The sequence below is a fragment of the Corynebacterium tuscaniense DNF00037 genome (assembly GCF_000759055.1).
GTDB classification, from domain to species: domain Bacteria; phylum Actinomycetota; class Actinomycetes; order Mycobacteriales; family Mycobacteriaceae; genus Corynebacterium; species Corynebacterium tuscaniense.
The window spans coordinates 1-56,399 of record NZ_JRNG01000013.1; the positions used below are offsets into that span (position 1 = coordinate 1).

Here is a 56,399-nt window from a genome sequence, read left to right on the forward strand (position 1 = left end):
ACGAGGACCCCGGTGGCAAGGGCACTGGCCACGAGAACTTCCGCGCAAGTGATCAGGGCTGGCCCACCGATCCACGCCAGGTTAGCCAGTGGTCCATTGATTTGCCCCCACGCCAATCGCACCCATGAAAAGCCGCCAAAGGGGAAGGAAGACAACGCGTATTCCACCGCCACGTACACAAAGGGGAATGCGATGAACCCGTATTTCATGCGCCCAAGCAGTGTGCCGAATATACCGGTGACAATCGAGTACAGCGCGCAAAAAATCGACAATGCCACCCACGGCAGCACACCAACGAATTCGCCCACCCACGGCAGAAGCGGGAGGTACAAGCACAGTGCATAGACAAAGCCGCTCAACGCACCGAGTTTCACACTGGGCCCTGACGCCTTGCCCCAGGGCTGAAGGGCAGCCCACAACAAAGCGATTCCAGCAATACCCGCGAAGGAGTGCCCATGCGGTTCAAAGGAAAAATACGTAAGCCCCCCGGCGAGCCCCGCGAGGACAACACGCAAGCAAGCGATCACCATAGGACGGTCCATTAGCGCGTATCCCCCGCTTCCCCGAAGTCCTCGGGGCGAGCGTCCTGGGACCACTGCTCAATCTCGTCGTGGTCAATGAACGATCCATACGTGGGTGAATACCCGCTCATAGGCGAAGAGCTGTAGAACTTCACCCCGAAATCCTCAATCTTCTTCTGCCAGCTACGAGCGAGCAACGCACGAATCAGCTCACGGGTCGGGCGGAAAACAAGCAAGACACCGCACATTGACGAGATATAGCCTGGCACAACGGATAGCCCCAAACCGGCCGCAACGAGTGCCGTGCCGCCGGCAAATTGGCCCATGCTTGTGCTCCCCATCGACGCACGCTCGACCTCAGAACGCAGAGCCAGACTGGCTGCCACTGCACCGAACGCCATCAGGATGAACAGACCAGCGAGCGCCCAACCCACACCGACGAGCTTGCTCACTCCCCAGAATGCAAGCGCTTCTATCAGGACGTAGATAGCAAAATAGGGCATGCGGTGAACACTACCGCAGACTAACTCTTTTGGAGCTGGCCGATCAACCACGTCACATCATCGTGCATCCAGATGAAAAACGGGATGAGGTGCTTGCCCACGTCGAAACGCAACAGCGGGAACAACCGGCGTGTCAGCAAGTCAATCCCCCATTCGTCGGCAAGCTTTTTCGTGGAGGCATACGGGATGATGTCATCGTGAACACTTGCCCACAGGCGCGTGTGCACACGTGGCCGACGTGAACCCAATCGCATGTTGTCCAACGCTTTACGGGTAGCAGGCAACGAGTCGATCACCTCAGACAATGAGCGCTTATCGACGATCCAGCTCGACGTGTCCTGGCGTGCTGAATGTGGCATGGCCCCCAGTACGCAACGTTTCCGGGCCAGCTCTAGGAGTTCCTGCGCCGTGTCCGTCAGCAGTGGAGCAAGCTCCGCTTCGATCTTTGGGTCCGTGGCCATTAACCCATCGAGTGCGTAGGGCAGAACGAACGAGGCCGTCTCTGACTCAACGTGATCCAGGATCGCGTCAAAGTCAGACGGCGGGGCTCCACACACCGCAGCCTTCGGTTGAATTTCCCCGGCGTACTCCGGCTCCTCCACAGCAGCTGCGACCGTGCCGCCGCCTTGGGAAAAACCGAAGAGTCCCAGGGACTCACTCCCCACGCTGAGATGGTGTGCAGCCCGCACCGCGTCATAAAGCGCATGCGCCCCAGCGACGTGATTGCAGTACAGTTGTCTCCCTGATTCCGGATCACGTGGATAGTCCGTCACCACCACGTGGCACCCCGCAGCCACGAACATGTTGATCGCGGGCTGCTCGTAGGCCGAAATGATATCGCGTGGCAGCTTGATCGACGTGAATACCGACAGCGAGTGTGAGGGGTCACAGTGCGGTGCCGTGCCTTGCGTGCCTGGTGCATGTGCGATGACGGGGCGCGGACCACTGCCCTCCCAGGGATTATTCGAGCGAATCACCAGACCGGTAGCCAGCAGCGGACGGCCCTCCGCATCCGTCGTCGAGTATTCGATGCGCCATGCGGTACCCGAGTTCATAGACGAGTTGAGGCCCATCACGCGAACCTCATCAGCGCGGATGAGCTCGCCGTTGGTCTGACCCGCTAGCCACTGCGGGTTAATGTCGGGTGCTTCCGGGTTCCGCCGGGGAGTTAGAAAGTCCAACATAAGCGGTAAAAGCGTACGGATGTACAACCCGTGCGTCCCTGATTTTCGTGTCTGCCTGCATCCCACGGCAACAACTGCGGCAACAGCCCCCAGAGCGCCCGCGATTACAGTGCGGCGAATAACGCGGTTCTTCTTCGTCGACATCGTTGGCTCCTTTAACCTTGGGTTTAACGTGGCATGTGGCGCCAGATAGGCCGCGGCACACACCGCATGATCCACGCCAAGACCTGCAGTTGTCGCGGAATCCACACCGTACGGCTGCCTTCCTTCCGCACCGCGCCAACCACAGCATCAGCCACTTGATCCGGTGTCACGGACATGGGCGCGGGCTTCATGCCCTCGGTCATCGAGCCGATGACAAAGCCCGGCCGTGCCGTAATCAGCTTCAAGGGCCCACCATGCAACCGATCGGCCAACCCCTGGCAGAAAGCATCGAGCCCAGCTTTCGTCGAGCCGTACACGTAGTTCGCGCGCCGTGCCCGCCAGCCGGCGATGGAAGAGAAAGCGAAAATCTCGCCTGCCGCCATGACATCCGTAAGCACAGTGAGCATACTCACTTGTGCGACGTAATCAATGGTGGCGATCTCCGCCGCGTGCGTTTCATCGTGCTCAGCGCGTTCCTGATCGCCCAAGATTCCAAAGGCCACAATTGCCGTGGTGATGGGTCCGCCTGCGCCGGCTTCTTCCACAACACTGCGATGCGAGGCAAGGTCCGTCGCTTCAAAAGTCAGTGCCCGAACATCGGTGGCACCAGCCTCACGCAGTCGCTTTTCGACGTCCGCGAACCCTTCCGGGTTCCTCCCCGCCAGCACGACTTTTCGGCCAGCACACATCCGGACGGCAATCTCGCCCCCGATGTCACTGGTGGCGCCGAGGAGGAGAACCGTTCCGTCGTGTGGGCTGGCGTGGTGTGTCATGCCTGCCGATTATATGGATCAGTGACTTTCACCGAGTAGGTTTTTCGGCGCCAGGTTCAATGGGCGGGCGCCATTTGCCTCAAGTACCACGATGTCCTCAATGCGCATGCCCCACTGGCCGTCGACGTAGATGCCCGGCTCGATGGAAAAGACCATTCCTTCTTGCAGGACCGTGTCGCTGCCACTGACAAGGAAAGGCGGCTCGTGGAGGGCCAATCCGATGCCGTGTCCAAGACGGTGCGAGAAATTAACGCCATAGCCCGCCTGGTTAATGCGTCCACGCGCCACTGCATCTAGTTCACCAGCGGTCATGCCGGGACGTGCCGTCGATAATGCTTCCAACTGCGCTGCCCGCAGCTCCTCATAGGCCGCGAGGACAGCACGGTCTGGCATGGACTCCACCGCGTAGGTACGCGTGCAATCGGAATGGTAGCCACTGGCCAGAGAACCACCGATGTCCACCACCACGGGCTCACCCGACTGCAGCACCCGATCAGAGAAGTCATGGTGCGGGTTGGCACCGTTGGGGCCGGAGCCGACGATGACAAAGTCGACAGTGGCGTGTTCCTTCAGAATGAGCTGTGCAATCTCGTCGGCCACGTCACGTTCGGTGCTCCCCGCGACGAGGAGGTCCGGCACGGCAGCATGAACCGCGTCGATAGCATGCGCAGCCTTTTCCAGCTCGGCGATTTCCTCTGGTTCTTTCACCGCGAAGACATCGCTCAGCACATCATTGGCAAGAACCGTCTCCCCTATCTCCCCCGCCATCTGCAAACGCAGTACATGATCAGCAGTGAGCGAAGAACCCAATGCCACCGGGCGATCCGCAAGCACATCAGCGATGCGATCGTATGGTTCGTTGCCATCGCGCCAGGTCTCCACCACGACACCGGGGATGTCACCTACCTCCGCCACAGCGGACGCATCAGTCGCCGGCGCGAAGAGTCGGGCATAGCCCACGGGTGGCACGACCAAAGCAGTAAGCCTCTCGTGGGAGGTGGACCACGAGCCGGTGAGATACGCGAGCTCCGCGCCGGCACCGATGATGGCACCGCTGAGACCTGAATCAGCAATGCGTTTCTGAAGGGTGCCTATCCGGCGGGCGTAGGTATCAAGCATCATGCCCGCCATCGTAAAACGCTGACGCGTTGAAGGGCACGTTAGTTGCCAATAGCAACCACGCCACGACGAATCGCGTCGACTGCCTTGCGGGCATTCTGCTTGATCTCCTCGGAGTAGCCGGTGCGCACGATCTGCTCCAATAGATCGATGACTTGGCGGCACCATCGGACAAAATCACCCGGGGTGAGCTCCGCACCCGATTCCGCGGCTGCCGCCAGCGCGTAGCCCAAAGGCGCGCCCGCGCACCACTGGTGGATGGACAAGGCAAAGCTGGGGTCCGGAATATTGGTCAGTGGCAGACGGTGGCGCTGCTCATCACTGGTCAGCTCCCCGTGGATCCGGTTGGTCGCGTTCATGGCATCCGCCATGCGGTCGGTCGCAGCCTCCGGGTACCCACCGGTTGTCTTGCGGTTCTCAAACACGCACATGGAGGCCACGCCAGCGAGTTCCGCCGGGTCGAGCTCATCCCAGATCCCGCGTTTGAGGCACTGCGCGACCAGCAAGTCGGACACGTTGTGGATGCGCGCGAGGCGCTCGCCCTCCTCGGTGACGGTTGGCTCGCCATCGATGATCTCCACATAATCCATCTCAGTGAGCAGCCCAATGATGCGCTCAAAGGTCTTGCCCAAGGTATCGGTCTGCGCGTTCACATTCGTTTGGGTTGCAGCCAAAGCGCATTCTTCGCGCACGATCTCCTCACCAATCCGGGCCAACCGCTCACGTTCCGCTGGGGGCCAGGAGTGGACGGGGTGGCTGCGGATTGCGTCGCGAAGCTCAAGCATGCGTTTCGACGGTCGCACGCGTGCCTGCGTTTTCAGCTTCTTCGGCGCCTTGAAGCGACCGCGGTTGAGCTCTTGGACAACCTTGCGGGTGTGTTTGCGTGGCTTGTGCGCGATATCGCGTGGCACCTTGATCGAGCCGACGACAACCGGTGCGTTAGCAAAGGCCGCGGCATCAATACGGCCGGACCAGCCCCGTTCCGTGGTGATCCACGGCCGCGGATCGTCTTTCCGTCCAGCAGGCGCAACCACGGCGGCGAGCTCTGGACGGCGCTTCGACGGTAATGCGATGACATCACCAATCTGAAGGCGCCCGAGCACGCGTTGAACCTCCTTGTTGCGCTCTGTCAAGGAGTTCTTCTTGGAACGCTTCTCCTCCTCGGAAAGATCGCGCCGCAAGCGGGTGTACCCGACGAGCTCGGCTGCATAATCATCGCTTTCATCGAAACCGAGCTCTGCGATCTCCGCGTTGAGTGTGGTGCGGAGTGACTCGATCTTGTTCCTCTTCCGTTCGATGTTGCGGACTTCACCGACGACACTGCGGTCAGTCTGGAACTGCGCGAACGATTTCTCAATCAGCCGGATCGATGCTTCAAAGCCGTTCATCTGCAGCATGTTGATGGCCATGTTGTAGCCCGGCGTGAACAGCGAGATGAGCGGGTACGTGCGCGTCGAAGCAAGCCCAGCCACCGCACGCGGGTCCATCGCGGGCGACCACTGCACCACCGCGTTACCAATCGTGTCAATGCCACGACGGCCCGCACGACCGGTGAGCTGCGTGTACTGGCCGGGTGTCAGATCAACGTGTGCATCGCCGTTGAATTTGACCAGCTTCTCCAAGACCACGGTGCGCGCTGGCATGTTGATACCCAGCGCCAAGGTCTCCGTGGCAAAGACAACACGCACGAGCCCCTGCACGAAAAGCTTTTCGACGATGTGTTTAAACGCCGGCAACAACCCCGCATGGTGCGCGGCGAAACCCCTTGACCACGCTGTGCGCAGCTGGCGGAAGTTGAGAACCTCAAGGTCCTCTTCCGGGATTCCCTCGACTCCTTCATCCGTAATTTGCTTGATCAGTTCTGCTTCCTCCGGAGTGGTCAGTTCCTTACGCGAGCGCAGGCATTGGAAAAGAGCGCCGTCACAACCCGCGCGGGAGAAGATGAACACGATGGCAGGCAGCATGTCCCGGCCTTTGAGGGACTCCACGACCTCCGGCCTCCCAACAGGGCGGACACGATCCTGTGGTCGCTGGTAACCACTGCGGCCACCACCACCGGAACGGGAACGGAAACCGCGCCCCTCACGGAAATCATCGCGCCCTTCGTTGGCAGCGCCGGATTCCAAGCGCTCAATGGTGCGCTCTAGATCCTTGTTCACCTGCCCGTCGGTGCCTGGTTCAAACAGCGGGAGGATCTTGCGTTGCACCATCATGAACTGATTGAGCGGCACGGGGCGCTTCTCCGAGACGATCACGGCTGTATCACCACGGACCTCACCCAACCATTCGCCGAATTCCTCCGAGTTGGACACCGTGGCGGACAAACCAATGATGCGAACGGATTCATCGAGGTTCAGGATGATCTCTTCCCACACCGCTCCCCTGTCGCGGTCCGCCAGGTAGTGGATCTCATCCATCACCACGTGCGAAAGACGATCAAGCGCCGGCGATTCGGCATAGATCATGTTGCGCAAGACTTCCGTGGTCATGATCACGATCTCAGCATTGCCGTTGATGCTTGTATCGCCGGTGAGAAGACCCACTGCATCTTCGCCATGCTCATCGACGAGGTCGTGGTACTTCTGGTTGCTCAGCGCCTTAATCGGCGTGGTGTAAAAACACTTTGTCCCTCTTGAGAGGGCCAAAGAAACTGCGAATTCACCGACAACGGTTTTGCCCGAGCCCGTCGGGGCGCACACGAGCACCCCACGATCATCTTCTACTGCTTGGCAGGCCTCCACCTGAAAATCGTCGAGGGGGAAGCTCTTGGTGGCACGAAACTCGTCAAGATGCGAAGAAAATGGGCCAGATTCCATGCCCTCCACCCTACGTGGTAGTGGCTAGAGAACGTCGTCGAAGTAGCCGGGGGTGTCCGTTGCGTTATTGATGTCCTGTGGTCGCGCAGGAGGTGGGACCGGTGTAGGTGCCTGCGGTGCCGAGGAAGCGCGAACCGGCCCCGACGGTCCGCCGACCGAGGTTGCTGCACCCACGGGTGTTGGCGCGGCAATCGGCCCGGATGCTTCATCGTCCGCCAGATCGCCCCACTCGTTCTTCTTGGAACGACGCTTGTCATGGATGCGGCAGAACTGGAAGGCCATTTCCACCAGGAAGCACAGTGAGAGTGCCAGCACGATCATGGAGAACGGGTCCTGGCCTGGTGTCATGAACGCCGCGAAGATGAAGAGGATAACGATGATGATGCGGCGCTTGTCCTGCACCTGCTCGTACTGCAAAAACCCAGCAAGGTTGAGCATGATGATGAGCAGGGGCACCTCGAAGCTCACGCCAAAGATGACAATGAGTGCTAGAACAAACTTGTAGTACTCGCCACCTGAGAGCGCACCCACCTGGTACTCACGACCGATGGACATGAGCACGTAGAGCCCCTGGTCAACAATGAAGTAAGCAAGCACGGCACCAGCGACAAAGAGTGTCACCGCGCAAGTAACGAAGGAGAGTGTCCACCGGCGCTCATTCTTCAGCAAGCCTGGAGTGATAAAGCCCCAGATTTGCAGCAGCCACACTGGCGAGGAAACCACGAGCCCCGCGAGGAAGCCAACCTTCAGGCGCAGCATGAACATCTCAAACGGCGAGGTTGCAATAAGGCGACATGAGCCGTCCGAGGTGAGGTCAGCGCGCAACTCCACCGGCAGCGAACAGTACGGCCGGCGGATGATTTCTCCCAGGGGCAAGATGTTGCCGGGCGCCCACTGGTACCAAATGAACCCGAGCACGGTGCCCGCCACAACGGCGAACAAGGAGATCAGCACCCGGCGACGCAGCTCCTGCAAGTGCTCAACGAGGGACATAGATCCCTCGGGGTTATTCCGCCTCCGCCGCCACTTTTTCTGCGGGGACGCGGTGGATGGAGATGTCACGGATTAATTAGCCGGGTTGTTCCGCTGGTTTTCCGGACGATCCCAGAAGCCTTGCTCAGCAGAAGACTGGGCAGCCGTGCTGCCGGAGTTCCCACTGGTGATCTCACGGGGCTGTGCCGGAGCCTGATTCTGGTTGGTTTGCACCTCGTCGTTCTGCATCTCCTTGACCTCAGACTTGAAGATGCGTGCGGAACGACCAACGGAGCGAGCCAAGTCCGGCAACTTCGCAGAGCCGAACAGGAGGAGAATGACAAAGATGATTAGGAGGATCTCCATGGGGCCGAGATTTGGCATCGGATTTCCTTTCACACAGTGGGGCGAACTATCCCGTCAAGCATAACGCTCAAGGCCAGCTTTTCCACGACCGGCGAGTTTCTCAGCGATATGCGTTGGCTCGGTGACCGCCACACGATCGGCCTGGCTAAGACAAAAACGCACCAGCCAATCGTCGCTGCCGTACGGCATTGAGGCCACGACCCAACCACGATCACGCTCCTCGTGCAGCTCGATCTGCCAGAAATCTGCCAGCCAGGTTGCTTCCGGGTGGATACGAAGCGTAGCTACTTTCGCGTCACCGAAACCAAAAGGATCGGTGGCGTCGTATATGGGTGAGCCGAGGGTGGAGGAGGCGGGCACGGGATCGTCGATAAGCACTGCTTCTTTAATACGATCGACACGGAAGGTTTTCGCAGTGCCCTCTTCGACCGCTGAAAGGTAGGTGTTGCCATCGCGGTGGAAGATTCCCACCGGAGCAACTTCGCGGAAGCGCGTTGTGTCTGATGTGGCCGAATAGTAGTTCAGACGCAACATCCGGCGCTGAGCTAATGCTTCGGAGATCGTCCCCAGTGCGCCGGGGGTATCGGGGTGCTGCGCATCCGAGACACCAGCATCACTCATAACATCGCGGATCTTCTGTGCTGCCGAGGTCACCGCCGAGTGATCGATGAGCCCCGGCATTGTCTCCAGCGACTCAAGGGTCAGCAGCAACGCATTCGCCTCCGTGGGAGTCAGGCGTAAAGGTGCATTCATTCCCTGGTCATCGATGACCGTGACGCCAGTCCACTCCGGTGCCAGGTCGATCAGTTCCTCAGGGCGCTTGCCCACACCGGACAGCATGAGACGCTGAAAATCTTCCATCACGTCCGTGTGCGAGTATCCGAGGTCGCGGGCAATCTCCATCGGCGTCGCATTCGGGTGCTTGTGCAGGTACGGCAGGAGGTTGAGTGTACGAACGAGGTGAGTGATTTTCTCTGGACTGTCTTTCTTCATCACTACTCCTCCCCACCTTGGGCTGCTGCTCGCAGCAGCCCAATCACGCTCTCACGAACATCCACTGGCTCCTGCACCACCGCATGTGGGGCGTAACTGGCCACGGTGCGCACGAGCCAATCTCGTTCAACCGCTGTGAACACCAGGGCTCCATCAGCACGCAGATCACCGGCTGCCACCAATTCGGTGCACGTGCCAGGGTCGATGCTCACCACTGCATCGACCACTGGGCCACGCAGCGATTCTTCAACCACTTGTTGCAGCGGCTTGTCCGCCGCAATGAACTCGTGGGCCTGAACCTTGCGGATGTTGGAGACCCGGACCGCACGGAAACTCCGCGGCGCTTGGCGCTCAACGTCATAGCCCACGACGTATGCGCGGTTGTTCAGTGCAACGATCCCCCATGGATCCATCGTCCGCGCTTGCACATCCGCCGTGGGTGAGGGCTTGTAATCGAAACGCATTCTGGTTTTGGCACGGGCACAGGCAGTGACCGCCGCCACAATGTCTGTATCCAGACGCGAAATATCGTTGTCGAGCGCGGCAATAGGCACCTCATCGAACGTGCGCGTGGCGCCCGCAGCAGCGATCTTCGTCCAACCGGAACGTGCGAAAGCGCCGAGGCTCCCCTGTTTACCAAGGTCTCCAGCAAGACCCAGGACGAATGCCTCTTCATCGGTGAAGGAAATCGGCGGCAGCTCGTACGCGTCCTTGTTCACCCACACCAGGCCGTTTTCCGCACGTGCGGGCACTCCAGCGCGCTTCAACGACACAACGTCACGTGCGATGAGGCGCTTGAAGGCCACGTCGGTTCGGTTCTCATACCCTTCAACATTGTTGCGTACCCACTCGTACTCGCGTGGGCGATGAGAACCCAGAAGCGCGAAAGTGAGGTTGGTCAGCCGCTGAATGGCGGCATCCGCATTCGGGTGCACAATGTTGGAGGGTTTAGCCACGGATTCCCCCTAGTGGCGCGTCGAGTTCATCCGCATGCTCACGCATGTATTCCAGCAAATCATCCACGCGGGCATCCGTCACGGCGAATGGATCCTGCAGGTCCACTGTCTGCGGCACAGGACGATCAACCTTGAGGTGAACCCAGTCCACGGTGTGGTGGGCACCGAGCGCACGCGCCTCCTTGAGGAAGAGCGCGCGCAGATGCGCACGGGTTGTTTCCGGGGCGGTGTGCGCGGCGGCCGCGATCGCTTGATCGGTTGTCCACCGCTTGACCAAGCCTTTGCGCTCCAGCAAGTAGAACAGCCCGCGCTCACGGTTGATGTCGTGGTAGGCCAAATCAATCTGCGCCAGCTTCGGGTGGGACCAATCCCCGCCCAAACGAGCACGGTAGCGCTCCAGAAGGTTGCGTTTGATCACCCAGTCAATCTCAGTGCTCACCGGCTCAAAGTCTTGCTTTTCGACGGCCGTGAGTACCCGCCCCCACAACTCAAGGACACGGCGCAGCTCCTCAACCGGCGTGCCTTCATCGGGGCGTTGCTCCAACCAGCGGGTTGCTGCCTCGTACACGCCTCGCTGAACCTCCAGCGCAGTCACCGTGGAGCCATCTTTGAGCACCAACGGTGTTTGCCCGGTGGGATCGGCAGCGATCTCCTTGATGTGCTTGATCGGCTCAGCGACGTCGAAAGCCGGAATATCCCAATCGGCCTCGAGCATTTCAATGACCAGCTGTGTGGAACCCACCTTGAGCGCAAAAGATGGCTCAGCCATGTTGGAATCCCCCACGATGACGTGCATGCGCCGGAATCGGCGAGAATCTCCATGTGGTTCATCACGGGTATTGATGATGGGGCGTGTACGTGTCGTCGCTGAGGACACTCCCTCCCACACCTGATCGGCGCGCTGGGAAATAACAAACTGGCCGTTCTTGATCATTCCCGCGCCGCACAACAACTGGCGCGTGATCAAAAACGGCAGCAGGCGCTTGCCAAAGTGTTTCAGCGACAACCCACGGCTGATCAGGTAGTTCTCGTGCGTGCCGTAGGAGTTGCCGGCGGAGTCCACATTGTTCTTGAGCATGTAGACATCTCCACCGATGCCCTCATTCGCCAGAGTCTCCTCCGCTTGGGCAGCCAGATCGTTGAACAGCAGCTCACCAGCCTTGTCGTGGTTGAGTAGCTGGGTCAGCGAGTCGCATTCAGCGGTGGCGTACTCCGGGTGCGCACCGACGTCGAGGTACAACCGCGCGGCATTATCTGTAAAGACATTCGTGCTTTTGTACTGGGCCACGACGGGTTTGAACAGGTAACGCGCGATTTCCTCGGGCCCGAGAACCGCGGAGCCATCGCGCATAGCGGTGATCCCAAACTCGGTTTCCACACCCATGATGCGGCGTGGGTAGACAACGGGATGATCAGCCACTACTGGCCACCTTTTTGCACGTAAGAACGCACAAATTCCTCAGCGTTGTTGTCCAGTAGCGAATCAATCTCATCCAACAGATCGTCGGTACCGGCGGTGTTGACAGTGACCTGGCCGGCGTCCTGTGCGTCGCCGTCGTCCTCAGATCCTCCGGAATGCTTCGTAATGTGCTCTTGAGCCATGTTCTCTACCCTACTTCGCCTGTGTGCCGAGGGCAGCGACAATCTCATCTGCCGTATCGGCCGTGTCCAAAATGCGTGCCACGTCATCCTTCGTGAATTTGTCCACCGCAGCAATGGAGATCGTCCGTGGCCCCTGTGTCGTATCAAATTGAATGGTCTGCCAGCTGGAAGACAGCACGTCCGCACCAAACTTCGCTGCCACACGTCCGCGCAAGTAGGCGCGGGAATCCTCCGGCGGATTCGCCGCAGCATGCGCGATCTCCTCAGCGCTCACCAGCGTGCGCATCCGGCCGGCCCGCACGAGTGCGTGATACAGCGAGGTCTGCGGATCAATGTCCGCGTACTGCAAGTCCACTGCCTTCAACTTCGCATCGCCCAAGCCCACTCCGCGTTGGATGAACCCATTGATGAGCGTGTACTTCGCCACCCAATCAAGACGATCCGCTGTGCTCAGTGGGTCACGCTCCAGATCATCGAGGATCTCGCCCCACAAGGCATGCACTTGCTTATCCGCGTCCGTTTCCGCCACCACATGATCCCGATACGCCCGCTGGAGGGCGATGGCGGTGGTGGATGAGCCGTCGATAAGCGTCAATTCGTGCGTGAAGTTCAAGTCCCGCGAGACTGCCTTGAGTTCTGCGACCGGGTCCTTAAGGCGCAGATCGCTGAAGTCAACGCCCTGTTCAATCGCATCAAGCACGAGTTTCGTGGTGCCGAGCTTGAGCAGATTCGCGTACTGCGACATGTTCGCATCGCCCACGATGACGTGGAGGCGCCCAAATTGCGTGGCATCTGCGTGGGGCTCATCGCGGGTGTTGATGATGCCGCGGTTAAGAGTGGTTTCCAGCGAGACCTCCTGGAAGAAATAATCTGCACGCTGGGAGATCTGAAAACCATCCTCCTCCCCGGCTTCCCCCAAACCCATGCGGCCCGCGCCGGTGAAGATCTGGCGGGTAACAAAGAACGGGATAAGGCCCTGCGTGATCGCATCGAACGGCGTTGAACGCGAGTACTGGTAATTCTCGTGCGAGCCGTAGGATGCGCCCTTGCCGTCAACGTTGTTCTTGTACAGCTTCACCGGTGGGCACGGATCGTGCCCATGAAGGACGGAGACTCCTTCTTCGTAGAGCTCTTTCACGCGCGCGGCTGCTTGGCCCAGAACGATGTCGCCGGCTGCGTCATAGACCATCGCACTGAACGCATCGGACACCTCGGGGCTTGAGTACTCCGGGTGCGCGTGGTCGACGTAGAATCGCGCCCCGTTCTCAGTGACCACATTGGCCACACCCAGCGCATCCGGCGCGACGATGGGAACCGTTTGGTAGCGCTTCAGGTCAAACCCGCGCGAATCCTTCAGCGGGTGTTCATCCTGGTAATCCCAGCGGGCACGAGCCGCCGTGTGCATCGCCGCATACGCCACCACCAAGTGGGTGGAGCTGACAATCGGACTCAAACCCGGCTGGGCGGGGGTGGTGATGCCGTATTCGGTCTCTGTGCCCATGAAACGCGTCATGGGTGTTCAGCTTAATAGCCCCTGATACGTTCAGAGACTCCAGTACAGTGCTGCGATTTACCAGCCGCGCTCCGCAAGACGGTGCGGTGCCGGCAGGTCAGCCACGTTGATGCCCACCATGGCCTCACCGAGTCCACGGGAAACCTCCGCAACGGTGGCAATGTCTTGCCAGTTCTGCGTTGCCTTCACCACAGCAGCAGCGCGTGCCTCAGGGTTGCCGGATTTGAAGATGCCGGAGCCAACGAACACACCGTCCGCGCCGAGTTCCATCATCAGCGCTGCGTCAGCCGGGGTGGCCACGCCACCAGCTACAAAGAGCGGAACCGGCAACTTGCCATTCTCAGCCACGTAGGCAACGAGCTCATACGGCGCCTGCAGTTCCTTGGCGGCCACGTACAGCTCATCGCGGTTGGAGTTCCAGATGGACTGCAACTTGGCAATCTCGCCCTTGATGGTGCGCAGGTGCTTAGTTGCCTCGGACACGTCACCGGTACCCGCCTCACCCTTGGAGCGGATCATGGCTGCGCCCTCATTCACGCGACGAAGAGCTTCACCTAGGTTGGTTGCACCGCACACGAACGGCACGGTGAAGCCGCGCTTATCAATGTGGTTGACGTAGTCCGCCGGGCTGAGCACCTCAGACTCATCGACGTAGTGCACGCCAAGGTGCTCCAGGATCTTGGCCTCCACCGAGTGACCGATACGCGCCTTTGCCATGACCGGGATGTCCACGGCCGCCAGGATGCCCTCAATGAGGTCCGGGTCAGACATACGAGCAACGCCACCCTGAGCGCGAATGTCAGCTGGCACACGCTCAAGCGCCATGACGGCAACCGCGCCAGCATCGGCGGCGATCTTTGCCTGTTCAGGGGTGACCACATCCATGATCACGCCACCCTTGAAGGTATCGGTCAGTTCAGCTTTGGAGAGATTGGTAGTGAAAGTCATGGTGCCAGTCTGACCCACCAACTGGTAGATTCCTAGTGCCAGTTCTATTTAGATTCTTTGGACCAGTATGCTTATCGACGTCTCCCGCGCCCTCCCCATCCCCCTCCCCGCGCAAGTGGCCACGGCCATCCGGACGGCTATCACTAACGGGACTCTGCAGCCAGGGGACGAGGTGCCCTCGACACGGGAGTTGGCAAAACTGGCGGGGATTTCGCGCGGGAGTGTGGTCACGGCTTACGACCAGCTCATTAGCGAAGGCTATCTGCTCGCATCGCAGGGGTCCCCAACGCACGTGCACCCCGGTCTGCCAGCCGGGATCCCAGGTGCGGCGAAAGAACTGACTTTTCGACCAAAGATTGAACCGGCGCAAAAAACCATTTCGTTGAAGCCGTCATCGGGACATGCCGGTGGGGTCCGGCCCGCCGCATGGCGCCAAGCGTGGCGGGAGGCTGCTGCGGAACCAAACATCGTCATCGACCCCGTCGGACAGCCTGAACTGCGCCGTGCGATCGCCGAACATCTTCGCCTCGCCCGCGGCCTGACCGTGAGTGAGGACCAGATCGTCATCACCGGCGGTTCACGTGAGGGCCTGCTGCTCATCCTACTCACCCTCGCGCAGCGTCACGGCCAGTTGCGGGTCGGAGTCGAGGACCCTGGCCACCCCGGCCTGCGCCGCGTTCTCCCGACTGTGGGACACGAAGCGGTGCCGTGCACAGTCGACGAGTCCGGCGTGAACGTAGCCCTTTTGCCCCAAAAATTGGATGCTGTACTGGTCACCCCCGCCTACCAACACCCCCTAGGAGCGTCGATGCCTGCCGGACGCCGCTCCGAACTCCTCGCGTGGGCAGCAGAGACCGGCACTGTCCTTATCGAGGATGACTTCAACGCGGAGCTGCGCTATCGGCTCGCACCACAGCCACCCCTGGCAGCGCTGAGCACGGCGGCAGATGTCTTCATCCTCGGAACCTTCTCTACATTACTCAGCCGTAACCTTTCAGCCGGCTACGTTGTCACTCCCCCGTCCTTCGCCGAAGCTGTGCGCGAAACGCGGAAGGTCCTGGGCATGCCGGTGTCTGCTGTGACTCAATTAGCGGTCGCGCACCTGCTGCAGAACGGACACGTCCGCCGAAACACGAAGGCCGTGCGGAACAGGCTGAGCAAACGGCGAGCGATCATCCAAGCTGACCTGGTTCCGGTACTCGAGGCCCGCGGCGCACATGTGAAGGAAATGGCGGAATCCAACGGGGTCGACCTGGCATTGACGTTCGTCTCCCCTGCCCACCGCGACGCGTTCGTCGCAGACCTCCGGACGGCAGGGATCGAATGCGGGCGCTTGGAGTCCCTGTGGTCTGGGCAGGAACAGCGGCCCGAGGGCATCATCATGAGTTTCGCGCATTTGTCCGACCAGGATTTCGATGCTGCTCTTCAAACACTCTGCATTTCCCCCTCCAGCAGCAGCTAGTCACATCCCACTATTGGGGTACATTGAGCATCATGAGCTCGCCGACACAACAGAAAGAGCTGGGTAGGCTCATCGCGCTCAGGGACGTGGAGATCCTACGAGATAACCCTGAACCAGAAGCCGACCTTATAGTCGACTGGGTGAGACGAAACGTGGTGCTGGAGGACTGACATCCGGTCCCGGGCGGTCCTGAGCTGTCAAAGCACTTCTGCCGCCACAACGCGTTTGCCGGTGCGGCCAGTAATACGCGCCCACTCGTCCGGGTTGGACACGTTGGGCATGTCCTCGCTTTCGTCCTGCTCGGCGCGCACAGCGGCACGGAGGTGCTCGGCCGTCACACCAGATCCCTGCCCGGCAATCTCATCCTTGATGGCCAGCTTCTTCGCGCGGTCCACCACGTTCGCAATCATGGCGCCGGAGACGAAGTCGGAGTAGTGGAGGGTTTCCTGGGAGCCGTCGATAAGCGTGAGCTTCACGAAAGGTCGCGGTGCGTAGAGCGTATCCACGGCCACCTGAATGAGCTCGTCGACGTTCCCGTCGTGTGGGACGTCCTGGGTGAGGTAGCGCGCAAAGATATCCCTTGCTTCGGCGCGGTCAGGCCTGTCGACGCGGATCTTGATGTCTAGGCGGCCCGGGCGAAGGATGGCCGGATCGATAAGTTCCTCGCGGTTGGTCGCACCGATGACGATGACGTTGGCGATATCCTCCACGCCGTCAATCTCCGTGAGGAGCTGGGGCACAACGGTTGTTTCCATATCCGAGGAAACACCGGAGCCGCGGGTGCGGAAGATGGATTCCATCTCATCGAAAAAGATGATTACCGGGCGACCTTCGGATGCGAGTTCCCTGGCACGTTCGAAGATGAGGCGGATGCGGCGCTCTGTTTCGCCGACGTACTTGTTCAACAGCTCAGGGCCCTTGACGTTGAGAAAGTGCGCCTTGCCACCATCCCCGATGCGGGAGGACAACGAGTTTGCTACCGCCTTGGCAATAAGCGTCTTGCCACACCCCGGCGGGCCATACAGCAGCACGCCTTTCGGCGGCTTGAGGTCATAGGCCTTGTACAGATCCGGGTGCGCAAATGGTAACTCCACGGAATCACGGATCGTCTCAATCTGAGAGTGCAAGCCACCGATGTCGTCGTAAGTAACATCGGGGACTTCCTCGAGCGAGAGCTGGTTGACTTCCGTTTTTGGGATGCGCTCAAATGCGTAGCCGGACTTGTAGTCGAGCAGCACCGTGTCACCGGCACGGGCAGTTTTCTGCAGCTTTTCCGTCAGGTGCACCACCTGCTCCGCGCCCTGCATGTCGGAGACAATCGCACGGTCAAAACCGATCTTCTCCGACACAGTAGCCAGCTGCCCCACGCGAGTGAAACCGCAGGCTTCCACCACAACGGAGCCTTCACCCAAGCGGACGAGGCCACCGATGAGCAACGATCCTGGCTCCACGTTCGGGGACACCTTCAAACGCATCCGGCGCCCGGAGGTGAACACCTCTGCTTCCTGGCCACGACGTGCCGGGCCCAAGTAAATCCCGTACGTAGATGCCGGTTCGCCAAGTGCCTCCACCTGTGCTGCTAGATCCTTGAGCTTGTCACGCGATGTCTTAAGCAGCTCAGCCAGCTGCTTATTGCGCGCGCCCAAGGCTTGGTTCTGAATCTTCAGTTCCCGGAGGTCAGCTACAGGATCGGTCATGCTGTTTAGCTTATCGCCTTGGTTTAACGGCGAGCCTTGCGTTGTGGCCGGGGCGGAGTGACACCATCGGCCAAACGGCGGGTCCACACCAAAAAGGCGGTATGCGCATTCATGCGGTGCTCCGGGCGGGTGGCCAGGCCCTCAACCTTCCACTCGCGCAGCAGGGTTTCCCAGGAGCGCGGCTCGGTGAAGCATTGAGCAGCGCGGATACCCTCCACGATGTTCATCAGCTGCGGCACGGTGGCCACGTACGTCATGAACACGCCACCGGGGATGAGCACGTTTTTCACGGTCTCAATGAAGTGCCAGGGCTCCACCATGTCCAGGATCACGCGGTCAACGGGGCCACCAAGATCTTCCTTGGTGACCTCCCCAAAGTCCCCCAAACGCGGGGTCCACCACTCCGGCTTCCCACCGAAGTATTCCTCCACGTTGTCACGCGCAAACTGCAGGTGGTCATCGCGGATCTCGTAGGAAAAAACATGGCCTTGCGGTCCCACGGCACGCAGGAGCGACATGGTCAGCGCACCCGACCCAGCGCCTGCTTCCAGCACGCGAGCGCCCATGAAAATATCGCCCTCAACGAGGATCTGGCCCGCATCCTTCGGATAAATCACCGCGGCACCACGTGGCATGGACAACACGTGATCCACGAGCAGGTGACGGAAGCACAGATAGTCCGACCCCATGGAGGACCGCACGACTGAGCCTTCATCGGCACCAATGATGTCGTCATGGGCAATCGCACCCTTGTGGGTGTGGTAGTTCGCGCCCGGCACGAGCTCAATGGTGAAGTGACGGCGCTTCGCGTCAGTCAGCTGCACTTTATCGCCGGGGCGGAAGGGGCCGGAGTACATGGTTCTCCTTGTATTCGGGTTTAATCCAGGGGTCTTTATGCGCCAACAAAGTATGCCGTAAGAGCATCAGCGAACCATAGTTGGTCTTGCACACCGGCGAGTTCACGCGCAGAGTGCATGGACAACAGTGGAATGCCCACGTCCACGGTAGGAATGCCCAAGCGTGTGGAAGCAATCGGCCCGATCGTAGATCCGCACGGAACAGAGTTACGCCCCACGAAAGTTTGCACAGGCACGTCCGCAGCACGCGCAGCACGAATCCACGCAGCTTCTGTCACCGCATCGGAGGCATATCGCTGGTTCGCGTTGATCTTCAGCACCGGTCCACGGTTCATCAGCGGACGGTGCGTCGGATCATGTTTGCCCGGATAGTTTGGGTGCACCGCGTGCGCCGCGTCCGCGGAGATCATCGTGGACTGCCGGAAGACGTCAAGAGGCTGGCCCGTACTCTCCGCGAGCGTGGTGAGCACGCGTTCAAGCAGCGGCCCGCCCGCACCAGTCACGGAGGCCGAGCCGACCTCCTCATGATTAAAGGAAGCCAGCACGAGCACATGCTCCGGCTTCTCTTTCACAGCACGCACAAGCGCGCTTATCGACGCCCACAGGCTCGACACATTGTCCAACCTCCCAGCCGCCAGCATGTCCCCAACGACCTCAGGCTTCTGTGCATCAGCACTAATGAGCTCGTGGGCCACGATTTCATCCACCGCTACCCCAGCGGACCCCGCCACGATGTCCATGATCGGTGAATCCACCATCATGATCGGCTGGGTATGCACTTGGCGGTCGATCTCCGGCGCATCACCACGGTAAAGGTGAATGGCCAGGTTCGGTACACGCGCGACCGGGCCAGTATCGGCCAAGCGCGTGGAACCATCCAGCAACGCGACACGGCCAGCGAAGCGCAACTCCCGGTCGAACCAGGAGGACAAGATCGGACCACCATAGACTTCTACCGCCACTTGGCGGGCACCTTCGCGCTCCACGTCCGGCTGGGGTTTGAGCATCAATCCTGGCGAGTCCGTGTGGGAGCCGACGATGCGGAAGCCCGGCTTGGGGTTCTCGGGGATCCACCAGGCGATGACGGCTCCGCCGTCGATAAGCACATGCCCTCCTGGTGAGGTAGCAGTGTCTTCGGTGAAGCCTGCGGCGACAAGCGCATCGCGTGTATTCGCGGCGGCGTGGAAGGCGCTGGGGCTGGCGGTGATGAACTCAGTGAAAGCGCTGATCTGGTGAGCAACTGGCATACCCACCACTCTAGGATGAAGGGCAATATGACTCCACGACCGCTCGCATTATCCCCGTCCCGTGCCAATGACTATCAGCAGTGCCCCCTGAAATATCGCCTCCGCGCCATTGATCGGCTTCCGGAGCCCAAGACGGAGGCGCAGGTCAAGGGCAACCTCGTTCACGCTGTGCTCGAGGAAATGCACGCGTGGCCCCGTGAACAGCGCACGTACCCAGCGGCGGTGAAGCAGATCAAGCCTTCGTGGGCTGCGATGTTGGAGAAGGACTCCACTCAGGCGGAACCGATCGAGGATGAGCACCAGCTTTTCGTGGATGCGCGCACGCTTCTACGCGGCTACTTTGAGATGGAAAACCCGCTCGGATTCGATTCGCATGAGCAGGAAATGTACGTGGACACCGTACTGCCCAACGGCGTGCCGGTACGTGGGTTCATTGACCGCGTGGATATCGCACCGACGGGTGAGGTGCGCGTAGTGGACTACAAAACCGGTAAGAAACCCTCCCCGCGTTTCTCCGCTGAGGCACAGTTCCAAATGCGGTTCTACGCGCTGGTGTATTGGCGCTTGTTTGGCACGATCCCCCACCAACTCCGTCTGATGTACCTCAAGGTGATGGACTCCATGTTCCTGGCGCCCTCCCGCGAAGAGCTCGAGTACTTCGAGCGCGATCTAGGTGACCTGTGGGCCAAGATCGAAGCCGACGGCACATCCGGCAACTTCCGCCCGAAGAAATCCAAGCTCTGCGACTGGTGTGCCTTCCAGTCACTGTGCCCCGAGTTCGGTGGCACCCCGCCGAGCTACCCAGGCTGGCCGGGTAGCACCGCGGATGCCGTCACGAATGATCGCGACAGGGCTTAGAACAGCCCGCTGATCTTGCCGTCGCCGTCTACGTCAATGTTGTTAGCGGCAGGCACCTTGGGCAGACCCGGCATGGTCATCACATCGCCGGTGAGCGCCACAACGAAACCCGCACCCGTGCGCGGGATGAGCTTGCGCACATGCAGGGTGTGCCCGGTCGGCGCACCCAGCTGAGCCGGATCATCGGAGAAGCTGTACTGCGTCTTGGAAATGCACACCGGCAAGGTATCCCAACCGTTGTCTTTCAGAGTTTTCAGGTTGCGCTGGGCGTTGACGGAGTACTGCACCGCATCCGCGCGGTAAATCTCTTTCGCGATGGTCTCAATCGCATTCTCAATACCATCTGCTGGGTCGTAGAGCTGCGTCGAGGTGTTTTCGGTGAGGTTGTCAAGCATCACATCAGCAAGATCCAGTGCCCCCTCACCGCCCTTTGCCCACACATCAGCTACCGCCAGAGCCACGCCGAAGTCGGAGGACCATTCGCGCATCGCTTCCATTTCGGCCTCGGTGTCCGACGTGAAGCGGTTGAGGGCCACGACGGGTGTGACACCGAATTTACGAATATTTTCAACGTGACGTTCCAGGTTAACCACACCGGAGCGCAGTGCATCGAGGTTTTCCTGCTCGAGATCCTGGCGTGCGACACCACCGTTGTACTTCAGGGATCGGATCGTGGCCACGACGACGGCACCAGCCACATCGAGGTCCCCGTAGCGAGCCTTGATGTCAAAGAATTTCTCCGCACCAAGATCCGAACCGAAGCCGGCCTCAGTCAGAACAATGTCCGCACAACAACGAGCGGCTTGGGTGGACACAAGTGTGCTACAGCCGTGCGCGATGTTGGCAAAAGGTCCACCGTGGATGAATGCTGGTGTGCCGCCGAGAGTCTGAACCAAGTTAGGATTCATCGCATCTTTGAGAAGCGCCGTCATAGCGCCCTCAGCCTTGAGTTCCCCGGCGGTCACCGGCTTAAGGTCATAGGTGAAGCCGATGGTGATGCGCGCCAGACGCTCTTTCAAGTCTTCCAGGTCGGTGGCCAAACCAAGGATGGCCATGATCTCACTGGCAGCGGTAATGGTAAATCCGGTTTCTGCCGGCAGGCCGCTACCCGGACCACCAAGGCCAGTGATCACATTGCGCAGTGAGCGGTCATTTACATCGAGGCAGCGCTGCCAAGTGATCCGCCGTTCATCAATACGCAGCTCATTGCCCTGCTGGATGTGGTTGTCAATCATCGCAGCCAGCGTGTTATTAGCACTGGTAATCGCGTGGAAATCACCAGTGAAGTGAAGGTTGATGTTCTCCATCGGCACCACTTGCGAGTAACCGCCACCAGCGGCGCCGCCTTTAATACCCATGACGGGGCCCACAGAAGGCTCACGCAAAGCTACAGTGACCTTGTGCCCGCGCGATGCTAAAGCATCGGTCAGTCCGATGAGCACAGTGGACTTGCCCTCCCCTGCTGGGGTTGGGGAAACACCAGTGACAAGCACCAGCTTGCCTTGGGGATGCCCCTGAATCTGGTGCAGATCCACCTTGGCCATGGAAGCGCCGTAAGGAATCAGAGCATCTTCGGGGACCCCCGCTTTTGCAGCAATATCTGCGATCGGCTCAAGTGTGTGGGCTTGTGCAATTTCAACGTCAGTCATCGGTTGGCTCATATGCCCCAGCCTAGGCGAAAGCTAGAGGACGACCGCGCCGATCCCATAACCCAACAGCACTGAGACAAAAATGCAGAACACGCCCGGGACAATAAACGGGTGATCAAACACGTAGTGGCCGATTCGAGTTGAACCGGTATCGTCCATCTCCACCGCCGCGAGCAGGGTGGGATAGGTCGGAAGAACGAATAGTGCCGACGCGGCGGGAAACGCCGCAACAGCGGTCAGAGGGCTTACCCCAATAGCAAGAGCCGCCGGCATGAGAGCCTTAGTGGTAGCCGCCTGCGAATACAGCAAAGACGCTGCGAAGAACAGCACTACGGCAAGCAACCACGGCTGGGACTGTAGGACATTCCCAGAGATACTCTGGATATCGTCAATGTAGTGATTAATGAAGGTCGTGCCCAACCATGCGACACCGAGCACGCACACCGCAGCAGACATACCAGAACGGAACACCTGCGTGCCCAGGATTTCTGTTGCCGAAATTTTGGTGACTATCACAATGATCATGGCCGCAGCCAGCATGATCGCCATGATCGCTTCATTACGTGGCACCGTCGGTTCAGCGATAAGCCCCACTTGATCAGAAATCAGAGTTGCGTAGAACATCACAATCACGATTGCCAACAGGAAGATTGCAACCGACGTTTTCGCTGCGCGCGTGGGAACATACCCGGTTTCTGTAGCCGGTGGCTTGACCAGTCCGTCCTCCAGCCGTTTTTGGTACACGGGATCATCTACGAGTTCTTTGCCTAAACGATTAGCAATCCAGGCGGTTGGGAAAATAGCCAGGAATGTCGCTGGAAGCATCACAGCTAGCAGCTGCAGATACCCGACACCGAGGGGTTCCAATATAGAGGCCATGAATACGACGGCGGCGGAGATGGGTGATGCCACAATAGCCATTTGCGAAGCGATGACCGCTACTGACAGCGGACGTGACGGCCGGACTTTCCCTTCTTTTGCCACCTCAACAATGACCGGAAGCGTAGAAAAAGCGGTGTGGCCCGTGCCAGCCAGTACCGTCATCAGCCAGGTGACTATTGGGGCGTACAAGGTCACCCGTTTCGGATCGCGGCGCAGAAACTTCTCGGCCAGATAAACGAGGTAATCCATACCGCCAGCGCGTTGCATCGCGGAGATCGCGGCAATGACGCACATGATGATGCCAATGACATCGAAGGGAATATCTTCGGCTGTCACCGACATTCCTGTCGCACCGAGCAGCAGCACCCCCAAACCGCCTGCGAAACCAATCGCGATGGATCCATACCGTGCACCAAGAACGATGGCGCCGAACAGGATGATGAGCTGAAGTACGAGCAACATGGGGATCACACTTTCCAAGACAGTCCTCTTACCAGTATGGAACGCAAAAATCCGCCTGGCTATAAAACGAGGCGGATTTTTGCCGATTGTGTCCGGCTTAACAAACGCGGAACATTCCGTTAGTTCTTCAGAGCTAGTCGAGATACAGCTTTCCGCGGTATTCCGGGTGCATGAGGTTCTGCTTGCTTAGAACCTCATTGAGAGTCTCCTCATCCAACAAGCCCTTCTCCAACACGATCTCGCGAACACCACGACCGGTTGCGGCAGCTTCCTTGCCCACCACGTCACCGTTGTGGTGACCAATGAATGGGTTGAGGTAGGTGATAATGCCGATGGAGTTGTCCACGTAAGCCTGACACACATCCTCGTTCGCAGTGATTCCCACAACACACTTCTCACGCAGAGTGTGTGCGGCATTGCCCAGTAGATCGATGGACTCGAACAAGGACTGTGCAATGACAGGCTCCATGACGTTGAGCTGCAACTGGCCAGCCTCCGCTGCCATGCTCACAGTGAGGTCATTGCCGAAGACCTTGAAGCACACCTGGTTGACCACTTCCGGGATCACCGGATTGACCTTGGCCGGCATAATGGAAGATCCAGCCTGGCGCTCCGGCAGGTTAATCTCATTGAGGCCAGCGCGTGGGCCGGAGGACAGCAGACGGAGGTCGTTGCAAATCTTGGACAGTTTCATCGCCGCGCGTTTGATCGCGGAATGCGCCATCACGTAGCTGCCGGTATCAGAGGTAGCCTCAATCAGATCTGGTGACGTAGAGATAGGCAAGCCAGTGACCTCACGCATAGCGGCCACGACCTGGTCACGGTAGCCACTCGGCGTGTTCACACCAGTACCAATAGCGGTGGCGCCAAGGTTGATCTCCAACAGGTTCTCCGCAGCGCTCTTCAGGGTGCGCTGCTCCTCCGCCAGGTTAGAGCCAAACGCGGTGAACTCAGCACCTAGCGTCATCGGCACCGCATCCTGGAGCTGGGTGCGGCCCATCTTCAGAATGTCCGCAAACTCGTCGCCCTTCTCACGGAAAGCCTGCTGCAGCTTGTCAAATTCCTCAATAAGCCCCTGCAGTGCGTGGTACAGGCCGAGGCGGAAGCCAGTTGGATACGCATCATTAGTGGACTGGGACATATTCACATCATCATTGGGGTTAATGATGTCGTAGCGCCCCTTTTCGTGGCCCAGTGTCTCCAACGCGAGGTTGGCCACAACCTCGTTGGTGTTCATGTTCACCGATGTACCAGCACCGCCCTGGAAGGCGTCGATGGGAAACTGATCCATGCACCGACCATCATTCAAAATGAGGTCACATGCTGCGATGATCGCGTCAGCCTTATCCTTAGGCAGAGTGTGCAGCCGGCGGTTCGCCGTCGCAGCGGCTTTCTTCACCATGACCATGCCACGAACAAAGTCCGGTAAATCCTGCACTTTTGTAGAGGAAATGTGAAAGTTGTCTACGGCGCGCATCGTATGCACGCCGTAGTACTTGTCGTTGGGGACTTCAATCGTCCCGAGGAGATCTTCTTCAGTTCTGTAGCCCATAGGGCCAAGTATTCCACATTTTAGATACGCGCGATACGCAGTTCAGAGGCAAGAATCGCTTCCGCGCCCGTTGCCGCAAGCCGATCCATGAGCAGGTTCGCTTCTTTCCGCGGAACCATTGCACGCACAGCAACCCAGTTCTCTCGCTGCAGCGGTGACACGGTCGGACCAGTCAATCCAGGGGTGATTGCGACTGCTGATTCGAGGTTCTCGCGCGAAATGTTGTAGTCAAGCATGAGGAAGTTGTGCGCAGTGAGAATGCCCCGGATGCGGGAAAGCACAACATCATCGTTCGCGGTGAGTTCACGACCTTTCCGCTTGACGACGACAGCCTCACTCTTCACAATCGGCTCCCCAAACGGGACCAACCCCTGCTGACGTAGAGTTGCACCGGTGGACACGACATCCGCAATCGCATCAGCAACTCCAAGTTTGATGGCAATTTCCACCGCGCCATCCAGGCGGATCACCTCTGCTTCAATTCCACGCTCCGCGAGATAGTCAGCTGCCAGGTGAGGATAGGAGGTAGCAAGGCGCTTGCCGTGCAGGTCCTCTACCGTCCATGTTTGGTCAGCGGGCGCCGCGAAACGGAAGGTCGAGCCACCAAACCCGAGGCTGAGTACTTCTTCCACATCCGCGCGGGAGTCCATCGCCAGATCACGGCCGGTGATGCCGAGGTCAAGATGACCGCCAGCAACGTAGATGGCAATGTCTTTCGGACGCAGGAAGAAAAATTCGACGTCATTAGCTTCGTCGACAATATTCAGCGCCTTGGAAATCCCGCGCCCTTTGTAGCCGGCTTCCTTGAGAATCTCAGTGGCGGCTTCTGACAGGGACCCCTTGTTGGGAACAGCAATCTTGATCATGGTGGCGGTATTTTCTTCTAGAGGTACTTATAAATGTCGTCGGGAGTGAGGCCACGAGAGACCATCATCACCTGCGCCCAATAAATGAGCTGGCTCATTTCCTCAGCGAGCTCCTCATCAGACTGGTATTCGGAGGCAATCCAAACCTCGCCAGCCTCCTCGATGATCTTCTTTCCAATAGCATGCGGGCCCCTATCCAGAGCCTCTACGGTGCCGGAGCCGGCGGGGCGTTCGACGGCTTTGGTGGATAGTTCCGCGAAGAGTTCATCGAAGTTTTTCACGCAGATCACTCTAATCTATTGCGAGGTTGCAGCGCTGAACCGGCCATACACCCACTTCGCATCAGCACCCACAAATTCTTGTGGATCCATGGGCATGACCCCGTCGGGCACTTTTTCTGCCAGCCCCAGGACCACGCATCCTGCAGCCGCGGCAGCGGTCATCCCCGCCCAGGAATCCTCAAAGACAAGGCAGTCGCTGGGGTCCTGCCCCACCGCTTGAGCCGCTGCTAAATACATGTCAGGGGCCGGTTTCGGGTTGGGCACCTCATCACCAGTCACAGAACCACAGAAAAACTCGCGCCCCACCGCGTCAATACAGCGGTCCGCCAATTCACGTTCGGTGTTAGTGGTGACCATCATAGGGGTGCCGTCGGCAAGCAATGATGCGAGCAGCTCACGCACTCCCGGATTCGGCTGAAGGTCGGCTGACAACAACTCCCCCATGCGCGCATACATCCATGCGCGGTAATGCTCACAGTCGCCTGGCTGCAGCTCCACGCCCGCCCACTTGGCGCACACGCGCAATGTGTTGGCGAAGCTGCCACCAACGGTCCGCTCACGCTGTTCAGCATTAAGCCGGCGCCCTAATTTCTCCGAAAGCTCGTACGTGGCAATGCCCCACAGAGGCTCCGTATCCACCATCGTGCCGTCCATGTCCCAAAAGATGGCGGCAGGCCGCGCGCTACTCAAGCTCAGGCAGGGAATTCAGGGCTTCCTCAGTAGCACCCGTTGCCGCCGCCGCACGGTAAGCGAAGTCCTGCAGGTCGGCTTTTTCTTCTGGTTCGAGCACCGCATCAGCATGTTGTGCGTTGAACTCGTGCAGGTTCGTGAAAAAGGGCTCCACCACAGCATTCAGCTTCTCCGCGCCAGGGTCAGCATCGACCAGGTCAAGCGTGTCAAGATACATCTCCATGAGTCGCTTCAAATCAGGCAGCACTGCCGGATCAAACGGCTCATCCCACAACTCCTTGTCGTCCTCATTGAGGTAAGAGCCGGTAGCAAAGGTGGTCAGGTCATCGATGAACTCGTTGACATCGTCCTGAAACTGTTCGCGGATGGTCATACCAGCTATTGTTGCCCAGATTTAGTACAGCTGCACGCCAAGCAAGCCATGGACCGCGTCCGCGATCAATCCCTCGTAGTCACCGGGTGCGCCGTCGATGATCTCAAGGGCTAGCGGCGTGTTCAGATCATCAGCCAAAGCAGCACGCAGCTTATCGACGACCCCCAGAGCCTCCTCTTCACTCACTTCTACCGAGAGCGCCTCCCGCCATGTGGCGAGACGTTGCGCAGCGACATCAAGAGCCTCATAGGAGAAATCACGATCCTGGCGGTAGTGACCCGCAAACACAGCAAGACGAATCGCACCTGCCTCATGCCCGGCTTCGGTGAGCTTGTGCACGAAAACGAGATTGCCCAGGGACTTGGACATTTTCACCCCATCGAGGGCAATCATGCCGGTGTGCACGTAATGCTCTGCCATGCGGTCCACCCCGTATGCCGATTCCGCATGGGCAGCGGAGAACTCATGGTGTGGGAATGCCAGGTCTGATCCACCGCCCTGGATGGCAAAGCTATGGCCTAAACGGTTCGTTGCAATGGCCGAGCATTCGATGTGCCAGCCAGGGCGCCCTGCACCAAAGGGTGCCTCCCACGATGGTTCACCCGGACGGTGGCCACGCCACAACAGAGCATCGAGCGGGTCCCGCTTTCCCTCACGGTCTGGGTCACCGCCACGCTCGGCGAAGAACTCCTCCATTCTGGCGCGATCCAGGTTGGATTCGTAGCCGAACTGCTCTGTTGCGGTGATCGGGGCATAGATATCGCCGTGGTCGAGCTGGTAGGCCTTGCCATCATCGAGAAGCATCTGCACCATCTCAATGACTTCACCGACGGATTCCATGGCACCAATGTAGTCACGCGGCGGGATGACAGACAGAATCTCCATATCGCTGCGAAACAGATCAATCTGGCTGGTGCCCAGCTCCCGCCAATCCACGCCGTCACGCTCCGCGCGCTCGAACAGCGGATCATCCACATCCGTGATGTTTTGCGCATAGATCACCTTGTGGCCATTAGCCAGTAGCTGGCGGTACACCAGGTCAAAGGCTAGGTACGTAGCCGCATGGCCCAGGTGCGTCGAATCATACGGAGTTATGCCGCAGACATACATGCCCACTTCCCCATCGTGCACTTCGACTGCCTTCACCCGCTGGTCAGCAGTATCAAAGAGGGACAAAGGGACCGGACTACCAGCAACGGTAGGCACAACGGGGTAAGGCCAAGAACGCATGGGGGCCAGCCTACAAGCTGAATCGCAGGTGCGTGTCCAGAGGGGGCGCTAGAGTCACCGGCATGAACACTCGTACCACCATCACTGCGTTGAGCACCACAATCGCCCTCATCGCAGGCATCGTTCCGGCCGTAGCAGCAGAGGACGCAGAAACTGCTCAATCGTGCCCAGTGGTACACATCGTCGTGGCCTCCGGAGCACATGAATCAACCACGACTGATTCCCCGCAAAACATACGAGGATTTGCACATGGTGTTAATTTCGCTGCTGAACTGCAAGACGCATACCCGGGAACAGTGAGCGCATGGCAGTTGCCCTACTCATCCTCCGTGACCGTCATGGGATCCGCACTGGACAATCGCGCCCTCACGGAACGTGACAAGGGCTACCTACCCTACGGTGCGTCCCGCGCAGAGGGAGTACGGCTCACCTCCCAACATATGTCCGAGTTCGTAACCCAGTGCCCCGAGGTCCAGTTCATGCTCGCCGGGTATTCACAGGGAGCATCTGTCATCGGTGACACTGTCGCAGCCATCGGCCGTGGCACAGTCCAAGGTGTAAGCGTGGATAGCATCCTCGGCACTTACCTCCTTGCGGATCCAGGACGCTCGCGGTTCACTAATGAAGAGGTACTGCTTCAGGACGGCACACGGGGGCTCCGCAGCGCCACCGGTGAAATTCTCGTTCCCGTCGATCAAGGCACGCCACCGGCTACCTACGATGGACTCACTGGTCCTCGCTCGGATGGTGCTTTTAGTCCATTCGGTGACCGGGTCATGTCCTTTTGCCATCCACTTGATCCGGCATGCGCAACTGCCACGAATCGTCTCCCGCAACGTCTGGGCCAAACGCTCAATCAATGGGAAGACACACCAGACCACACCATCGCAGCCAAGGACGCTTTGCTAACCCCAAAGGTGCTCAGTGCCCTATTCCTGGTCAGTCTTCCACTGCTTATTCTCACTTCGTTGGGGTTCTACTCCCCTATTCCAGGTCTCATCGACTCGGTTTCGGGCATTACTGGTCTCAATGCGACCCAAAGCGCAGCGTTACGTGCACTGGCCAGTGAAGTCACTGTGGTCGGTCGTGTGGCCAAGACCTACGACCGGGAGCAATCCTCGAATACCGGACCAGCTATCACGCCTCCCGTTCCCGAAGTAGACAAACTCTCCACCGACGGAGGGAGCTCCCCGGCTTCCCGTTTAAGCAGTGTTGCCGTCTCGCAAGGACTCAAAGGGAGCTATCATCTGCGCTATTTCACGAAAAACACCGCCAACGCCGACGGTTCCACCAAGGATGGTGCGGGGCCATTCACCGTGGGCGGGAAAATCGTGGATAAGTGGATCCACGATGACATGGAGTTGCGGATCGTCGGCGCATTGGCTGCTAAAGAACAGCCCCTCCTGACGCATCCATGACCCCGGTGGCCAGCAGAATCATCACGATAATGCCCAGCGGGATGCGGTACGCAGCAAACCATGCGAAGGAATGGTGGGATACGAACTTGAGCAGCCACGCGATCGACGCATAGCCAAGCGCAAAGGCGATGATGGAGCCCACGAGGAGCTGACTTCCTGATGCCGCCTGACCGGCTTGAGGTGCGAAGGCATCCGGCAACGAGAACAACCCCGAAGCCAACACCGCTGGGATAGCAAGCAAGAAGCTAAAACGCGTAGCCACCTCACGGTCCAACCCACGGAACAGGCCGCCTGAGATCGTGCCACCCGAACGTGAGACGCCAGGAATGAGCGCAAGACATTGCCACAAGCCCATGGCAATGGCATCCTTCATGGTCAGTTCGTCATACCCCCGTGTCTTCTTGCCCACGCGCTCCGCGAAAATAAAAACAAAAGAAAACAGGATGAGCACCGCTGCGGTGATCCACAGATTACGGAAGTTCTCGCGGATCAAGTCCTTGAGCAGCAGACCGGCGACCGCGACAGGAATCGTGCCCACGATGACCATCCAGCCCATCCGGTAATCAAAACCACGCTTCTCCGGGTTCAACACGCCAGCGAACCAACCGGTGAGAATCTGCCAAATTTCCTTGGCAAAAAACACCAGAACGGCAAGCTCCGTACCCAACTGGATCACCGCAGTGAAACTCGCGCCCGCATCTTGCCCCCAGAATAATTCGGAGACAATACGCAGGTGACCGGAGGAGGACACGGGCAGAAACTCCGTGAGCCCCTGCACGATTGACAAAACAACCACCTGGGTCCAAGACATGGCTTCAGGGGCGACTACTACTGGTGCACTGAGATCCATCACGGTGGACACCCTACAACCGCGCATCGCCATCGCTGGCACGGCGCGGCGTGACCAGGTGAGGTTGATAGGCTTAAGCGCGTGAAAGCTCTCCGTCTTGTACCCCTTGCCGCTACATGTCTGCTTCTTGCTGGGTGCTCCCCCGCAGTCCAAAACAAAACCGAAGACGTGCTGTACATGGGTAACGCCGAACCGGCTGAATCTCCTGCCACATCTGACCCGGATGGGGAAATCATTCCGTCGCCCGCTATCACAGATATTGACACTACAGGGGGCATTTTGGGCGTGCGTCTTGCAGACGCACTGCAGGTCGGTGACCTCGCAGCTTTCCGCGATCAGAACACTCACACAATCGACGTCGATGCGTCTAGCGGTGATGTTTCCGCGAATGCCGGTTTTTTCGCCATCGTCCACCCGAATAACAACGAGGTGGAGCTTATCAGCGCAGCGACGGGCAAATCCGTCGAACACATTCCCGTCGGCGACGACATCACGGTGGCTGCCCCATTGACGGGGAACAACGTCATCACCGGCTCTGACTCCATCGAACGCGTGTGGGTGTACTCCAAAGACGGTGCAGAGCAAGACACGTTCAAGGTGGCACGCCCCTCCGATTACATCCTTGCCCAATCGCTTGATAGTGAAGACCGGGTCGTGCGCGTGAACCGTTTCGACACGACGATTCAGGATCTGCATATGGATGAGGGAAGCCAGGGAGGCACCCTGCGCGTAGGTTTCGGCGTGGGCAAGGTTGCGTTCGGTGAAGATGGAGTAGTCCTTGCCGCTGATGCCACCGGCGACAGGTTGTTCATATACACCACCGATGAGGTCATACGTCTGCATCAGATGGTTCCCACCGACGGCCGCCCCTGGGCAGTTGCTTGGGATAGCCAGCGGAATCTCGCGTGGGTGACATCCACCGCCAATAACACTGTCGTTGGCTACGACATCTCTCAGGGTGTGCCCCTGGAAAAGATGCGTTTCAAGACCGTGACGGCCCCCCAAAGCCTTGTCGCGCTTGACGGCGGCACTCTGGTCATCGGCTCCGCAACCGGTGATGGCCTCCAAATAATCAACCCTGGTAACGAGGCGAAGGAGTAACCGCCATGCGCCCTTATGACATCCTGCTCAGAGCAATGTTCCTCATCCCCCCAGAGCGCATCCACGGAATTTTGAGCACCGCTTTCAACGGTGTGAGCCGCTCCCGTACGGCCAGTAAGGCACTGAGTCGCGTCCTACCCCACCGCGATCCTGTCCTTGAGCAAGAAGTCTTTGGCGTGCAGTTCCCGGCACCACTGGGTTTAGCAGCAGGCTTTGATAAAAACGCCACGGCCGTCAACGCTTGGTCGGCACTTGGCTTTGGCTACGCCGAAATGGGCACTGTAACTCCGAAGGCTCAGCCAGGAAACCCAGCTCCGCGACTCTTCCGCCTGCCTGCGGACAAAGCGATCCTCAACCGCATGGGTTTCAATAACCAGGGTGCCCTGGCTGTCGCCCGCAACCTGGAGCGACGTCGCCCCGGCAACGTTGTGGGTATCAACATTGGCAAGAACAAGACCGCTACCGATGCTGTGGCGGATTACCGTTCGGGTGCTAGCCTGCTTGGTCCTCTCGCGGACTACGTAGTGGTCAATGTTTCCTCACCGAACACCCCGGGTCTGCGCGACTTGCAGGCAATTGAGCAGCTCCGTCCAATCCTCTCCGCGGTCAAAGAGGCCACAGACACCCCTGTCCTGGTCAAGATCGCCCCCGACTTGAGCGATGAAGATATCGATGCCGTGGCGGACCTGGCCATTGAGCTAGAACTTGACGGCATCGTGGCTACGAACACAACTATCAGCCGTGAAGGCCTGAAAACGAATCCCGTTGAGGTTGAAGCTATGGGCGCTGGTGGTATCTCTGGCGACCCTGTCCAGGCGCGTTCACTGGAAGTGCTCAAACGACTTCACTCGCGTGTGGGCAAACAGATTGTCCTCATCAGCGTGGGAGGTATTTCCACCCCGCAACAGGCATGGGAGCGCATCGCAAATGGTGCCAGCCTCTTGCAGGGCTACACACCATTTATTTACGGCGGCGTTGGGTGGATTAACGGCATTCACCGCGGACTTGCCCAACAGGTACATGCGCACGGCCTGACGAACATCAGCGAAGCCGTAGGCAGCGGCCTGGAGTGGAAATACTAACCACTAACTCCCTATGCCGGGCTATATCCCGGCATAGGTTATTGGGCGATGGAACGACGCAACACGAGAGCGCACAACACCGCGGCACCTGCCCACAAGACCAACCAATACGTCTGAGTGACAAACAGTGCTGTGTCCGGAATGAACAGCGACACGATTATCAGTAACGTCGCTAGCAGCTGCGCCGCAAAGCGAGTGCGGGTGCCTTTACCATCGGGGGAGATAACCACAAACGCGCCGAAGAGGAGCGCGGCGATACAGATCAACACCGTTGCCGGCGTGAATGTGAAAAGGGCATTACCAGCAACGAATGCGATAACAGCCAAAATCACCAAAACCACAGCGAGGGCAATAAATGCCCCGCCAGCGCGCATCTGAATCGGAACCATTGTACAGATACTACCTGGCGGGGCATGGCAGCGCGGGATAGTTCGGGATGGTTAGGGAAGTTAAGGGCACCGATGGCCTAGTTTTCGTCCCAACCCCAGATGATCGCGCGACCTAAGGAGTGGAAATTCAAGTTGAAGCCCAACTGGGTGGGGTTAGCCACACCACCTTCCGGCAAAACAGTATCCACCGCGTGCACAGCGAACAGGTAACGGTGGGGGCCGTGCCCTGCCGGCGGGTTGGAACCGTAGTAGCCCTTGACACCGGAACAACCGGTCAACACTACCGCCCCTACACCGAGGCCCTCCTTTGAGCCGGCATCGGTGGGCAGCTCAGTTACATCCGCCGGAATATTGAATGCCGCCCAGTGCCAGAAACCAGAAGCCGTAGGGGCATCCGGGTCAAAGCACGTTATGGCAATGCTCTTTGTACCTTCCGGCAGATCAGACCACGCCAACTGCGGGGACACACCCTCATCGCCCCGCTGAGCGACAGGGAGCTGCTCCCCGTCCATCACGTCGGTGGAGGTCACAGGAAACGCCGGCACATCCACGAGTGGTGCGTATGGATCAGGCCCTGGGAAACGATCAGATACATATGAAGCAGTCATGGTTCCTTTCTACCGATGAACTGACGCCCTGGCCACGAATTGAACAAATAACATCCGCGGGATTCATGGTTTGTAATGGCGATTTGCCGGACCACAGAACAACAACCTATAGTTCTACGAGTGCCCAGCCTTCACGGCTGACAACACCCAAAGCCCGGGTGGCGGAATGGCAGACGCGCTAGCTTGAGGTGCTAGTGTCCTATTAACGGACGTGGGGGTTCAAGTCCCCCTCCGGGCACGACCTGTCACCCCTCCGGAGATCTTCGGAGGGGTGACATTCTGTCTAACCCCCAGTTTGGCCCCACGGTACAACCGAGGAAAGATTGAGCCGTGAATTTTCGTCAGATGAGCTCACGCACTAAAACTTTGCTCGTGATAGTTGTCGCTGCGTTTTTCATCGCTGCGTGGATGCTTATCGACGTCCCCTCCTTAACCCAACTCCGCATCTGGTCCGACCGCACTGGGCCATGGTTCCCCGTTGTGTTCTGGCTAGCCTATGTGTTCATCACCCAGTTCCCTATCCCCCGGACCCTCCTGACCGTCTCTGGAGGCGTGCTTTTCGGCGCTGTTAAAGGAATACTTCTGGCGCTCACCGCGACGACAGTGTCCGCAGTCGTCTCGCTCCTCCTCGTGCGCTTCCTTCTTCGGGATTGGGTGGAACCACGGCTGACCCACCCGTCTGTCCAGCGCATCAACCAACGCTTGGAGCAACGTGGGTGGCTCGCAATCACGAGCCTGCGCATGATCGCTGGCATCCCGTTTTCCATCATGAACTACGCCGCAGCGCTCACTCGCGTACCCGTCGTACCCTTCGCCATCGCAACCTTCATCGGTTCCGCGCCAGGCACGATCCTGGTCACCATGTTCGGCGATACCCTCACTAGCCGCCCCGATCCCATCTTCATTGCCATCATGGTGACACTCGCCATTATCGGTTGCGGAGGCTTGCTTATCGACGCCACAACACCTCTCCGTCAAGCCCCGACCGTAGACAAAGCCTCATAGCGTCTACACTGTCCCACATGATTGCCGTCCATGCCCGCTACCGTGGCAACGATTCTCGCCGCGCGGATCTTGTTAAACGCTCCGCCGAGGCACTCGCCACCCTTGACGGCGTAGGGCACTTCGACGTCGTGGGCGTGGAAGATATTCGCACACACGTCGCTGATGCGGAGGCGGCCTGCATGCTCGTGATGGCACTACTTTCCGATGGCAATTGGGCCGTCGGCATCGGCATCACCCAAACAGGCCCCGCCATCTACGCCGCGAGCGATGCGGTTGGGGTAAAAGCAGGGACGGTTGGGGTAGTCGTCGAAAAGCAACAGCCCGGCACTGATGCAGCAGACATTGCTTCGACCTTTGCTCTACTTGGCTACGTCCTAGCTAAGCGCACGGTTGAGGGCCGCGAGGCAACCGCACTCGTGAGATCCGGATTTAATCAGAACGAAGCGGCAGCGCAGCTCGGCATTTCCAAACAGGCCATGAGCCAACGCCTGCAAGCTGCCGGATGGCACGCTGAGCAGTCGGGTTGGCAGCTCGCCGTGAACCTGATGTCTAGAGCTGCCGGGGCTCCTCAGTAGAAGGCTGCGCAGGCTGCTCAAAGTTGGGCTGCTCCCAGCCAGACTTCTCCTGCGGTTCCTCGAGAGCCCCATCAACCGGCTTATTCGCCACAGCGCGAGCCTCCGCCACAGCTTTGGCTATCTCCGGATCGGAAGACATTTCGAACCACTGGTCCGTGTCGTCTTGGGAAGCAATCTCTTGGGCCTGGGGGTCAATCTGCCCCGGCTCGTAGCGGAAGACACCATCATCGTCCTTCTTGGCAAACGCCTTAGCAAAGCTTTCCAGCGAATCACCAAACTGGGACGGGATCATCCACATCGAAGAACCATTGCCCTCGGCGATCTTAGGCAGCTTCTCCATGTACTGGTAGGCCAGCAGCTCCGGCGTGACGCCGGAGGACTTGATCGCGGCGTTGACCTTCTGGATCGCGCGGGCCTCACCCTGCGCCTCCAGGAACTTCGCGGCGCGCTCACCCTCCGCGCGCAGGATCGCTGCCTGGCGCTCAGCTTCAGCCGCCAGAATCGACGCGTGCTTCTCACCCTCAGCAGCCAGAATGCGTGCCTGCTTCTCACCCTCAGCAGTCTTAATATCAGACTCACGGCGTCCCTCTGCAGTGAGAATCATTGCGCGCTTCTCACGGTCAGCCTTCATCTGCATCTCCATCGACTGCTGGATCGATGGTGGCGGATCAATTGCCTTAAGCTCCACACGGCTGATGCGCAGTCCCCACTTGGCCGTCGCAGCATCGAGCTCACCGCGGAGGCGGCGGTTGATGGTCTCACGCGAGGTCAGGGTCTCTTCCAGGGTCATACCACCCACAACGTCGCGGAGCGTTGCGGTAGAGATCTGCTCCACACCCACGATGTAGTTATCCACTCCGTAAATCGCGCGGGCAGGATCGTTGATTTGGAAGGTCACCACCGTATCGATGGCCACCGTCAGGTTATCCTGCGTAATCACGGCTTGCGGCGGGAACGACACGACACGCTCGCGTGTATCCACACGCTCACGCACCCTATCGACGAATGGAACCAACAACGTTATTCCACCCGACACGGTGCGGGTGTAGCGCCCCAACCGCTCAATAACCGCTGCTTCACCCTGCGGGATCAGCGCGATAGCGCGGAAGATCACCGAGATGATGAAGATGAAGAGGACAACTAGAAAAATAGTTGCTGCCATAGCTAGTCCTTCCAAACGACTGCAATAATTCCGTCAATGTCGGCGACCGTCACATGATCCCCAGCCGGAATGGTGCGGGCGGGGTCCACCGCGCGGGCGGACCAAATCGAACCATCCAAGCGCACTTGCCCACCAGTCGGCGTGATGTCCTCCACAACGACTGCGCCCTTGCCGACGAGTGCCTTCGGCGAGGTATCCAACTTACTGGGGGTCAGATAACGTCGGTGCAAAAATGGGCGCAAGAACAAGATGAGAGCGGCAGACGATAGGCCGAAGATAACCAATTCAGCCCATACAGGAAGACCGAGTAGTGATGCGCCCGATGTCACCAGTGCACCACTGGCGAGCATAAGAAAAGTAAACTCGCCGACCGCAAGCTCAAGGCCAGCGAGCACTAACGCTCCTATTAACCAAATAACTGCACCCACGGCAATAACTATACCGACTACAAGTCAGCCTTACTCAGATCCGGATTAGTAACAAAGTCAACCAGCCGCTCCACCGCTCCGATGAGCGTATGGTCCACATCTCGGAACGATTCCACAGCGCTGTACACACGATTCCAGCCCTCCCGCGGATCAGACCAGCCCAAACGTTGGCAGATGCCCGTCTTCCAGTCTTCGCCTTTTGGGACCTCTGGCCACGCGCGCATGCCGAGTCGTTCTGGCTTCACCGCGGCCCAAATATCCACATATGGGTGCCCCGTGACCAACACGTGTGGCCCCACGCCCTCAACCAGGCGGGACTCCTTCGTTCCCTCGATGAGGTGGTCAGCCAGCACACCGATGCGCCGGCCAGGTCCCGGCTGAAACTCCGCAAGGCGCTCCGGAAGATTGTCTAAGCCCTCAAGGTATTCCACGACCACACCCTCAACCCTCAGGTCATGGCCCCAAATCTTTTCGACGATCGCCGCATCATGCACGCCTTCCACCCAAATCCGCGACGGCATAGCCACCTTTGCCCGCACATTATCCACCCTGCGGGAACCTGAATTGGATCTCTTCTGCACAGGCGCAGCAACCGGTCGCGTCAACGTCACTCGCTGGCCTTCCACCAAAAACGCGCCGGGCAAAAGCTTGAACAGGCGTTGGACCCCACGCCGGTCTTCCAGCCGCACAAAGTCTCCGTCGTACGTCCTCTCGCAGCCGATGACCGCACCAACGAAATCATCGCCGAAAACCTCCGCAACAATGTCACGTGTCGCCGGCACTTCCGGGAAGGTGCGGGGTTTGTTGCGTGCATGGCCTGCAAAAATATCGCCTGAGTACGGGTCGGTTGATCTCATAGTGGACCACAGCGTATCCGATATACTCTCCCAAATGAGTACGCGCGCCGAAGTCTTCTCCCCACTCCAGAACACTGCCGTATGGTTGTCCTCCTGGCTGTGCGGGCATGAGTCAACCGACAACGTCATCTCGGCACTACAAGATCTTGGTGGGCCGCATTATTACCACGACGAAGCATTAACGACGCTTCTGCGAGACATCCGTGAAGCCACCAACCTTAATGAGGAAGGCCCTGCAGTCCGCCTGATTCTTTCTGGCCCCGGTCAGCCCGCGGAGCTGCCTGCCGGCTCCCCAGCGGCTGCTGCACTCACCGAAACCGGATCAGCGGCCCTCGCCCTTCGCGGCTATGGCGGCATCACCCACATTCTGATTCCCTGCTACACCCCCGAGGGCACCACGTGGCGCTGGTTTGAGGAACACGCCCGTCTGCCCGAACCCGCCTGGCTCAGCCCCGGTGAAGCGGACGCTTTACTCTCCCAAGCAACAACAGAAGCCGCCGAGCTCATTCGAGCTACTGGCGGCACCAGGGCAGATCTTCCCGATCCCCGGCTCACTGTTGGTTCTTTAGCCGATTTCTACGACACGCCCGGTTTGCCAATGTCCACCACCCCGCGGGCCGCCAAACTATTTGCACGAGCGGACCGGGTAGCGGCGGTGATTGAGACTGTCGTCGATAAGCTGGGCGATCACTCTTTCGACCCTCAACTTTTCAGTCTCTGGCGTCACATCCGTACAGCACGCATGGCTGGAGTTGCTGATGCGGTGCTGAATTACCAGCAGACTAGCTAACGCAGCAGTCCGGTTTACAAGGCGCACCGTTACGCGTGCAGCCCTGCACGGTGACTGTCGAGAGTGTCTCAGGCACACTGCGGGCGGCAGTTTTCTCCACAAGGTCAAGGATCAGGTTGGCAAACTCCGGCTCCAACCCGACAGTTGCGGTACGCGTGAGTGTCATACCGCGCTCCTCACAAGCCTCTTTGAGTTCCGTGTCGAGGTCCCACACAACCTCCATGTGATCCGTGATGAAGCCGACAGGGACACAAATGATGTGTTTAATCGAAGGATCTGACGCATGAAGTTCTTCGGTACGGTCCACGACATCCGGCTCAAGCCACGGTGTCGCGGGATTACCGGACCGTGACTGCCACACGACCTCATAGGAAGGCACGCCCGCCGCTTCAGCAATGAGGCGGGAGGCTTCCTCTACCTGGCGCGAATAAAGATTTGAATCCTTGGATCCGCCAGACGCATCATCAGCTGCGTTGGGCACTGAGTGAGCAGCGAAGAGTACACGGGTAGAGTCCTGATCAGCTGACTCCCAAGCCTCGCGCACATGATCAGCCATGAGCTTGACGAAGATCGGATGTCCGTAGAACTGCCACAGCTTGGTGAACTCAATATCACCGTGGGAGTCACGGAGCTTCGTGATGTCCTCATCGTACTGACGGCACGCAGAATAGCCACCCCACGCGGAAGTAGCGAACACTGCCACCTTACGGTGACCGTCCGCCTTGATCTTCTCCGCAGCCTCTTGTGCGAAAGGGTGCCAATTACGGTTACCGAAATAGACCGGAAAAGACTCCCCGCGACGCGCGATCTCCGCCTCTACATTGCTGATGATCGTGCGATTCTGATCATTAATCGGGCTCACACCTCCGAAGTGGAAATAGTGTTCACCGACAGCCGCAAGACGTTCGCGCGGTATACCCCGACCTCTCGTTACGTTCTCTAGAAATGGAATAACCTCGTCCTCCCCTTCGGGGCCACCGAAAGAAAGAACGAGGAGTGCATCAAAATCACTAAACGACATGGACGCTAGTCTAGATCAACCGTGACTACCCCGATGGCTGATTGTGCTAAATGAGTCGGACCGCATACGGTGCCATACCGCTCTGGCGCACCGCAGTCTTCTGCACGTTCATACCGGTCTGTGGCGCTTCGAGCATCTGACCGTTACCCAGGTAAATAGCCACGTGACGGCTACCCCCATCACCCCAGAACAACAGGTCGCCGCGCTCAGCCTGTGCCACCGGGATCTTCTCACCACGCTGGTACTGATAACCGGTGTAATGCGGAAGCGAAATCCCCACACCGGCAAAGGCGTACAAGACTAGGCCAGAGCAGTCGAAGCCAAGCTGACCCGTGCGCGGAGTCCGGCCGTCACTAATGCCCGCAGTCGGACCATTCGCGTCACCACCACCCCACACGTAGGGGGTACCAATCTGAGACTCCGCACGCGCAATAACAGCCTCAATCTGCTGCTGACGGTTGCCATCAGCCACCGTCAAGGAAGAATCCTCGCGAATTTCTTCCGTCACTGCCGAGCTATCCTTCACCTCCGGAAGCACTTCCGCCACAGATTCCTCGACAGCGTCATTCGTAGACTCGCTTCCCGAGGTCGCCGCAATCTCCCCCGTCGCCCCATTCCCATACGGGTCCTCAAAGGTGGAGTGGTCAGCCTGAGATTTGCCCACAGCCTCAGCCAACGCATCCATTGCTGCAGTCACGGTATCTTGCTGAGTATCCTCCGCGGACTCGGTTGATGCAGGAGCTTCGGGCGCAGTGGCTTCCGTGCTGGGCTCAACATTCGGAGCAGCTTCTTGCGCAGCCTCCTGTGTCGGCGCCTCCGGCGCCGTGACCTCAGTCGCAGAAGTTACAGGAGCAGCAGGTGCCTCGGCCTGAGCCGGCGAAGCCTCCTGAGCCGCCGGAGCGGCCGGCGCCTCCGGGGTCTCCGGGGTCTCCAGGGTCTCAGGGGAGCTGTCCGCAAGCGGGTGCTCCGGACGCAGCTCCGCTAACTCGCTCTGAGCCTCTGCAAGATCCGCCGACGCCTCATCTCGTGCAGCGAGCTTGTCTGCGAGTTCACCCATAGCGTGGTCCAACGTCCCACGAGCGTCGGATTCGGCCTGGGCAGCTTGACGCTCGCGGTCGTCGGCAAGCCTACTGGTTTGACGCAAGGTGGACTCATCATTTGCGGCGATGGTGCGATTGCGCACCAATTCCTCGAGTGCACCACGCTTCTCATCGGACTCACGACGCAGATAGGTCTGGCGATCCAACGAATCCTTACGTGCATCACCCGAACCCAACTGCGCCGGGGATGCCGAATTCTGAGAACGGTACGAGGAGCGCGCCACCGAGTCCAGGTCTTCCTGCGCACGGTCAACATCCGCCTGCGAGGCATTGAGGCGATCCTTCGCCTCCTTGGCGCCTTGGCGAGCCTGCTCGGCCAAGGACTGCGCATCATGAAGATCGACGAGCGCCTGGTTCACTGCCTCCTGCAGACCGCCCAGCTCAAGGTTGATGCGACTGATATCGGCCTCAAAGCCGGTGATTTCAGAAACAAGAGCAGTAACCGGCGACTCTTGAGCGACAGATGTCGTACTGCACATAACCGACAGTGACACGGCACAAGCGGTTGCAGGCAAAAATATCCGGAAGCGTCGGTGCGCCCGGGAACCTGAATACACAGAGCGAACGGAACGGACTGTGAAAACCACTGAGGTATTCCTCTCACCACACTGACCCGGCTCATGCGAGAGCACAAACTAAGCCCGACCCTCCGGTCGGCGTGCGGATTCTAGAACGATCACGGATGTGAGCCCATGGGAGATCGTCCGTCCCTCAAACTTGACTGCAACACGAATCCGCCCCGGCGCCAGCATTACTCAGCGACGGTAACGAACTCAATTCTTGGCGTGCTTCCCCACATGCCCGAATTCATTCAAGTCATCCCACCGACCGGAGTCCGTGTTCAACCTTGCGTCATTCATTAAGTGTTACGAGTGCGTAAGAAGTAACAGTTATCAGCCCACGAGCTGACATGGAAACCATAAGCCACTTCAGATGTCTGGTGCACATCCTTTACCAACTTTCACACTGGTCAAGGTAAATGACATGACTGTTACTTTTTGTCACGCTGGGACTTTAGGGCCACGCAGATCTACTGTGACTTTCATCACGTTCCACAACCTAAGACGCAACATGCGTTAACACAAGGCACATGGGTTGACAGTTATACACCCCGGCGTGTCACATAAGTCTAGGCTCAACGCTTGACTGTCCAGTGCGTTACGACAGCTACAAGCACGATGAGGGCAGCCAAAATTGCCCCTAAGGTGCCCCAGTGCGGTTCCCCACTGTCCGCAATGCTCGCAACAAAAGCATCGATCCCCTGGGCATAATCAGGTTGCCTAATCAACGCGAACTCGGACTTTTCGATTTGCGCGCGGGTGAGCTCAGTACTCACCGCCGCTGTCGCATCAGGTGCACGGACAATCATGGTGTGTGCGTTTGTGCCCTCCAAGAGCTCCTGCGCCAGATCACGGAGCGCGCCCGGCCCAGCCCCGACCGTTTCCAGTACGACGTAACCGAAAGGCCCGCCCTCCTGCGTGGAAGCCTCATTCACTGCGCGCAGCAAATCCGGTTCGATGAGAAGATTCATCGGGTTGTCCGTCTCGAACGCAACCGAATCATCCGCTAGCTGGGCGGTCAAAGAAGCCTTATCGACGTTCACGGGATCCATAATCCAAAAGGTTAGCGCGCCAACCGCCGGTGCATTGGAGGCGCACAGGGAAGAAACCGCGTCAGGCCCCGTTGCGCGGGTCCCACCGATACGCACACCCCGATGTGAGGGGGATTTCCGGTTACGGGGTAGCTAAAAGTTCCATAGAAGGCCTTTAGCCGGACCGTATTACCTACTTTCAGCGCCGAGTGCCCTAAGATGTGCAGGTAGGGACCCCTATGGGTCGCGACACCCAGAATCTAAGTTTGACAACGAGAAACGGAGCTCACGTGTCTGAGAGCAAGAACTCCTTTAACGCGAAGAAGACTCTCGAGGTCGGCGGTAAGTCCTACGACTACTACGCCCTCGACGCAGTCGAAGGTATGGAGAAACTCCCCTACTCCCTGAAGGTGCTGGGCGAGAACCTGCTGCGCACCGAGGATGGCAAGAATGTCACCGAGGAGCACATCAAGGCGATTGCTAACTGGGATCCGTCGGCAGAGCCGTCCATCGAGATCCAGTTCACCCCGGCACGCGTCCTCATGCAGGACTTCACCGGTGTCCCCTGTGTGGTCGACCTCGCCACCATGCGTGAGGCCGTGTCCTCCCTCGGCGGCAACCCGGACCAGGTCAACCCGCTGAACCCAGCTGAGATGGTCATTGACCACTCCGTAATCATCGAGGCGTTCGGCTCCGAGAACGCTCTGGAAAAGAACGTCGAGATCGAGTACGAGCGCAACGAGGAGCGCTACCAGTTCCTGCGCTGGGGTGCAGAGAACTTCTCCAACTTCCGCGTCGTCCCACCGGGAACCGGCATCGTCCACCAGGTGAACATTGAGTACCTCTCCCGCGTTGTCTTTGACAACGACGGCGTAGCTTACCCTGACACCTGTATTGGTACGGACTCCCACACAACCATGGAGAACGGCCTGGGCATCCTGGGCTGGGGTGTCGGTGGCATCGAGGCTGAGGCGGCAATGCTCGGCCAGCCGGTGTCCATGCTCATCCCGCGCGTCGTTGGCTTCAAGCTCACCGGTGAGATCCCGGTTGGCGTGACCGCTACCGACGTTGTTTTGACCGTCACCGAGATGCTCCGCGATCACGGTGTGGTGCAGAAGTTCGTCGAGTTCTACGGCGACGGTGTCAAGCAGATCCCGCTGGCAAACCGCGCAACCATCGGTAACATGTCGCCGGAGTTTGGCTCCACCTGTGCGATCTTCCCGATCGACGAGGAGACTATTAACTACCTCCACCTCACCGGCCGCGACCAGGAGACAATCGACCGCGTCGAGGCATACGCCAAGGCTCAGGGTATGTGGCTCGAGCAGGGTGCCAAGGAAGCCGAGTACTCCGAGTACCTCGAGCTCGATCTGTCCACCGTCAAGCCGTCGATTGCTGGACCGAAGCGCCCGCAGGACCGCATCCTGCTCGCAGAGTCCAAGGAGACCTTCCGTAAGCAGCTGCCGGACTACAACACCGCTGGCGACGGCCACGCAGAACCGGTTCGCGCCGAGAAGGTCGAGACCGTTTCCTACAACGAGTCCTGGCCGGCAAACGGCGAGTCCGCTGCTGACGGCTCTGAGGGCCGCGCTTCCAAGCCGGTTATCGTCGAGTCCCCGCAGGGTGGCGAGTACACCCTCGACCACGGCATGGTTGCCATCGCAGCAATCACCTCTTGCACCAACACCTCCAACCCGTCCGTCATGGTCGGTGCGGCGCTGCTGGCACGCAAGGCTGCTGAGAAGGGCCTGAAGGCGAAGCCATGGGTGAAGACCATTATGGCTCCGGGCTCCCAGGTCGTTGACGGTTACTACAACCGCGCTGACCTCTGGAAGGACCTCGAAGCTGTCGGCTTCTACCTGTCCGGCTTCGGCTGTGCATCCTGCATCGGTAACTCCGGCCCGCTGCCGAACGAGATCTCCGCTGCGATCAACGAGTACGACCTGACCGCAACCGCAGTCCTGTCCGGTAACCGTAACTTCGAGGGACGTATCTCCCCCGACGTGAAGATGAACTACCTTGCCTCCCCGCTGTTGGTCATCGCGTACTCCATCGCCGGCACCATGGACTTCGACTTCGAGACCCAGCCGCTGGGCCAGGATGCAGACGGCAACGACGTCTTCCTGAAGGACGTCTGGCCGTCCGCTGATGAGATCGAGGGTGTCATCGCTGACACTATCTCCCGTGAGATGTACGAGAAGGACTACGCTGACGTCTTCAAGGGCGACAAGCAGTGGCAGGAGCTCGACATCCCGCAGGGCAAGACCTTCTCCTGGAACGAGGACTCCACCTACATCCGCAAGGCACCGTACTTCGACGGTATGCCGGAGCAGCCGGAAGCTGTTCAGGACATCACCGGCGCTCGCGTGCTGGCTAAGCTGGGCGACTCCGTGACCACGGACCACATCTCCCCTGCTTCCTCCATCAAGCCGGGCACCCCGGCTGCGAACTACCTGGATGCACACGGTGTGGCTCGCCACGACTACAACTCGTTTGGTTCCCGTCGTGGTAACCACGAGGTCATGGTTCGCGGTACCTTCGCTAACATCCGCCTCCGCAACCAGCTGGTTGAAGAGGCCGGTGGCTACACCCGCGACTTCACTCAGGAAGGCGCTCCGCAGGCGTTCATCTACGACGCTGCACAGAACTACGCCGAGAAGAACATCCCACTGGTCGTCCTGGCTGGTAAGGAGTACGGCACCGGTTCTTCCCGTGACTGGGCTGCAAAGGGCACCAACCTGCTCGGCGTCCGCGCTGTCATCACCGAGTCCTTCGAGCGTATTCACCGCTCCAACCTGATCGGTATGGGTGTTCTGCCGCTGCAGTTCCCGGAGGGCGAAACCCACGCTTCCCTGGGTCTGGACGGCACCGAGACCTTCGACATCACCGGCATCACCGCCTTCAATGAGGGCGACGCTATTCCGGAGACTGTTCACGTCACCGCCACGAAGGATGATGGCGAGAAGATTGAGTTCGAGGCTAAGGTCCGCGTCGATACGCCTGGTGAGGCTGAGTACTACCGCCACGGCGGCATTCTGCAGTACGTTCTGCGCCAGATGGTCAAGAACTAAGCTGCGTAGCTGAAGGCCGGTTCCCCTCGTGGGAGCCGGCTTTTCGCTTATCGACGTCCCGCCACTTACAATCCTCCCTTATGCCCAAACTGCTCTTCCTGTCTTTGCGCAACGGACCGGTTGGTCCTGCGGTGTCCCACGCTGAATACCACGACACGCTGCGCGCAACCGGTTTGAGCACAAATGACATTGAGTTGCGCTCCATCTCGGATGAGACCTCCAAGTTGGGCAGCCTTGATGGGGTGAGCGGCATCTTTGTCGGTGGTAGTTCACTGAACATCACTAATGAGGAGTACTCGCCGTGGCAAAAACATGTGCACGAGATCCTCGCCGAACTCGTGGAAGGCGACATCCCCGTCTTCTTCGTCTGCTATGGCATTAGCTGGCTCACCCACCACTTGGGTGGTCTGGTCGGACACACCCACCCGGAAACATCAGGTCCCACCATTGTGAGCACACTGCCCGCTGCAGAGGAAGATCCACTCATGGCTGGATTGCCCAAGTTGTTCACCGCACTGACCGGGCATACTGAAAACCCTCTCGCAGCCCCAAAGGGTGCGACGCTCCTGGCCGAAGGACCGTCCTGCCCAATTCAGATCCTGCGCTACCGCGACCATGTGTGGGCTACGCAGTTCCACGCGGAGATGGATGCCGCCGCGATGAAAACGCGCATGGATTTCTACTACGACTACGGCTATTTCCCGCAGGCCGAGTACGACACTATCGTCGCCGGCCTCCCCAGCGTGGATACGACAACCGCAAACGCCCTGGTGAAACGTTTCTCTGAATTCTGCCTAGAGCGCTAACTCCCGCGCTGGCGTGTCCCCGTCTTCGAAGTCGAAGGGGTTCGCAGGCATCGCCTCACGCCCGACGGCCTCCACAATTACCTGCGCAACGAGCTCACGCGAGGTCGTAGATTCTGGCCGCGTAGTCTCGTCTACGGCACGACCACCATGGGAGCGCTCCACGGTCAACCTCGTCGGCCCCAAGATGACATAGTCGAGCTCCGACTCCAACAGGCGCTTATCGACGGCCTTCTTCGACTCCACATAAGCGAACCAGCTGCTGCCGTCGTCCACCACTGTCGCTTTCGCAGCGCCGGCATAGGACACCATGACGAGCTTGGGTGCGAACTCCCCCAATTCCTCCAGCGCACCGATCATACGCAATGCCGCATCTCGGTCCACCGCATACGTCCGCTCCGGATCACCCCCGCCCGCACCAGCGGACCACACCACCGCGTCAAACGGAGTGAGCAAACGTGCCCACTCCTCCGCGTCCAAGCGGGTGAGGTCGGTGACGATGGCGGTAGCGGAGGCGCCGATAAGCTGCTGAACATGCTCCGGGTTGCGCACGAGACCGGCGACTTTATGCCCCTCCGCAATAAGCAATGGCACGCTCAACTGGCTGACCTTCCCGCCAGCACCAATGACGAGAACGAATTGAGTGAACTCTTGTTCCATGCCGCCCAGGCTAGCGAAAAATGGGGTCGCCGAAGAGGGAGCGCAACGCTCCGAACAGGTGACGATATTCATCACCGGATAGCCCCGCGGCGACACCCACACCGGCCCGCCCCTGATTCGCTCGACTCGCCCGCGGGCCTGTCGCCACGGATCATCGTCATTGACCCTGTTGTGATAGCGGCACAGCGGCGTCAGGTTGTTCACGTTGGTCTCTCGCCCATGCTTCCACGCCGTCATGTGGTGGAGTTCGCAGGCATCCGCCCCGTGGCGGCAACCGGGCACCGGACACGCCGGAGTGACCGCCCGTGCCAGGTCGCGCTGCTTCTGGTTAGCCAGGCGCTGACCGCGATACAGGTTCACTGCGCCCTGCTGCGGGTGGAATAGCCCCACTTCCAGGTCCGCACCATGAAACGTAGCGAGGAACTCTGCACCGGTCATCGTGGTGCCGTCGGTGAGACCAAGGATCGTCTCATCGCCCTCTTGGCGCACAATACGCGCGTACTCCGGCAGAGGCACCAGCACTAACGGGCGCGGCACTGCCCGCGCAACCCCACCGCCAAACTCCAGCATCGTCATAAACGCCTCAAACAGCTGCGGGCCACGCGGGCGCGACGGATCAATGTCCTGGCTCAACGAGTGTTCCAGATCCGCCATGATGCGCTCCGGTCCCGTCACCATCATCGCTCGTTTGCCTCTGCGCGAACCTGTGAAGCCCACCCCATCCGAAGGCGGCGGCGGTTCCACGGCAGGAACAATCTCCTTGGCGCGCCGCCGCACGGTCTCGTAACTTCCCCGCACGTCCAGCAGGGTGTGGCGGAGGCGCCAGCGGTCCACGGGATCGCTGATCAGCTTCGTGCTCTCTTCGATCAAGGTCAAAGTGTCCATGGAGACGCGGTTCGCGCGAGCCTTAGCCACCCCGAGACTCTGCTGCTTCTTCAACCTCGTCGATCCGAAGTACACTTCGTGCACCTTGGCCCAGTCGCGCACACGTTTCGGCTGCACCCCGGCATCAAGCGCCGCCTGGCGGTCAAAGCCAGCCAAGGTGTCCACCCCGGCAGCAACGGCGCCGAGGAACTCTCCGAAACCAATCATGTCTGCCACCCTGACACGGCCAAGAACTCCTGTAAAGCGCGCGTTTCTGAACCTGTGGATAACCCCGATATCGGCAAAAGTTATCCACAGATTCCGGCAAACCGCCCGCGCCTGCTGCCCCAGTGACGTAGACTCGCCTGTTTGGGGTCTAGCATGGGAAGCCATGTACGCGATCATCACCACCACCGGCCCGGACCGGACCGGCATCATCGCTGGAGTTGCTCAGGCTGCGGCGGATCACAACATCAACATCGTCGACGTGTCGCAGACCCTCATGAGTGATTTCTTCACCATGATCATGCGGGTTGCACTGCCGGAAGAAGGCTTTGACATCGCCGCTCTCCAGGACACGCTCACGTCGGTGGGCGCAGACCTTGGCGTGGATATCCGCGTCCAGAGCGAGGCCCTGTTCACCGCGATGAATGAGATCTAGCGCCATGGGCAACGAGCTGAACTTCAAGTCCGCCAGCATTATGGACGTCATCTCGATGATCGAGGACTACCGCCTAGATATCCGCACCGTCACCATGGGCATTTCGCTCATCGGCTGCACGCGCTCCACGATGGCAGCCACTGCGCAGGCTGTCTACGACCGGGTGACCGCGCGCGCCGCACGGCTTGTCGACGTCTGCCAGGGCATCGAACGCGAACTCGGCATCCCCATCGTGAACAAGCGTGTGTCGGTCTCCCCGATCGCGCTCGTCGCAGCGGGCTTGGACGGCAATCCGGCCGACATAGCCCACGCTCTCGACAAAGCAGCCCAAGAGCTCGGCGTGAACTTCATCGGCGGTTACTCCGCGCTCGTGGAAAAGGGCGCCACGGAGGCCGATGAGCGCCTTATCGCCTCCATCCCCGAAGCCTTGTCGAACACGGAATTTGTCTGCGGTTCCGTGAACGTTGCGTCTTCCCGCGCCGGTATCAACATGGACGCGGTGAAAACCATGGGCAAGGTGGTGAAGGAGGCGGCGGAGTTGACGGCGGAGAGGTCGTCGATAAGCTGCGCGAAGCTCGTTGTTTTCGCGAACGCTGTGGGCGACAACCCCTTCATGGCTGGCGCGTTCCACGGTATTGAGGAGCCGGACACCGTCATTTCCGTCGGTGTGTCGGGCCCGGGTGTGGTGGACCGTGCGATCACCCCGTTGGCGGGTAAGTCGCTCAATGAGGTCGCCGAGGAGATCAAGAAAGCCGCGTTTAAGATCACGCGCGCGGGCCAACTCGTAGGCACTCTCGCGGCCCAGCGTCTCGGAGTGCCGTTCGGCATCGTTGACCTTTCGCTCGCCCCGACGGCAGAGGTCGGCGATTCCGTCGCCCACATCCTCGAGCACATGGGCCTGAACCAAGTGGGCACGCACGGCACCACCGCCGCGCTCGCACTGCTTAACGACGCCGTCAAGAAAGGCGGCATGATGGCCTGCTCCCGCGTCGGCGGCCTCTCTGGCTCCTTCATCCCAGTCTCTGAGGACCAGGGCATGATCGACGCCGTCCGCTCCGGAGCCATCTCTTTGGACAAGCTCGAAGCCATGACGTCGATCTGCTCCGTCGGATTCGACATGATCGCCATTCCCGGTGACACCCCCGCTGCAAGCATTGCCGGCATGATCGCTGATGAAGCCGCCATCGGTGTGATGAACCATAAAACCACCGCCGCCCGCCTCATCCCCGTCCCCGGCACAAAACCTGGCGACGAAGTCAATTTCGGTGGCCTCCTCGGCTATGCGCCGGTAATTCCCGTGAACCAGGTGAGCAACGCCCCGTTCATCGAGCGTGGCGGCTTCATCCCCGCCCCGGTCCACGGGTTCCGCAACTAAGCCTTGACCCTCACGCGGCGTCATAGTTCAAAATGGCGGCATGAGGATCTCTGACGTCGCGCGCGCTGCTGGCTGCTCCGTGCGCGCCATCCGCCACTTGCACGAAACCGGGGCCGTGCCGGAGCCCGCACGCACTCCTGGCAACTACCGCGACTACACCGTCCGTGACCTTGCGGCGGTACTTCGCGCCCGCGCGCTCATCGACGCTGGAGTCGCCACCACCCACATCCACTCCACAGACGCCATCGACCGGTCTTTGGAGCTCATCGACGCCCAAATTACCCACCTCATGCGCCAGCGCGACCGGCTTTCCGCCCTGAAAGAGGCGCCATTGGGGATGCCAAACGATGTGCGCACACAGTTGATCGACGTCCTCGGCGATACTGATTTCGTCCGCGGAGAAACCGAGAGCTTCGACCTTATGGCGCTCACCGGTGTAGCCACTCCAGCCACATGGGATCAGCTGCGCGCTAACCTCGCCGATCCCGCCTGCATCAAGGCGACGGAAGAGTTTGGGCGGGCATGGGAGACGGGGGACGTCGATAAGCTTGCCGAGCTGCTGCCACGCGGGATCATGCGCAATGTTGCTGACACGCTCGTGCCGGGCGAGGTCCCACTAACAGCTTGGGACACTGGGTGGCCGGATGTCGTGGAGAAACTTGCGGGTGGATTCCGTGACTAAGGTGCTACATCTGCTACGACAACACCCGGCGGTCCGTGCAGCGCGATATGAATGGGGACTCTACCGCGACCTCTGGTGGTGGACACGCGGCCGGACACTCCTACCGGAAGGCGCGCAGGCCTTTCCGCACCAGCCTGGGCGGCTCCAACTGGTAGCAATGTTCACGGTGGTCATCCTCATCGAACTCGTCGTCGTCCACCTGCTGTTACCCGAGGGTGCACTCCGCATCCTCGCACTGCTGTTATCGGTGTGGGGCATTGTGTTCATCTGGGCGCTCATCGCCAGCGAGCGGATCCGGCCGTCCTATCACGATAGTCAGCGTGTAGTTCTTCGTCGCGGCCGGAAGATCTTCGCGGACATTTCCCGTGACCTCATTTCCAAGCAATCGCCCTCGCGCAGTCACGCTGCTGAGACGGTAGTCGGCGATGGAGAGCTCATCCTCGGCGGGCCTGCCGGCACCGACATCCTGCTCACGCTGCATGCGCCTATCGAGGCCGCCGAAGACACCTACCCATGGCAAAAGAAGCGCACACAGCCGGTCAGCCGTGTCCGCTTCTATTCAGGCGGAGTTATACGCTAGCGCTTCTTGCCCACCGTGAAGTAGGCCGCCCAACCAATGGTGTTCACGCCGCCGATGAACGGGGTCCAGAACCATTTGGGGCCACGGAGACGGTGCGCGTCGGTACGTGAGAGGTCCCACAGTGCGTAGCCTTTGAGCGCGGTGTCGAGTGCGCCGAAGATTCCGGCGACGGTTTTCTCTTCCTTGCTGAGGGAGTTCCAGGCATCTTTGAGTGAATCAATTGGGTTCATAGAGTCCATCATCGTCTAGATTTACTCGGGTGACCACTTCTCGCCCGTTTTTGCTGTTGAGCACGCGCCCCGAAGATGAGGCCGCCGCGGAAGAGCTCGAAAGCTTCGCGAATGCAATGCTTGTCAGCGCCACCTCCATTGAGCAACGTCGCCTCGACCAAACCGAGCTCGGCGACGTGAACCTGGACGACTACTCAGCGGTGCTACTGGGTGGGAGCCCGTTCAACAACATGGAGCTGATGAAGTCCCCGTTGCAGCTGCGCGTGGAACGTGAGATCGGGACGTTGGTGGCGGAGTGCATTGACCGCGACTTCCCCCTACTAGGCGCGTGCTACGGCATTGGCGCGATTGGAACGGCAATCGGTGCGCGTTTATCTGACCGGTACGCGGAGGAAGCCGGCCCCGTCACGGTCACCCGCACCGACGAGCACGATGACGTCCTGGGGGACACACCCGCGCAGTTCGACACCATCGTCGGACACAAAGAAGCGATTGCGCAGATGCCGGAAGACCCGCGCATCACCACGCTTGTCACCGGCGAGGCCTGCCCGACCCAGATGTTCCGCGTCCGACAGCACGTCTACGCCACGCAGTTCCACCCGGAGCTCACCGCTGAGGCACTGGAATTCCGCCTGCGCCTCTACGCACACCACGGCTACACGTCGACGGAGACCTTCGAGTCCCAGATCGCCAAAGGCTACGACTACGACTACTCCGCAAATAACGCAATCCTGGCGAACTTCGCCGCCCGTTACGCGCGCTAGGCCAGCTCAACGATCTCCATGTAGTCGTCGCTCCACATGTCCTCATCACCCTCCGGCATGATGATCACGCGCTCGGGCTCGAGGGCTTTCACCGCGCCGGGATCGTGGGTGACCAGGACAACTGCGCCGGTGTATGTATTCAGGGCGTCGAGGACCTGCTCGCGGGATTGGGGGTCGAGGTTGTTGGTGGGTTCGTCGAGTAGCAGCACGTTGGCGCGCGACGACACGAGGGTCGCGAGCGCGAGGCGAGTCTTTTCACCACCGGAGAGCGTGCCGGCGGGTTGTTCGAGCTTGTCCCCGGAAAACATGAACGCGCCGAGTAGCCCACGGAGGTCCTGCTGGCCTGCATCGGGACACGCTTCGATGGTGTTTTCCCACACGGTCTTGTCAGGGTCGATCGTGTCGTGTTCCTGGGCGAAGTAGCCGAGTTTCAGGCCGTGGCCGGTGACAAGCCCACCTTCACCGTCGGTGCGCTCCACGCCCGCGAGCAGCTTGAGCAGTGTCGTCTTACCGGCACCGTTCGTGCCCAGCACGACCACGCGCGAGCCTTTATCAATCGCGAGGTCCACGCCCGCGAAGACTTCCAGCGAGCCGTACATCTTGGTCAGCCCCTTGCCGAAGAGCGGGGTCTTTCCACAGGGTGCTGGCTCAGGGAAGCTTATCGACGCCACCTTGTCCGCCACCCTTACCTCATCCAGCTCATGCATCATGCGATCGGCACGGGCGAGCATCTGTTTTGCGGCAGCAGCTTTGGTGGCTTTCGCGCCGAGCTTGGCGGCCTGCTTCTGTAGGGCGGATGCTTTTTTCTCCGCGTTGGCGCGTTCGCGGCGGCGACGTGCCTCGTCGAGCGCACGAGCGTCCTTGTACTTGGCAAAGCCCATGTTGTACACGTCCGCTTCCCCGCGCACGGCGTCGAGGAACCACACCTTGTTACACACGGCGTCGAGCAGTTCCACGTCGTGGGAGATCATGATGAGCCCGCCCTCATGTTTGGACAGGAAATCGCGGAGCCAGGTGATGGAGTCGGCGTCGAGGTGGTTGGTGGGTTCGTCGAGAAGCAAAGTGGTCTTGGACTTGCCCGCGCCGTCGTTGGCGGCGAAGAGGATTTGTGCGAGCTCCACGCGGCGGCGCTGACCACCGGACAGTGTCTTGAGCGGCTGGTCCAGAATACGCGCGGGCAGCCCGAGATTGTCGCAGATCTGCGCGGCCTCCGCGTCGGCCTCATACCCGCCGAGTGCCTGGAAGCGCTCCTCAAAGCGGGAGTATTTGGCAATCGCGGCATCGCGCTTGGAGCCCTCTTCGGTCTCCATGATCTCCTGCTGCCGGTCCATGGAGGACCGCAGCTGGTCCAGCCCACGGGCCGCAAGCACACGGTCACGCGCAGACTGCTCAATATTGCCCTCGCGCGAATCCTGCGGCAGGTACCCAATCTCCCCTGAGCGCGTCACGGAACCACCGTAGGGCTCGGTCTCGCCCGCCAGGATGCGCATCGTGGTGGTCTTGCCCGCACCGTTGCGGCCGACAAGACCAATGCGATCCCCCGGCTGCACACGCAGGTGCTGGCCGGGGGCGTTCAAAAGGGTCCGGGCGCCGACGCGGACTTCGAGGTCGTTGGTGACAATCACAACGGGTCAGTCTAGCGCCGCGGTCAAATCATCGGATTAGACGGCGAAGCCGAGTGCGCGCAGCTGCTCGCGGCCGTCCTCAGTGATCATGTGCGGGCCCCACGGCGGCATCCACACCCAGTGGAGGGAAATGGCATCCACGGTGCCAGAGCCGACGGCGGCGTTTTCAACTTGCTCCTCGATGACGTCCGTAAGCGGGCATGCCGGCGAGGTCAGCGTCATGCTGATAATGGCGGTCTTCTTGTCGCGTTCCTCTTCGATCCAGATGTCGTACACAAGGCCGAGATCAACGACGTTGATGCCCAGCTCGGGGTCGATGACGTCGTGAAGGTATTCGGCAACATCGGAAGCAATCTGGATCTGCTTTTCGGTTTGCTCAGGGCGCTCGCCAGGTCCGTCGAAGTTGGACTGGCTTGTGGTGTCGGTGTTGTCGGTAGCCATGTGTGTCTCCTATTTGTTCTCAAGTGCCGTGATCGCGTCGCTGGTCGCCGCTTGGAAGGCCTTCCAGCCGAGCAGCGCACACTTCACGCGTGCGGGGAATTTGGATACGCCGGAAAATGCGATGCCGTCGCCGATCAGGTTGGCGTCGCCGTCCTTCTCACCCTTAGAGGTAATCATCTCTTCGAAAGCGTCGAGCTTCTTCATCGCCTCAGCGACGGGCAGGCCGATCACTTCTTCCGTGAGCACGCTTGTCGACGCCTGCGAGATCGAGCACCCCTCCGCGTCATACGAGATGTCCTCCACTGTGGTGCCATCCGGCGACAGGTGCACACGCAGCGTGAGTTCATCACCGCAGGAGGGGTTGACGTGGTGAACCTCAGCCTCATATGGCTCACGCAGGCCCGCGTTTTGCGGGTTCTTGTAGTGGTCGAGGATGACCTCTTGGTACATCGCCTCTAGGTTCATGCTCTTCTTTCTTCTGCCTTGACCTTTAAACGGTTAGTTAGTTTTAGTTCTACCTTGTTTCAACAGCGCTAGGCACCGAAGAATTCCTTGGCGGCCTGGATGCCATCAATCAGCGCGTCGATCTCTTCGGTGGTGTTGTACAGGTAGAAACTGGCGCGCGCGGTGGACTGCGCGTTCAGCCCGCGGTGAGCTGGCCATGCGCAGTGGTGGCCCACGCGGATGCACACGCCTTTGGAGTCCAAGACCTGCCCAAGGTCATGCGGGTGGATGCCGTCAACCACAAAGGAAATGGCGCCGCCGCGCCGCTCAGCGGTAAGCGGGCCAGAAATAGTCAGCCCTGGAATGTCCTTCATCCGCTCCAGTGCATACGCAGTCAACCTGTGCTCGTGGGCGGCGATGTTCTCCATGCCGATCTCCTGGAGGAAATCAACAGCGGCGCCAAGACCTACGACCTGGCTGGTCATCTGCGTGCCAGCCTCAAAACGCTGGGGTGCTGGGGCGAACGTGGAACCCTCCATGCGGACAACCTCGATCATGGAGCCACCCGTCAAAAACGGGGGTAGCTGGTTCAGCAGCGTGCCTTTGCCGTAGACAGCACCAACACCAGAAGGACCACACATCTTGTGGCCGGAAAACGCCGCGAAATCCACGTCGAGAGCGTGCAAGTCCACCGGCATGTGTGGTACAGATTGGCAGGCATCCAACACTGTCAGTGCGCCAACGGCCTTGGCGCGGCGTACCATCTCAGGAACATCGGCCACCGCACCCGTCACGTTGGATTGGTGCGTGAACGCAACCACCTTGACCGTCTCATCCAAGTCGAGGGAGTCCAAGTCAATGCGCCCGTCCTCCGTCATCCCGTACCACTTCAGAGTGGCGCCTGTACGGCGGGCAAGTTCCTGCCACGGCACCAAGTTTGCATGGTGTTCAAGCTCCGTGACCACGATGGTGTCGCCCGCGGTGATACGGAGGTCGCCTGCACGATCGTCGCCAAGCGTGAAAGCAACGAGATTAAGCGCTTCCGTCGCATTCTTTGTAAACGCGATCTCATGATCCTGTGCCCCCACAAACGCCGCGATCTTGCCGCGCGCAGACTCATACGCATCGGTGGCCTCTTCGGCGAGCTGATACGCACCACGATGAACCGGTGCGAAAGTGTTCAGAACGAACTCCTCCTCCGCCCGCCAGACTCGCTCCGGCCGCTGTGACGTCGCACCAGAATCCAGGTACACCAAAGGCGTGTTATCACGCACGGTGCGCGAAAGGATTGGGAACTCCGCGCGAATAGCGTCGGTGTTCAAAGATCCATCGGGAAAAACGTACTCAGTCATAGAACTCGGTTCTCGCGTAAATGGGGGTGTAGGAAAAGGAAACGGCCGGCAATGTGCGTGGCCGGCCGTTTCTGTGGGGTTACAGGAATGCTTCGTACCCCTCGGCCTCAAGCTTCTCAGCGAGCTCGAAACCACCGGTGTGCTTGATCACACCGTCATCGAAGATGTGCACGTGGTCCGGGCGCACGTAATTCAGGATGCGCTGGTAGTGCGTAATCATGACGATGCCACCGTTAGTCTCCTCCTGGTAGCGGTTAATGCCCTCAGAGACAATGCGCAGCGCGTCAACGTCAAGGCCAGAGTCGGTCTCATCCATGATGGCGAACTTCGGCTTCATCAAGGAGAGCTGCATGA

The 56,399-nt window shown here is 59.6% G+C and carries 56 protein-coding genes, 1 tRNA gene and 1 pseudogene (1 of these 58 running past the window's edge); 17 read left to right on the forward strand and 41 right to left on the reverse strand.

Translation table 11 applies throughout. The features are described 5' to 3' along the window. The 14 genes and pseudogenes from HMPREF2129_RS03570 to pdxS all read right to left on the reverse strand — a co-directional run. A pseudogene (locus HMPREF2129_RS03570) lies at positions 1-542 on the reverse strand (apolipoprotein N-acyltransferase); the annotation flags it as partial. Then, entirely contained in the window at positions 542-1,024 is a 483-nt protein-coding gene (locus HMPREF2129_RS03575; RefSeq protein ID WP_034663266.1) for an FxsA family protein, read from the reverse strand. The pseudogene HMPREF2129_RS03570 and the gene HMPREF2129_RS03575, both read right to left, overlap by 1 nt. 20 nt (positions 1,025-1,044) lie before the next feature. Further along, positions 1,045-2,208: a lipase family protein gene (locus HMPREF2129_RS03580; RefSeq protein WP_052092686.1), complete on the reverse strand. Its 1,164-nt coding sequence runs from the start codon at positions 2,206-2,208 to the stop codon at positions 1,045-1,047. Positions 2,209-2,375: 167 nt separating this feature from the next. Further along, entirely contained in the window at positions 2,376-3,125 is a 750-nt protein-coding gene (locus tag HMPREF2129_RS03585) for an SDR family oxidoreductase (protein ID WP_034663269.1), read from the reverse strand. A gap of 18 nt (positions 3,126-3,143) precedes the next feature. Next, a complete protein-coding gene (locus HMPREF2129_RS03590; RefSeq protein ID WP_332248691.1) occupies positions 3,144-4,247 on the reverse strand; it encodes a M24 family metallopeptidase in 1,104 nt (367 codons plus the stop codon). A 38-nt stretch (positions 4,248-4,285) separates the two neighbouring features. Beyond that, positions 4,286-7,060, reverse strand: a complete 2,775-nt coding sequence (locus tag HMPREF2129_RS03595; RefSeq protein ID WP_034663274.1) for a DEAD/DEAH box helicase — start codon at positions 7,058-7,060, stop codon at positions 4,286-4,288. A 24-nt stretch (positions 7,061-7,084) separates the two neighbouring features. Further along, positions 7,085-8,122, reverse strand: a complete 1,038-nt coding sequence (gene tatC / locus HMPREF2129_RS03600) for a twin-arginine translocase subunit TatC (protein ID WP_456297610.1) — start codon at positions 8,120-8,122, stop codon at positions 7,085-7,087. Positions 8,123-8,125: 3 nt separating this feature from the next. Beyond that, the gene (gene tatA / locus HMPREF2129_RS03605; protein ID WP_034663280.1) at positions 8,126-8,416 is read right to left on the reverse strand and encodes a Sec-independent protein translocase subunit TatA; all 291 of its coding nucleotides are present in this window, start codon (positions 8,414-8,416) and stop codon (positions 8,126-8,128) included. A 36-nt stretch (positions 8,417-8,452) separates the two neighbouring features. Further along, on the reverse strand, positions 8,453-9,391 hold the full coding sequence (locus HMPREF2129_RS03610) for a helix-turn-helix transcriptional regulator (protein WP_034663282.1): 939 nt from the start codon (positions 9,389-9,391) through the stop codon (positions 8,453-8,455). 2 nt (positions 9,392-9,393) lie between these two features. Further along, a complete protein-coding gene (locus HMPREF2129_RS03615) occupies positions 9,394-10,347 on the reverse strand; it encodes a helix-turn-helix transcriptional regulator (RefSeq protein ID WP_232218087.1) in 954 nt (317 codons plus the stop codon). Further along, complete coding sequence (gene pafA, locus HMPREF2129_RS03620) at positions 10,340-11,731, reverse strand: Pup--protein ligase (protein WP_052092692.1); 1,392 nt, start codon at positions 11,729-11,731, stop codon at positions 10,340-10,342. The genes HMPREF2129_RS03615 and pafA overlap by 8 nt, the downstream gene beginning before the upstream one ends. Positions 11,732-11,766: 35 nt before the next feature. After that, positions 11,767-11,949: a ubiquitin-like protein Pup gene (locus HMPREF2129_RS03625; protein ID WP_034663289.1), complete on the reverse strand. Its 183-nt coding sequence runs from the start codon at positions 11,947-11,949 to the stop codon at positions 11,767-11,769. A 10-nt stretch (positions 11,950-11,959) separates the two neighbouring features. Continuing rightward, on the reverse strand, positions 11,960-13,462 hold the full coding sequence (dop, locus tag HMPREF2129_RS03630; protein ID WP_034663292.1) for a depupylase/deamidase Dop: 1,503 nt from the start codon (positions 13,460-13,462) through the stop codon (positions 11,960-11,962). A 57-nt stretch (positions 13,463-13,519) separates the two neighbouring features. Further along, positions 13,520-14,410, reverse strand: coding sequence for a pyridoxal 5'-phosphate synthase lyase subunit PdxS (gene pdxS, locus HMPREF2129_RS03635; protein ID WP_034663433.1), 891 nt, complete (start codon positions 14,408-14,410; stop codon positions 13,520-13,522). A gap of 67 nt (positions 14,411-14,477) precedes the next feature. Between pdxS and pdxR the strand changes: the two genes are divergently transcribed. Both pdxR and HMPREF2129_RS10970 read left to right on the forward strand, forming a co-directional pair. Then, complete coding sequence (gene pdxR, locus HMPREF2129_RS03640; protein ID WP_034663294.1) at positions 14,478-15,872, forward strand: MocR-like pyridoxine biosynthesis transcription factor PdxR; 1,395 nt, start codon at positions 14,478-14,480, stop codon at positions 15,870-15,872. Positions 15,873-15,904: 32 nt separating this feature from the next. Further along, complete coding sequence (locus tag HMPREF2129_RS10970) at positions 15,905-16,042, forward strand: hypothetical protein (RefSeq protein WP_156959231.1); 138 nt, start codon at positions 15,905-15,907, stop codon at positions 16,040-16,042. Positions 16,043-16,069: 27 nt separating this feature from the next. Here the strand turns inward: HMPREF2129_RS10970 and arc are convergent, their stop codons facing one another. The 3 genes from arc to HMPREF2129_RS03655 are packed head-to-tail and all read right to left on the reverse strand — an operon-like array spanning position 16,070 to position 19,673. Continuing rightward, positions 16,070-17,569 carry a proteasome ATPase gene (gene arc, locus HMPREF2129_RS03645; RefSeq protein ID WP_034663297.1) on the reverse strand — a complete coding sequence of 500 codons (1,500 nt, stop codon included), beginning with the start codon at positions 17,567-17,569 and terminating at the stop codon, positions 16,070-16,072. Positions 17,570-17,592: 23 nt separating this feature from the next. Continuing rightward, positions 17,593-18,426, reverse strand: a complete 834-nt coding sequence (locus tag HMPREF2129_RS03650) for a tRNA (adenine-N1)-methyltransferase (protein ID WP_034663300.1) — start codon at positions 18,424-18,426, stop codon at positions 17,593-17,595. A gap of 35 nt (positions 18,427-18,461) precedes the next feature. Further along, entirely contained in the window at positions 18,462-19,673 is a 1,212-nt protein-coding gene (locus HMPREF2129_RS03655; RefSeq protein WP_034663304.1) for a M18 family aminopeptidase, read from the reverse strand. 15 nt (positions 19,674-19,688) lie between these two features. Here HMPREF2129_RS03655 and HMPREF2129_RS03660 point away from each other — a divergent pair, with 15 nt between their 5' ends. After that, on the forward strand, positions 19,689-20,531 hold the full coding sequence (locus tag HMPREF2129_RS03660; RefSeq protein ID WP_034663306.1) for a RecB family exonuclease: 843 nt from the start codon (positions 19,689-19,691) through the stop codon (positions 20,529-20,531). Here the strand turns inward: HMPREF2129_RS03660 and HMPREF2129_RS03665 are convergent. The 8 genes from HMPREF2129_RS03665 to mshC all read right to left on the reverse strand — a co-directional run bounded on the left by HMPREF2129_RS03665 (position 20,528) and on the right by mshC (position 28,516). Next, the gene (locus HMPREF2129_RS03665) at positions 20,528-22,192 is read right to left on the reverse strand and encodes a formate--tetrahydrofolate ligase (RefSeq protein ID WP_034663307.1); all 1,665 of its coding nucleotides are present in this window, start codon (positions 22,190-22,192) and stop codon (positions 20,528-20,530) included. The two genes, HMPREF2129_RS03660 and HMPREF2129_RS03665, sit on opposite strands and share 4 nt — an antisense overlap. A 21-nt stretch (positions 22,193-22,213) precedes the next feature. Beyond that, complete coding sequence (locus HMPREF2129_RS03670) at positions 22,214-23,524, reverse strand: anaerobic C4-dicarboxylate transporter (protein ID WP_034663315.1); 1,311 nt, start codon at positions 23,522-23,524, stop codon at positions 22,214-22,216. 133 nt (positions 23,525-23,657) lie between these two features. Then, positions 23,658-25,076: an aspartate ammonia-lyase gene (gene aspA, locus HMPREF2129_RS03675; protein ID WP_034663321.1), complete on the reverse strand. Its 1,419-nt coding sequence runs from the start codon at positions 25,074-25,076 to the stop codon at positions 23,658-23,660. Between the two features lie 20 nt (positions 25,077-25,096). Next, on the reverse strand, positions 25,097-25,942 hold the full coding sequence (gene hisG / locus HMPREF2129_RS03680; protein WP_034663322.1) for an ATP phosphoribosyltransferase: 846 nt from the start codon (positions 25,940-25,942) through the stop codon (positions 25,097-25,099). Positions 25,943-25,959: 17 nt separating this feature from the next. Further along, the gene (locus tag HMPREF2129_RS03685) at positions 25,960-26,223 is read right to left on the reverse strand and encodes a phosphoribosyl-ATP diphosphatase (RefSeq protein ID WP_034663435.1); all 264 of its coding nucleotides are present in this window, start codon (positions 26,221-26,223) and stop codon (positions 25,960-25,962) included. 15 nt (positions 26,224-26,238) lie between these two features. Next, positions 26,239-26,889: an HAD family hydrolase gene (locus tag HMPREF2129_RS03690; RefSeq protein WP_269544866.1), complete on the reverse strand. Its 651-nt coding sequence runs from the start codon at positions 26,887-26,889 to the stop codon at positions 26,239-26,241. 16 nt (positions 26,890-26,905) lie between these two features. Continuing rightward, positions 26,906-27,286, reverse strand: a complete 381-nt coding sequence (locus tag HMPREF2129_RS03695; protein WP_034663324.1) for a hypothetical protein — start codon at positions 27,284-27,286, stop codon at positions 26,906-26,908. Between the two features lie 21 nt (positions 27,287-27,307). Then, complete coding sequence (mshC, locus tag HMPREF2129_RS03700) at positions 27,308-28,516, reverse strand: cysteine--1-D-myo-inosityl 2-amino-2-deoxy-alpha-D-glucopyranoside ligase (protein WP_034663328.1); 1,209 nt, start codon at positions 28,514-28,516, stop codon at positions 27,308-27,310. Positions 28,517-28,578: 62 nt separating this feature from the next. Between mshC and HMPREF2129_RS10575 the strand changes: the two genes are divergently transcribed. Beyond that, on the forward strand, positions 28,579-29,934 hold the full coding sequence (locus HMPREF2129_RS10575) for a cutinase family protein (protein WP_052092668.1): 1,356 nt from the start codon (positions 28,579-28,581) through the stop codon (positions 29,932-29,934). Here HMPREF2129_RS10575 and HMPREF2129_RS03710 read toward each other — a convergent pair. Next, the gene (locus tag HMPREF2129_RS03710; RefSeq protein WP_034663440.1) at positions 29,903-30,745 is read right to left on the reverse strand and encodes an undecaprenyl-diphosphate phosphatase; all 843 of its coding nucleotides are present in this window, start codon (positions 30,743-30,745) and stop codon (positions 29,903-29,905) included. The two genes, HMPREF2129_RS10575 and HMPREF2129_RS03710, sit on opposite strands and share 32 nt — an antisense overlap. 120 nt (positions 30,746-30,865) lie before the next feature. Here HMPREF2129_RS03710 and HMPREF2129_RS03715 point away from each other — a divergent pair, with 120 nt between their 5' ends. Next, the gene (locus HMPREF2129_RS03715; RefSeq protein ID WP_156959232.1) at positions 30,866-31,885 is read left to right on the forward strand and encodes a WD40 repeat domain-containing protein; all 1,020 of its coding nucleotides are present in this window, start codon (positions 30,866-30,868) and stop codon (positions 31,883-31,885) included. Between the two features lie 5 nt (positions 31,886-31,890). Continuing rightward, a complete protein-coding gene (locus tag HMPREF2129_RS03720) occupies positions 31,891-32,967 on the forward strand; it encodes a quinone-dependent dihydroorotate dehydrogenase (RefSeq protein WP_034663339.1) in 1,077 nt (358 codons plus the stop codon). A gap of 38 nt (positions 32,968-33,005) precedes the next feature. Here HMPREF2129_RS03720 and HMPREF2129_RS03725 read toward each other — a convergent pair whose 3' ends face one another. Both HMPREF2129_RS03725 and HMPREF2129_RS03730 read right to left on the reverse strand, forming a co-directional pair. Continuing rightward, a complete protein-coding gene (locus HMPREF2129_RS03725) occupies positions 33,006-33,356 on the reverse strand; it encodes a hypothetical protein (RefSeq protein WP_034663342.1) in 351 nt (116 codons plus the stop codon). Positions 33,357-33,433: 77 nt separating this feature from the next. Further along, positions 33,434-33,964 carry a YbhB/YbcL family Raf kinase inhibitor-like protein gene (locus tag HMPREF2129_RS03730; RefSeq protein ID WP_034663345.1) on the reverse strand — a complete coding sequence of 177 codons (531 nt, stop codon included), beginning with the start codon at positions 33,962-33,964 and terminating at the stop codon, positions 33,434-33,436. A 152-nt stretch (positions 33,965-34,116) separates the two neighbouring features. Between HMPREF2129_RS03730 and HMPREF2129_RS03735 the strand changes: the two genes are divergently transcribed. The 3 genes from HMPREF2129_RS03735 (at position 34,117) to HMPREF2129_RS03745 (ending at position 35,544) form a co-directional block, all read left to right on the forward strand. Beyond that, a tRNA-Leu gene (locus tag HMPREF2129_RS03735) sits at positions 34,117-34,202 on the forward strand. Positions 34,203-34,309: 107 nt separating this feature from the next. Next, the gene (locus tag HMPREF2129_RS03740) at positions 34,310-34,969 is read left to right on the forward strand and encodes a TVP38/TMEM64 family protein (protein ID WP_052092671.1); all 660 of its coding nucleotides are present in this window, start codon (positions 34,310-34,312) and stop codon (positions 34,967-34,969) included. Positions 34,970-34,986: 17 nt separating this feature from the next. Beyond that, complete coding sequence (locus tag HMPREF2129_RS03745; RefSeq protein WP_034663350.1) at positions 34,987-35,544, forward strand: DNA-binding protein; 558 nt, start codon at positions 34,987-34,989, stop codon at positions 35,542-35,544. Here HMPREF2129_RS03745 and HMPREF2129_RS03750 read toward each other — a convergent pair. From HMPREF2129_RS03750 to HMPREF2129_RS03760, 3 genes are read right to left on the reverse strand one after another with little or no spacing between them, the layout of a single operon-like run. Continuing rightward, positions 35,519-36,706 (reverse strand): SPFH domain-containing protein, encoded by a 1,188-nt coding sequence (locus HMPREF2129_RS03750; protein WP_052092673.1) that lies wholly within the window; start codon positions 36,704-36,706, stop codon positions 35,519-35,521. The two genes, HMPREF2129_RS03745 and HMPREF2129_RS03750, sit on opposite strands and share 26 nt — an antisense overlap. A 2-nt stretch (positions 36,707-36,708) precedes the next feature. Further along, entirely contained in the window at positions 36,709-37,134 is a 426-nt protein-coding gene (locus HMPREF2129_RS03755) for an NfeD family protein (RefSeq protein ID WP_034663351.1), read from the reverse strand. A gap of 17 nt (positions 37,135-37,151) precedes the next feature. Then, positions 37,152-37,991: a DUF3097 domain-containing protein gene (locus HMPREF2129_RS03760; RefSeq protein ID WP_034663353.1), complete on the reverse strand. Its 840-nt coding sequence runs from the start codon at positions 37,989-37,991 to the stop codon at positions 37,152-37,154. 34 nt (positions 37,992-38,025) lie between these two features. Here HMPREF2129_RS03760 and HMPREF2129_RS03765 point away from each other — a divergent pair, with 34 nt between their 5' ends. Next, complete coding sequence (locus HMPREF2129_RS03765; RefSeq protein WP_034663356.1) at positions 38,026-38,781, forward strand: hypothetical protein; 756 nt, start codon at positions 38,026-38,028, stop codon at positions 38,779-38,781. On the opposite strand, the gene HMPREF2129_RS03770 is transcribed toward HMPREF2129_RS03765, so the two are convergent. The 3 genes from HMPREF2129_RS03770 to HMPREF2129_RS03780 all read right to left on the reverse strand — a co-directional run bounded on the left by HMPREF2129_RS03770 (position 38,774) and on the right by HMPREF2129_RS03780 (position 42,514). After that, positions 38,774-39,802: a ferrochelatase gene (locus HMPREF2129_RS03770; protein ID WP_034663357.1), complete on the reverse strand. Its 1,029-nt coding sequence runs from the start codon at positions 39,800-39,802 to the stop codon at positions 38,774-38,776. The two genes, HMPREF2129_RS03765 and HMPREF2129_RS03770, sit on opposite strands and share 8 nt — an antisense overlap. 46 nt (positions 39,803-39,848) lie before the next feature. Next, positions 39,849-41,381, reverse strand: a complete 1,533-nt coding sequence (locus HMPREF2129_RS03775; protein ID WP_052092675.1) for a DIP1281 family NlpC/P60 protein — start codon at positions 41,379-41,381, stop codon at positions 39,849-39,851. A 656-nt stretch (positions 41,382-42,037) separates the two neighbouring features. Then, positions 42,038-42,514 carry an Rv1476 family membrane protein gene (locus HMPREF2129_RS03780; protein ID WP_034663447.1) on the reverse strand — a complete coding sequence of 159 codons (477 nt, stop codon included), beginning with the start codon at positions 42,512-42,514 and terminating at the stop codon, positions 42,038-42,040. A 269-nt stretch (positions 42,515-42,783) separates the two neighbouring features. Between HMPREF2129_RS03780 and acnA the strand changes: the two genes are divergently transcribed. Beyond that, positions 42,784-45,564, forward strand: coding sequence for an aconitate hydratase AcnA (gene acnA / locus HMPREF2129_RS03785; protein ID WP_034663361.1), 2,781 nt, complete (start codon positions 42,784-42,786; stop codon positions 45,562-45,564). Between the two features lie 80 nt (positions 45,565-45,644). Next, on the forward strand, positions 45,645-46,370 hold the full coding sequence (locus HMPREF2129_RS03790) for a glutamine amidotransferase-related protein (protein WP_034663365.1): 726 nt from the start codon (positions 45,645-45,647) through the stop codon (positions 46,368-46,370). Here the strand turns inward: HMPREF2129_RS03790 and HMPREF2129_RS11225 are convergent. Further along, positions 46,359-48,119 (reverse strand): NAD(P)H-binding protein, encoded by a 1,761-nt coding sequence (locus HMPREF2129_RS11225; protein WP_232218089.1) that lies wholly within the window; start codon positions 48,117-48,119, stop codon positions 46,359-46,361. The genes HMPREF2129_RS03790 and HMPREF2129_RS11225 overlap by 12 nt on opposite strands. A gap of 163 nt (positions 48,120-48,282) precedes the next feature. On the opposite strand from HMPREF2129_RS11225, the gene HMPREF2129_RS03805 reads away from it, so the two are divergent. From HMPREF2129_RS03805 to HMPREF2129_RS03820, 4 genes are read left to right on the forward strand one after another with little or no spacing between them, the layout of a single operon-like run. Then, positions 48,283-48,552 carry an ACT domain-containing protein gene (locus tag HMPREF2129_RS03805; protein ID WP_034663368.1) on the forward strand — a complete coding sequence of 90 codons (270 nt, stop codon included), beginning with the start codon at positions 48,283-48,285 and terminating at the stop codon, positions 48,550-48,552. 4 nt (positions 48,553-48,556) lie between these two features. After that, positions 48,557-49,927 (forward strand): PFL family protein, encoded by a 1,371-nt coding sequence (locus HMPREF2129_RS03810; protein WP_034663370.1) that lies wholly within the window; start codon positions 48,557-48,559, stop codon positions 49,925-49,927. A 40-nt stretch (positions 49,928-49,967) separates the two neighbouring features. Further along, positions 49,968-50,609: a MerR family transcriptional regulator gene (locus HMPREF2129_RS03815; RefSeq protein WP_034663372.1), complete on the forward strand. Its 642-nt coding sequence runs from the start codon at positions 49,968-49,970 to the stop codon at positions 50,607-50,609. Next, entirely contained in the window at positions 50,602-51,189 is a 588-nt protein-coding gene (locus HMPREF2129_RS03820) for a hypothetical protein (protein WP_232218090.1), read from the forward strand. The genes HMPREF2129_RS03815 and HMPREF2129_RS03820 overlap by 8 nt, the downstream gene beginning before the upstream one ends. Here the strand turns inward: HMPREF2129_RS03820 and HMPREF2129_RS03825 are convergent. Continuing rightward, on the reverse strand, positions 51,186-51,419 hold the full coding sequence (locus HMPREF2129_RS03825) for a hypothetical protein (protein ID WP_034663378.1): 234 nt from the start codon (positions 51,417-51,419) through the stop codon (positions 51,186-51,188). The genes HMPREF2129_RS03820 and HMPREF2129_RS03825 overlap by 4 nt on opposite strands. A gap of 29 nt (positions 51,420-51,448) precedes the next feature. On the opposite strand from HMPREF2129_RS03825, the gene HMPREF2129_RS03830 reads away from it, so the two are divergent. Beyond that, positions 51,449-52,183: a glutamine amidotransferase-related protein gene (locus HMPREF2129_RS03830; protein WP_034663381.1), complete on the forward strand. Its 735-nt coding sequence runs from the start codon at positions 51,449-51,451 to the stop codon at positions 52,181-52,183. Here the strand turns inward: HMPREF2129_RS03830 and HMPREF2129_RS03835 are convergent. The 5 genes from HMPREF2129_RS03835 to sufC form a co-directional block, all read right to left on the reverse strand. Next, the gene (locus HMPREF2129_RS03835) at positions 52,180-53,808 is read right to left on the reverse strand and encodes an ABC-F family ATP-binding cassette domain-containing protein (protein ID WP_034663384.1); all 1,629 of its coding nucleotides are present in this window, start codon (positions 53,806-53,808) and stop codon (positions 52,180-52,182) included. The two genes, HMPREF2129_RS03830 and HMPREF2129_RS03835, sit on opposite strands and share 4 nt — an antisense overlap. A 36-nt stretch (positions 53,809-53,844) precedes the next feature. Continuing rightward, positions 53,845-54,249, reverse strand: a complete 405-nt coding sequence (locus HMPREF2129_RS03840) for a metal-sulfur cluster assembly factor (RefSeq protein ID WP_034663387.1) — start codon at positions 54,247-54,249, stop codon at positions 53,845-53,847. A 9-nt stretch (positions 54,250-54,258) separates the two neighbouring features. Next, on the reverse strand, positions 54,259-54,714 hold the full coding sequence (gene sufU, locus HMPREF2129_RS03845) for a Fe-S cluster assembly sulfur transfer protein SufU (protein WP_034663388.1): 456 nt from the start codon (positions 54,712-54,714) through the stop codon (positions 54,259-54,261). 68 nt (positions 54,715-54,782) lie between these two features. After that, complete coding sequence (locus HMPREF2129_RS03850; protein ID WP_034663392.1) at positions 54,783-56,045, reverse strand: cysteine desulfurase; 1,263 nt, start codon at positions 56,043-56,045, stop codon at positions 54,783-54,785. Between the two features lie 79 nt (positions 56,046-56,124). Next, positions 56,125-56,399, reverse strand: the 3' portion of a protein-coding gene (gene sufC, locus HMPREF2129_RS03855; RefSeq protein WP_034663395.1) for a Fe-S cluster assembly ATPase SufC. 481 nt of this gene lie beyond the right edge of the window; the window shows 275 of its 756 coding nt (coding positions 482-756); its start codon lies beyond the right edge, outside the window; it ends in the stop codon at positions 56,125-56,127.

Excerpts from the sequence above, each read along its gene's own strand:
- HMPREF2129_RS03575 (WP_034663266.1), bottom strand. The coding sequence starts at position 1,024 with ATGCCCTATTTTGCTATCTACGTCCTGATAGAAGCGCTTGCATTCTGG.
- HMPREF2129_RS03580 (WP_052092686.1), bottom strand. The coding sequence starts at position 2,208 with ATGTTGGACTTTCTAACTCCCCGGCGGAACCCGGAAGCACCCGACATT.
- HMPREF2129_RS03585 (WP_034663269.1), bottom strand. The coding sequence starts at position 3,125 with ATGACACACCACGCCAGCCCACACGACGGAACGGTTCTCCTCCTCGGC.
- HMPREF2129_RS03590 (WP_332248691.1), bottom strand. The coding sequence starts at position 4,247 with ATGATGCTTGATACCTACGCCCGCCGGATAGGCACCCTTCAGAAACGC.
- HMPREF2129_RS03595 (WP_034663274.1), bottom strand. The coding sequence starts at position 7,060 with ATGGAATCTGGCCCATTTTCTTCGCATCTTGACGAGTTTCGTGCCACC.
- tatA (WP_034663280.1), bottom strand. The coding sequence starts at position 8,416 with ATGCCAAATCTCGGCCCCATGGAGATCCTCCTAATCATCTTTGTCATT.
- HMPREF2129_RS03610 (WP_034663282.1), bottom strand. The coding sequence starts at position 9,391 with ATGAAGAAAGACAGTCCAGAGAAAATCACTCACCTCGTTCGTACACTC.
- pafA (WP_052092692.1), bottom strand. The coding sequence starts at position 11,731 with ATGGGTGTGGAAACCGAGTTTGGGATCACCGCTATGCGCGATGGCTCC.
- HMPREF2129_RS03625 (WP_034663289.1), bottom strand. The coding sequence starts at position 11,949 with ATGGCTCAAGAGCACATTACGAAGCATTCCGGAGGATCTGAGGACGAC.
- dop (WP_034663292.1), bottom strand. The coding sequence starts at position 13,462 with ATGACGCGTTTCATGGGCACAGAGACCGAATACGGCATCACCACCCCC.
- pdxS (WP_034663433.1), bottom strand. The coding sequence starts at position 14,410 with ATGACTTTCACTACCAATCTCTCCAAAGCTGAACTGACCGATACCTTC.
- pdxR (WP_034663294.1), top strand. The coding sequence starts at position 14,478 with ATGCTTATCGACGTCTCCCGCGCCCTCCCCATCCCCCTCCCCGCGCAA.
- HMPREF2129_RS10970 (WP_156959231.1), top strand. The coding sequence starts at position 15,905 with ATGAGCTCGCCGACACAACAGAAAGAGCTGGGTAGGCTCATCGCGCTC.
- arc (WP_034663297.1), bottom strand. The coding sequence starts at position 17,569 with ATGACCGATCCTGTAGCTGACCTCCGGGAACTGAAGATTCAGAACCAA.
- HMPREF2129_RS03650 (WP_034663300.1), bottom strand. The coding sequence starts at position 18,426 with ATGTACTCCGGCCCCTTCCGCCCCGGCGATAAAGTGCAGCTGACTGAC.
- HMPREF2129_RS03655 (WP_034663304.1), bottom strand. The coding sequence starts at position 19,673 with ATGCCAGTTGCTCACCAGATCAGCGCTTTCACTGAGTTCATCACCGCC.
- HMPREF2129_RS03660 (WP_034663306.1), top strand. The coding sequence starts at position 19,689 with ATGAAGGGCAATATGACTCCACGACCGCTCGCATTATCCCCGTCCCGT.
- HMPREF2129_RS03665 (WP_034663307.1), bottom strand. The coding sequence starts at position 22,192 with ATGAGCCAACCGATGACTGACGTTGAAATTGCACAAGCCCACACACTT.
- HMPREF2129_RS03670 (WP_034663315.1), bottom strand. The coding sequence starts at position 23,524 with ATGTTGCTCGTACTTCAGCTCATCATCCTGTTCGGCGCCATCGTTCTT.
- aspA (WP_034663321.1), bottom strand. The coding sequence starts at position 25,076 with ATGGGCTACAGAACTGAAGAAGATCTCCTCGGGACGATTGAAGTCCCC.
- hisG (WP_034663322.1), bottom strand. The coding sequence starts at position 25,942 with ATGATCAAGATTGCTGTTCCCAACAAGGGGTCCCTGTCAGAAGCCGCC.
- HMPREF2129_RS03695 (WP_034663324.1), bottom strand. The coding sequence starts at position 27,286 with ATGACCATCCGCGAACAGTTTCAGGACGATGTCAACGAGTTCATCGAT.
- mshC (WP_034663328.1), bottom strand. The coding sequence starts at position 28,516 with ATGCGTTCTTGGCCTTACCCCGTTGTGCCTACCGTTGCTGGTAGTCCG.
- HMPREF2129_RS10575 (WP_052092668.1), top strand. The coding sequence starts at position 28,579 with ATGAACACTCGTACCACCATCACTGCGTTGAGCACCACAATCGCCCTC.
- HMPREF2129_RS03710 (WP_034663440.1), bottom strand. The coding sequence starts at position 30,745 with ATGTCTTGGACCCAGGTGGTTGTTTTGTCAATCGTGCAGGGGCTCACG.
- HMPREF2129_RS03720 (WP_034663339.1), top strand. The coding sequence starts at position 31,891 with ATGCGCCCTTATGACATCCTGCTCAGAGCAATGTTCCTCATCCCCCCA.
- HMPREF2129_RS03725 (WP_034663342.1), bottom strand. The coding sequence starts at position 33,356 with ATGGTTCCGATTCAGATGCGCGCTGGCGGGGCATTTATTGCCCTCGCT.
- HMPREF2129_RS03730 (WP_034663345.1), bottom strand. The coding sequence starts at position 33,964 with ATGACTGCTTCATATGTATCTGATCGTTTCCCAGGGCCTGATCCATAC.
- HMPREF2129_RS03740 (WP_052092671.1), top strand. The coding sequence starts at position 34,310 with ATGAGCTCACGCACTAAAACTTTGCTCGTGATAGTTGTCGCTGCGTTT.
- HMPREF2129_RS03745 (WP_034663350.1), top strand. The coding sequence starts at position 34,987 with ATGATTGCCGTCCATGCCCGCTACCGTGGCAACGATTCTCGCCGCGCG.
- HMPREF2129_RS03750 (WP_052092673.1), bottom strand. The coding sequence starts at position 36,706 with ATGGCAGCAACTATTTTTCTAGTTGTCCTCTTCATCTTCATCATCTCG.
- HMPREF2129_RS03760 (WP_034663353.1), bottom strand. The coding sequence starts at position 37,991 with ATGAGATCAACCGACCCGTACTCAGGCGATATTTTTGCAGGCCATGCA.
- HMPREF2129_RS03765 (WP_034663356.1), top strand. The coding sequence starts at position 38,026 with ATGAGTACGCGCGCCGAAGTCTTCTCCCCACTCCAGAACACTGCCGTA.
- HMPREF2129_RS03770 (WP_034663357.1), bottom strand. The coding sequence starts at position 39,802 with ATGTCGTTTAGTGATTTTGATGCACTCCTCGTTCTTTCTTTCGGTGGC.
- HMPREF2129_RS03775 (WP_052092675.1), bottom strand. The coding sequence starts at position 41,381 with ATGTGCAGTACGACATCTGTCGCTCAAGAGTCGCCGGTTACTGCTCTT.
- HMPREF2129_RS03780 (WP_034663447.1), bottom strand. The coding sequence starts at position 42,514 with ATGGATCCCGTGAACGTCGATAAGGCTTCTTTGACCGCCCAGCTAGCG.
- HMPREF2129_RS03790 (WP_034663365.1), top strand. The coding sequence starts at position 45,645 with ATGCCCAAACTGCTCTTCCTGTCTTTGCGCAACGGACCGGTTGGTCCT.
- HMPREF2129_RS11225 (WP_232218089.1), bottom strand. The coding sequence starts at position 48,119 with ATGATTGGTTTCGGAGAGTTCCTCGGCGCCGTTGCTGCCGGGGTGGAC.
- HMPREF2129_RS03805 (WP_034663368.1), top strand. The coding sequence starts at position 48,283 with ATGTACGCGATCATCACCACCACCGGCCCGGACCGGACCGGCATCATC.
- HMPREF2129_RS03810 (WP_034663370.1), top strand. The coding sequence starts at position 48,557 with ATGGGCAACGAGCTGAACTTCAAGTCCGCCAGCATTATGGACGTCATC.
- HMPREF2129_RS03815 (WP_034663372.1), top strand. The coding sequence starts at position 49,968 with ATGAGGATCTCTGACGTCGCGCGCGCTGCTGGCTGCTCCGTGCGCGCC.
- HMPREF2129_RS03825 (WP_034663378.1), bottom strand. The coding sequence starts at position 51,419 with ATGAACCCAATTGATTCACTCAAAGATGCCTGGAACTCCCTCAGCAAG.
- HMPREF2129_RS03840 (WP_034663387.1), bottom strand. The coding sequence starts at position 54,249 with ATGGCTACCGACAACACCGACACCACAAGCCAGTCCAACTTCGACGGA.
- sufU (WP_034663388.1), bottom strand. The coding sequence starts at position 54,714 with ATGAACCTAGAGGCGATGTACCAAGAGGTCATCCTCGACCACTACAAG.
- HMPREF2129_RS03850 (WP_034663392.1), bottom strand. The coding sequence starts at position 56,045 with ATGACTGAGTACGTTTTTCCCGATGGATCTTTGAACACCGACGCTATT.